The organism is Arthrobacter sp. 05T47 (assembly GCF_056395825.1).
The window spans coordinates 57672-115342 of the sequence record NZ_JBFTKG010000008.1 but is presented as its reverse complement, the minus strand read 5'-3'; the positions used below and the strand labels follow the sequence as shown (position 1 = coordinate 115342).

At 66.7% G+C, this 57671-nt stretch carries 47 protein-coding genes and 1 pseudogene (2 of these 48 cut by a window edge); 19 read left to right on the top strand and 29 right to left on the bottom strand.

The genetic code is table 11. The features are described 5' to 3' along the window. The 5 genes from era to AC1DEY_RS08640 form a co-directional block, all read right to left on the bottom strand. Positions 1-142: the beginning of a GTPase Era gene (era, locus tag AC1DEY_RS08660; RefSeq protein ID WP_441408973.1), read on the bottom strand. Its footprint begins 818 nt before the window's first position; only the first 142 of its 960 coding nucleotides appear in the window; it begins with the start codon at positions 140-142; its stop codon lies beyond the left edge, outside the window. Beyond that, positions 126-1457, bottom strand: a complete 1332-nt coding sequence (locus AC1DEY_RS08655; protein WP_476867585.1) for a hemolysin family protein — start codon at positions 1455-1457, stop codon at positions 126-128. The genes era and AC1DEY_RS08655 overlap by 17 nt, the downstream gene beginning before the upstream one ends. Next, positions 1454-1927, bottom strand: coding sequence for an rRNA maturation RNase YbeY (gene ybeY, locus AC1DEY_RS08650; protein ID WP_390202654.1), 474 nt, complete (start codon positions 1925-1927; stop codon positions 1454-1456). Before ybeY ends, AC1DEY_RS08655 begins: the two co-directional genes overlap by 4 nt. Continuing rightward, entirely contained in the window at positions 1924-3012 is a 1089-nt protein-coding gene (locus AC1DEY_RS08645) for a PhoH family protein (protein ID WP_441408975.1), read from the bottom strand. The genes ybeY and AC1DEY_RS08645 overlap by 4 nt, the downstream gene beginning before the upstream one ends. Positions 3013-3472: 460 nt before the next feature. Continuing rightward, positions 3473-3988: a flavin reductase family protein gene (locus AC1DEY_RS08640; RefSeq protein ID WP_476867584.1), complete on the bottom strand. Its 516-nt coding sequence runs from the start codon at positions 3986-3988 to the stop codon at positions 3473-3475. 231 nt (positions 3989-4219) lie between these two features. Between AC1DEY_RS08640 and AC1DEY_RS08635 the strand changes: the two genes are divergently transcribed. Beyond that, complete coding sequence (locus AC1DEY_RS08635) at positions 4220-4876, top strand: class I SAM-dependent methyltransferase (protein ID WP_476867583.1); 657 nt, start codon at positions 4220-4222, stop codon at positions 4874-4876. A gap of 104 nt (positions 4877-4980) precedes the next feature. Here the strand turns inward: AC1DEY_RS08635 and AC1DEY_RS08630 are convergent. Beyond that, a pseudogene (locus AC1DEY_RS08630) lies at positions 4981-5223 on the bottom strand (NAD-dependent epimerase/dehydratase family protein); the annotation flags it as partial. 323 nt (positions 5224-5546) lie between these two features. Here AC1DEY_RS08630 and cls point away from each other — a divergent pair. Further along, the gene (cls, locus tag AC1DEY_RS08625; RefSeq protein ID WP_476867582.1) at positions 5547-7013 is read left to right on the top strand and encodes a cardiolipin synthase; all 1467 of its coding nucleotides are present in this window, start codon (positions 5547-5549) and stop codon (positions 7011-7013) included. Between the two features lie 26 nt (positions 7014-7039). Here cls and AC1DEY_RS08620 read toward each other — a convergent pair whose 3' ends face one another. Further along, a complete protein-coding gene (locus tag AC1DEY_RS08620) occupies positions 7040-7951 on the bottom strand; it encodes an aminoglycoside phosphotransferase family protein (protein WP_476867581.1) in 912 nt (303 codons plus the stop codon). A 122-nt stretch (positions 7952-8073) separates the two neighbouring features. On the opposite strand from AC1DEY_RS08620, the gene AC1DEY_RS08615 reads away from it, so the two are divergent. From AC1DEY_RS08615 to AC1DEY_RS08600, 4 genes are all read left to right on the top strand, one after another. Continuing rightward, entirely contained in the window at positions 8074-8706 is a 633-nt protein-coding gene (locus tag AC1DEY_RS08615; RefSeq protein WP_476867580.1) for a CG0192-related protein, read from the top strand. A gap of 136 nt (positions 8707-8842) precedes the next feature. Continuing rightward, on the top strand, positions 8843-9388 hold the full coding sequence (locus tag AC1DEY_RS08610; RefSeq protein ID WP_476867579.1) for an META domain-containing protein: 546 nt from the start codon (positions 8843-8845) through the stop codon (positions 9386-9388). Positions 9389-9580: 192 nt separating this feature from the next. Then, entirely contained in the window at positions 9581-10705 is a 1125-nt protein-coding gene (gene srmL / locus AC1DEY_RS08605) for a PheS-related mystery ligase SrmL (protein ID WP_476867578.1), read from the top strand. A 268-nt stretch (positions 10706-10973) separates the two neighbouring features. Next, complete coding sequence (locus tag AC1DEY_RS08600; RefSeq protein ID WP_476867577.1) at positions 10974-11894, top strand: GerMN domain-containing protein; 921 nt, start codon at positions 10974-10976, stop codon at positions 11892-11894. 93 nt (positions 11895-11987) lie between these two features. On the opposite strand, the gene AC1DEY_RS08595 is transcribed toward AC1DEY_RS08600, so the two are convergent. From AC1DEY_RS08595 to hrcA, 3 genes are all read right to left on the bottom strand, one after another. Continuing rightward, complete coding sequence (locus tag AC1DEY_RS08595; RefSeq protein ID WP_476867576.1) at positions 11988-12761, bottom strand: 16S rRNA (uracil(1498)-N(3))-methyltransferase; 774 nt, start codon at positions 12759-12761, stop codon at positions 11988-11990. Between the two features lie 2 nt (positions 12762-12763). Continuing rightward, positions 12764-13894, bottom strand: coding sequence for a molecular chaperone DnaJ (dnaJ, locus tag AC1DEY_RS08590; protein ID WP_441408986.1), 1131 nt, complete (start codon positions 13892-13894; stop codon positions 12764-12766). Between the two features lie 63 nt (positions 13895-13957). Then, the gene (gene hrcA, locus AC1DEY_RS08585) at positions 13958-14971 is read right to left on the bottom strand and encodes a heat-inducible transcriptional repressor HrcA (protein WP_476867575.1); all 1014 of its coding nucleotides are present in this window, start codon (positions 14969-14971) and stop codon (positions 13958-13960) included. Between the two features lie 316 nt (positions 14972-15287). On the opposite strand from hrcA, the gene AC1DEY_RS08580 reads away from it, so the two are divergent. After that, positions 15288-16139, top strand: coding sequence for a DUF3097 domain-containing protein (locus tag AC1DEY_RS08580; protein WP_441408988.1), 852 nt, complete (start codon positions 15288-15290; stop codon positions 16137-16139). A 146-nt stretch (positions 16140-16285) separates the two neighbouring features. After that, a complete protein-coding gene (locus tag AC1DEY_RS08575) occupies positions 16286-16705 on the top strand; it encodes a DUF4870 domain-containing protein (protein WP_018773108.1) in 420 nt (139 codons plus the stop codon). 119 nt (positions 16706-16824) lie between these two features. Here the strand turns inward: AC1DEY_RS08575 and hemW are convergent, their stop codons facing one another. Both hemW and lepA read right to left on the bottom strand, forming a co-directional pair. Next, complete coding sequence (gene hemW, locus AC1DEY_RS08570; protein WP_476867574.1) at positions 16825-18063, bottom strand: radical SAM family heme chaperone HemW; 1239 nt, start codon at positions 18061-18063, stop codon at positions 16825-16827. A gap of 45 nt (positions 18064-18108) precedes the next feature. Then, entirely contained in the window at positions 18109-19962 is a 1854-nt protein-coding gene (gene lepA / locus AC1DEY_RS08565) for a translation elongation factor 4 (RefSeq protein WP_476867573.1), read from the bottom strand. Between the two features lie 198 nt (positions 19963-20160). On the opposite strand from lepA, the gene AC1DEY_RS08560 reads away from it, so the two are divergent. Both AC1DEY_RS08560 and rpsT read left to right on the top strand, forming a co-directional pair. Then, entirely contained in the window at positions 20161-20766 is a 606-nt protein-coding gene (locus AC1DEY_RS08560) for a type II toxin-antitoxin system PemK/MazF family toxin (protein WP_476867572.1), read from the top strand. Positions 20767-20960: 194 nt separating this feature from the next. Next, on the top strand, positions 20961-21221 hold the full coding sequence (gene rpsT / locus AC1DEY_RS08555) for a 30S ribosomal protein S20 (protein ID WP_090581023.1): 261 nt from the start codon (positions 20961-20963) through the stop codon (positions 21219-21221). A 189-nt stretch (positions 21222-21410) separates the two neighbouring features. Here the strand turns inward: rpsT and holA are convergent, their stop codons facing one another. The 3 genes from holA to AC1DEY_RS08540 all read right to left on the bottom strand — a co-directional run bounded on the left by holA (position 21411) and on the right by AC1DEY_RS08540 (position 25436). Next, positions 21411-22427, bottom strand: a complete 1017-nt coding sequence (gene holA, locus AC1DEY_RS08550) for a DNA polymerase III subunit delta (RefSeq protein WP_441408992.1) — start codon at positions 22425-22427, stop codon at positions 21411-21413. Beyond that, positions 22361-24151 carry a ComEC/Rec2 family competence protein gene (locus tag AC1DEY_RS08545; protein WP_476867571.1) on the bottom strand — a complete coding sequence of 597 codons (1791 nt, stop codon included), beginning with the start codon at positions 24149-24151 and terminating at the stop codon, positions 22361-22363. The genes holA and AC1DEY_RS08545 overlap by 67 nt, the downstream gene beginning before the upstream one ends. Positions 24152-24566: 415 nt before the next feature. Further along, complete coding sequence (locus tag AC1DEY_RS08540; RefSeq protein ID WP_476867570.1) at positions 24567-25436, bottom strand: ComEA family DNA-binding protein; 870 nt, start codon at positions 25434-25436, stop codon at positions 24567-24569. Positions 25437-26119: 683 nt separating this feature from the next. Here AC1DEY_RS08540 and AC1DEY_RS08535 point away from each other — a divergent pair. Then, positions 26120-26689, top strand: coding sequence for a hypothetical protein (locus tag AC1DEY_RS08535; RefSeq protein WP_476867569.1), 570 nt, complete (start codon positions 26120-26122; stop codon positions 26687-26689). Here the strand turns inward: AC1DEY_RS08535 and AC1DEY_RS08530 are convergent. From AC1DEY_RS08530 to leuS, 3 genes are all read right to left on the bottom strand, one after another. Further along, entirely contained in the window at positions 26673-26858 is a 186-nt protein-coding gene (locus AC1DEY_RS08530) for a hypothetical protein (RefSeq protein WP_441408996.1), read from the bottom strand. The two genes, AC1DEY_RS08535 and AC1DEY_RS08530, sit on opposite strands and share 17 nt — an antisense overlap. Before the next feature lie 105 nt (positions 26859-26963). Next, positions 26964-28001, bottom strand: coding sequence for a DegV family protein (locus AC1DEY_RS08525; RefSeq protein ID WP_476867568.1), 1038 nt, complete (start codon positions 27999-28001; stop codon positions 26964-26966). Positions 28002-28147: 146 nt separating this feature from the next. Continuing rightward, a complete protein-coding gene (leuS, locus tag AC1DEY_RS08520) occupies positions 28148-30679 on the bottom strand; it encodes a leucine--tRNA ligase (RefSeq protein ID WP_476867567.1) in 2532 nt (843 codons plus the stop codon). Positions 30680-31554: 875 nt separating this feature from the next. Here leuS and AC1DEY_RS08515 point away from each other — a divergent pair. The 4 genes from AC1DEY_RS08515 to AC1DEY_RS08500 are packed head-to-tail and all read left to right on the top strand — an operon-like array spanning position 31555 to position 39268. Beyond that, on the top strand, positions 31555-34704 hold the full coding sequence (locus AC1DEY_RS08515) for an efflux RND transporter permease subunit (RefSeq protein WP_476867566.1): 3150 nt from the start codon (positions 31555-31557) through the stop codon (positions 34702-34704). Continuing rightward, positions 34701-35159 carry a hypothetical protein gene (locus AC1DEY_RS08510; protein ID WP_476867565.1) on the top strand — a complete coding sequence of 153 codons (459 nt, stop codon included), beginning with the start codon at positions 34701-34703 and terminating at the stop codon, positions 35157-35159. The genes AC1DEY_RS08515 and AC1DEY_RS08510 overlap by 4 nt, the downstream gene beginning before the upstream one ends. A 1-nt stretch (position 35160) precedes the next feature. Next, positions 35161-38304: an efflux RND transporter permease subunit gene (locus tag AC1DEY_RS08505; protein ID WP_441409001.1), complete on the top strand. Its 3144-nt coding sequence runs from the start codon at positions 35161-35163 to the stop codon at positions 38302-38304. A gap of 31 nt (positions 38305-38335) precedes the next feature. Next, positions 38336-39268, top strand: coding sequence for a hypothetical protein (locus AC1DEY_RS08500; protein WP_476867564.1), 933 nt, complete (start codon positions 38336-38338; stop codon positions 39266-39268). A 132-nt stretch (positions 39269-39400) separates the two neighbouring features. Here the strand turns inward: AC1DEY_RS08500 and glpK are convergent, their stop codons facing one another. The 3 genes from glpK to AC1DEY_RS08485 form a co-directional block, all read right to left on the bottom strand. Further along, positions 39401-40915 carry a glycerol kinase GlpK gene (gene glpK, locus AC1DEY_RS08495; RefSeq protein ID WP_441409003.1) on the bottom strand — a complete coding sequence of 505 codons (1515 nt, stop codon included), beginning with the start codon at positions 40913-40915 and terminating at the stop codon, positions 39401-39403. Positions 40916-41000: 85 nt separating this feature from the next. Further along, positions 41001-41753, bottom strand: coding sequence for an MIP/aquaporin family protein (locus AC1DEY_RS08490; protein ID WP_476867563.1), 753 nt, complete (start codon positions 41751-41753; stop codon positions 41001-41003). A 158-nt stretch (positions 41754-41911) separates the two neighbouring features. After that, positions 41912-43711, bottom strand: a complete 1800-nt coding sequence (locus AC1DEY_RS08485; protein ID WP_476867562.1) for a glycerol-3-phosphate dehydrogenase/oxidase — start codon at positions 43709-43711, stop codon at positions 41912-41914. A 123-nt stretch (positions 43712-43834) separates the two neighbouring features. Here AC1DEY_RS08485 and AC1DEY_RS08480 point away from each other — a divergent pair, with 123 nt between their 5' ends. From AC1DEY_RS08480 to AC1DEY_RS08465, 4 genes are read left to right on the top strand one after another with little or no spacing between them, the layout of a single operon-like run. Next, positions 43835-44797: a sugar-binding transcriptional regulator gene (locus tag AC1DEY_RS08480; protein ID WP_441409006.1), complete on the top strand. Its 963-nt coding sequence runs from the start codon at positions 43835-43837 to the stop codon at positions 44795-44797. Positions 44798-44834: 37 nt separating this feature from the next. Further along, the gene (locus tag AC1DEY_RS08475) at positions 44835-45704 is read left to right on the top strand and encodes an aldo/keto reductase (RefSeq protein ID WP_476867561.1); all 870 of its coding nucleotides are present in this window, start codon (positions 44835-44837) and stop codon (positions 45702-45704) included. A 12-nt stretch (positions 45705-45716) separates the two neighbouring features. Beyond that, on the top strand, positions 45717-46643 hold the full coding sequence (locus tag AC1DEY_RS08470) for an alpha/beta fold hydrolase (RefSeq protein ID WP_476867560.1): 927 nt from the start codon (positions 45717-45719) through the stop codon (positions 46641-46643). After that, positions 46640-47725 carry a glycosyltransferase family 4 protein gene (locus tag AC1DEY_RS08465; protein WP_476867559.1) on the top strand — a complete coding sequence of 362 codons (1086 nt, stop codon included), beginning with the start codon at positions 46640-46642 and terminating at the stop codon, positions 47723-47725. The genes AC1DEY_RS08470 and AC1DEY_RS08465 overlap by 4 nt, the downstream gene beginning before the upstream one ends. A gap of 183 nt (positions 47726-47908) precedes the next feature. Here the strand turns inward: AC1DEY_RS08465 and AC1DEY_RS08460 are convergent, their stop codons facing one another. The 8 genes from AC1DEY_RS08460 to carB form a co-directional block, all read right to left on the bottom strand. After that, positions 47909-50080, bottom strand: coding sequence for a primosomal protein N' (locus AC1DEY_RS08460; protein WP_476867558.1), 2172 nt, complete (start codon positions 50078-50080; stop codon positions 47909-47911). Positions 50081-50275: 195 nt separating this feature from the next. Beyond that, positions 50276-51511 carry a methionine adenosyltransferase gene (gene metK, locus AC1DEY_RS08455; RefSeq protein ID WP_441409011.1) on the bottom strand — a complete coding sequence of 412 codons (1236 nt, stop codon included), beginning with the start codon at positions 51509-51511 and terminating at the stop codon, positions 50276-50278. 76 nt (positions 51512-51587) lie between these two features. After that, positions 51588-52907: a bifunctional phosphopantothenoylcysteine decarboxylase/phosphopantothenate synthase gene (locus AC1DEY_RS08450; RefSeq protein WP_476867557.1), complete on the bottom strand. Its 1320-nt coding sequence runs from the start codon at positions 52905-52907 to the stop codon at positions 51588-51590. Between the two features lie 52 nt (positions 52908-52959). After that, positions 52960-53220, bottom strand: coding sequence for a DNA-directed RNA polymerase subunit omega (gene rpoZ, locus AC1DEY_RS08445; protein ID WP_090581074.1), 261 nt, complete (start codon positions 53218-53220; stop codon positions 52960-52962). A 39-nt stretch (positions 53221-53259) separates the two neighbouring features. Continuing rightward, positions 53260-53832, bottom strand: coding sequence for a guanylate kinase (gmk, locus tag AC1DEY_RS08440; RefSeq protein WP_476867556.1), 573 nt, complete (start codon positions 53830-53832; stop codon positions 53260-53262). 38 nt (positions 53833-53870) lie between these two features. Continuing rightward, on the bottom strand, positions 53871-54188 hold the full coding sequence (gene mihF / locus AC1DEY_RS08435) for an integration host factor, actinobacterial type (protein ID WP_441409014.1): 318 nt from the start codon (positions 54186-54188) through the stop codon (positions 53871-53873). A 181-nt stretch (positions 54189-54369) separates the two neighbouring features. Next, positions 54370-55236, bottom strand: coding sequence for an orotidine-5'-phosphate decarboxylase (gene pyrF / locus AC1DEY_RS08430; protein WP_476867555.1), 867 nt, complete (start codon positions 55234-55236; stop codon positions 54370-54372). After that, on the bottom strand, positions 55229-57671 hold the 3' portion of the coding sequence (gene carB, locus AC1DEY_RS08425) for a carbamoyl-phosphate synthase large subunit (RefSeq protein WP_476867554.1). The gene runs 857 nt beyond the window's last position; only the last 2443 of its 3300 coding nucleotides appear in the window; its start codon lies off the right edge, out of view; its stop codon occupies positions 55229-55231. Before carB ends, pyrF begins: the two co-directional genes overlap by 8 nt.

The window sequence follows — 57671 nt, the reverse complement described above, 5'->3', positions numbered from 1 at the left end:
CCGAGGTGATCGCGACTTTTTGGCCGACCAGGGCGTTGGTGAGGGTGGACTTGCCCGCGTTGGGCCGCCCGACCAGCACCGAGAAACCGGCGCGGTAGCCGCTCTGGGCTGCGCCGCCGTCGGACTTATTCTGCTTGCTCACGTGAGACTCCCTGTTGGATTGGTGCGGCCTCGTCGAGAAGGTCTTCAAGGTCAGTTTCTTCTTTTGCTACGGCGGCCGCAATGATGTGGCTGACGCGGTTCCGCCGGCCCTCGAGCCGGTCGGCGCGGAGGGACAGTCCGTGGACCTGGACGGCGCTGCCGACAATCGGCACCCGCCCGAGGGCCTTGGCGAGCAGGCCGCCGACGGTGTCCACTTCGTCGTCGTCGAGCTCSAGGTCAAAGAGTTCGCCGAGGTCTTCGATGCTCATGCGGGCACTGACCCGGTAGGTTCCGTCGCCGAGCGCCACGGCCTCGGCGCTTTCGGTGTCGTATTCGTCCACGATCTCGCCGACGATCTCCTCGATGAGGTCCTCGAGCGTGACCAGCCCCGCCGTTCCGCCGTATTCGTCGATAACGATCGCGACGTGCGTGGATTCCTTCTGGAGTTCGCGCAGCAAGTCGCTGACCAGCTTCGAGTCGGGCACGTAGCGGACGTCTCGGGCGAGGTCGTCCACCACCGGGGGCTGTTCGTCGGCGCCGAGGTTGTGCAGCGAGGCGGCGACGTCCTTGAGGTAGACAATGCCCAGGATCTGGTCCGTGTTTTCGCCGATGACAGGGATCCGGGAGTACCCGGAGCGCAGGAACATTGACATCGCGCGCCGCAGGCTGGAACCGGAGTCGATCGTGAGGATGTCGGTCCGCGGGACCATGACGGAGCGGACCAGGGTGTCTCCGAAGTCGAAGACGGACTGGATCAGCTCGGCCTCGTTGTCCTCAATTACGTCGGACTCGGTGGCACGGTCCACGAGTTCGCGGAATTCCTCCTCGCTGAAGAACGCCTCGCTGTCGGCGGGYGCGCCGGGGGCCACGACGCTGCCGAGCCGCACCAGCCAGCCCGGGATCGGGCCCAGCACGGCGTAGAGCGAGCGGACCAGCGGRGCGCTGAACCGGACMAGCGCGGCGGAGTGGACCCGGCCGAGCTGGCGCGGGGACACCCCGACGATCACGAAACCGACCACCGCCATGATGCCGGTGGCCGCCAGGCCGGCAAGCCAGACGTTCTCCAGCATGCTGGAGAGCAGGACGGTTACGGCGACGGCGGCTGCCGTCTCGAACCAGACCCGCCAGAACCGGAGGGCGCGCATGTGCCCCACGGGCTGCGCCAGGATGCGTTTGAGCGACGTGCCCCTGCTGTGCAGGACCGCCTGCTCKGCGTCGTGCCGGGGCAGGAAGTTGAAGGCGGATTCGGCTGCGGTGAGCACCGCGGCAACGCCAAGGAACACCAGCGCCATGCCGGCGAGGATCAGTGGGGTCACTGAATCGTCTCGGACGGGGCCGCTTTGCCGGTGAAGGCGGTCAGCAGTTCGCGCTGCAGCCCGAACATCTCTTCCTTCTCTTCCGGCTCGGCGTGGTCATAGCCGAGCAGGTGCAGGATGCCGTGCGTRGTGAGCAGCAGCATCTCGTCCTGGGTGGAGTGGCCGGCGTTGCGGGCCTGGACCTTGGCCACCTGGGGGCAGATGGCRATGTCCCCGAGCATGCCCTGCGGTGTCGGCTTGTCCGGGGTGCCCGGGGTSAGCTCGTCCATGGGCACGGAGAGGACRTCGGTGGAGCCGGGCTCATCCATCAGTTCCAGGTGGAGYTTCTCCATGGCCGGTTCGTCYACCAGCAGGATGGAGAGTTCCGCCTGCGGGTGGATGTAAAGGCGTTCGAAGATGAAACGCGACAGGGCCACGAGTTCGGCCTCGTCGACGACGACGCCGGACTCGTTGTTGACCTCAATGCTCATGCGCGTTCTCCCCGCGTTTCCCGGGCTACGGAGTGCTTGACCCGGTTCCTTTGGACTTCATCCCAGATGCTGTAGGCGTTRACGATGTCCCCGACCAGGCGGTGCCGGACRACGTCGGAGGCGTCCAGTACCGAGAAGTTGACGTCATCGATTCCCTGCAGGATCTCCTCGACGATCCTTAACCCCGAGCGGGTGCCGAACGGCAGGTCCACCTGGGTGACGTCGCCAGTGACCACCATCTTGGAGCCGAAGCCCAGGCGGGTCAGGAACATCTTCATCTGTTCCGGCGTGGTGTTCTGTGCCTCGTCGAGGATGATGAAGGCATCGTTAAGGGTCCGGCCKCGCATGTAGGCCAGCGGTGCCACCTCGATGGTGCCGGCGGCCATGAGRCGCGGAATGGATTCCGGGTCCATCATGTCGTGCAGGGCGTCATACAGGGGCCGCAGGTAGGGGTCGATCTTGTCGCTCAGGGTACCCGGCAGGAAGCCGAGCCGCTCCCCCGCCTCGACGGCGGGACGGGTCAGGATGATGCGGCTGACTTCCTTCTGCTGCAGGGCCTGGACGGCCTTGGCCATCGCCAGGTAGGTCTTGCCGGTACCGGCCGGCCCGATCCCGAAGATCACCGTGTTGGCGTCGATCGCGTCCACGTAGTTCTTCTGGTTCAGCGTCTTGGGCCGGATGGTYTTGCCGCGGGTGGAGAGGATGTTGGTGGTCAGCACTTCCACCGGGTTCTGCAGCGACTGGCTGCGGAGCAGCGAGACGAGCTGCTGCAGGACGGCCGGGGTGATGACGGTGCCCCTGGCGACCAGCCCGCGTACCTCGTTGAGCAGCCGCATGATCCGCGGCACGTCGGCGGCCGGGCCGCTGATCGCGAGCTCRTTCCCCCGGACGTGGAAATCGACGGCAGGGAACTGGTTTTCGATGAACCGCAAGGCTTCGTCATGGCTGCCCAGCGACTGGACCATCTGTTCTGAGTCGTCGAACAAGACCACCTCCGTCCGCAACCCTGGTAGGGAGTGGGGGAATTCCCCTGCGGTGCGCTCTCCGGCGCTGAACCGGGCCTTGCCGTTCGCTGCTTCAGTCATGGTGTTGGCCCGCGGGCCTCTGGTCCCCTCCAGTATGAATATGGTCTGTCGCCGTGATCCGTACCGGGCCGGTTCGCACCGTCCGCGGCCGGGGTCAGCGGGTCCTTCCATCTTACGCCAGCGCGGCGCGCCCGACGCCGGTCCGCATGCGGCCAYGCTTGGGGCGCCGGGCCGGCGGGGARCAGGCACCGGAATCGGGCGYACCCGGCATGAGCTGGGTTTACGTTTCCGGGAGGTGGCTGTCCGCGCGGCCGGYGTTCCTAGAGGTAGGTGCTTCCGAARATGACATACCCGTCAAGCCAATGGGCCCCGGTCCTCGGGAACGGYYGCTCCGCATCCTCCGGCGCGAGCCCYTGGGMCGGMACAGAGTTCCCCGCCGCCGTCCAGGGCCACGCCGCYCACAAGCCCGCGCCGGCCAGCAGCACGCCACATGCCATGACGATCCAGGCCGCGCTCATGGTCATGCCACGCTCTCCAGCGCGCCGGCCCGGGACCGGACACCCACATAGTCGCCCTTGAAAAAGAGCAAGGGCTCCGCGTCGGGGCGGGCGCTCAGCGCGCGGACCGCGCCCACGACGATGGTGTGGTCGCCGCCGTCGTACTCCTGGTGCAGTTCGCAATCGACCCAGGCCAGCGCCTGGTCCAGGACGGGGTTGCCCAGCGGCGAGGGCGMGTGKTCGACGCCGGCGAACTTGTCCGCTCCCGAGCGGGCGAACTGCGCCGCCAGGTGCTGGTGTTCTGCGGGCAGGATGTTGACGGTGAACCGGCCGGCCTCGCGCAGCAGCGGCCAGGTGCTGGAGGTCCGTGCCGGGCTGAAGGTGACCAGCGCCGGTTCCAGGGACAGGGACGCGAAGGACTGGCAGGTGAAGCCGGCCGGTCCKTGCTTTGTTGCTGCTGTGATCACCGTCAGTCCGGTGGCGAAGTGTCCGAGAATGTGGCGGAGTGTCTTCGGGCTGAGGTCAGATTGTTCCGTCATGGCGRGTCCTTTCGACGCTGGTAGCCCCAATCAACCACCACGGAACCCGGTTCCCAAGCCCGGTTGAAACGCACAGTCGCGCAGCGACACAGCACGTCACGGACCCGTTGCATGACGTAAGAATCCGGCCRCAGCAGGGACCTGGATTACCTCCCCRGCTCCCTCACCGGCTCTCGTGGGCGGCTGCAGCGGCAAGAGGAATTCGCCAGCCTTGGCCGGTAGGCTCGATCAATGGCAAATCACGAGACCCTGCTAGACGTCAGATCCGCGTATGACACGGTTGCCGAGGCTTATTCGACGGCGCTGCCGGATACCAGCTTCGAGGCGCCCCTGGATCTGGCCATGGTGGACCACTTCGCAGCACACATGCGCGCCACSGCGGACCGGCTGGTGATCGACGTCGGATGCGGTGCCGGACGAATGAGCAGCTACCTGAGCCACTCCGGACTGAACGTCAGCGGCATCGACCTGTCGCCCGAAATGGTCAGGGTCTCACAACGGCTCCATCCCGAACTGCGCTTCGAAGTGGGAGAGCTGACCGACCTGCCGGCAGCCGACGCGTCAGCGGACGGCATCCTCGCCTGGTATTCGATCATCCACTCTCCCCCGGCAACCCTGYCGGCGATCGCGCGGGAGTTCTGGAGGGYGCTCCGCCCGGGCGGCTCGGCGCTCATCGCCTTCCACGCCGGCAGCGGCCACCGCRTTATTGACCGCGCCTACGGCCACGMCRTCCARCTSCGYGCGGAACTGCATGCCCCCGACGACGTGGCGCTCCGGTTCACGGAGCAAGGATTTGAGATGCGCGCACAGCTTGTSCGCACACCCCGAACGAYAGAGAAGCACCCGCAGGCTGCCATCCTCGTCGACAAACCATGTTTGCCCTCGTAGTGCGCGTTATCGTGTCCGTAGGGGACGATTGGCGGTGAACTGCTCCTCCGGGGCGTAGTCGATGTAGTGCTCGAAGAACAGATCGTCGGTTCCCGGTGCCGCGCGTCGGCCTCCGTGTAGCACACGGCGTCCACGAGCAGATCCGCACCGCGGCCGACTACACGAGCCAGGGCTGCGTCGTCACGACGTTCGGCGACGATGAACCGTGCCCCGGCTTCCGTCAGTTCAACCGGCATTTTTCTGCGGTCCCGGCCTGTGATCTCCACGACCCAGCCGGCTCTGATCAGCCGCCACGCGATGGCGCGCCCGAGGACACCGGTACCTCCAAGGATCACAGCCCGTTTCATGGTCCGACTCTAGCGGAGGGCAACTCTGGGCTCCTTTGGCCCGCATGCCCAGATTTCCGGGATTTCACCCGCACCGGGTGAGGCCCACCCCGGACTTGACGCCAACAATAAGTCATACCCTCCACGGACAGGGCTGAGGGACAGAGCGTCCCGGAAACGAGAACGCATTTTTGAGAGCAGGAAAGACAAATGGGTTTCTGGGAAAACTTTTGGGACACTTTCTGCTGGTTCTGCACAGCATCCCTATTCTTACCTGAGGAAAGAACCAAGAGCCGGGTGCTGGTCTGATGGCGTTCGCAGCATTGAAGAACGGCTAGGAAGCAGTGCGCGGATTCTTTCAGGACCCGGAAACGTTGGCCTTACTCCTCCTGGCGATCCATATAGTCCTCGTGACCGTCGCAACTGTCCTCGTGTCGATGAATCGCCGTCCATCCTCCGCTATTGCCTGGGTGCTCGCCATAATTTTCATCCCAGTCCTTGGTGCCGTCGCTTTTTTCTTTGTCGGTTACTCGAAACTGCCCAAGGCCCGTCGCGACAAACAGCGCGAAATCAACAATCTTGTCCTGGCGCGGACTGAAGGCAGCCCGCTGGTCAGCCGCGGCCTTGACTGGCCGGATTGGCTGCATTCTGCGGTGGTGTTGAACAGCAACCTTGGTGCGCTCCCTATGGTCGCGGACAATAGTGCGACCCTATTGGGCGACTACAACGGCGCTTTCGATGCCATGATCGCTGAGATTGATTCGGCCACCCAGTACGTGCACGTGGAGTTTTACATCCTGGTGTTGGACGCAACCACAGCGCCGTTCTTTCAATCGTTGTCCCGGGCAAGACTACGCGGCATCGACGTCCGGGTTCTGTCAGATCATCTGGCTGGCCTGAAGTTCCCCGGCCGGAAAGAAACCCTGGACTTCCTCCAGGAGATAGGGGCGGAATATCGCCCCATGCTGCCGGTGCGGCCGTGGCGCGGCGAATGGCAGAGGCCGGACCTGCGCAATCACCGGAAGATCCTGGTCGTCGATGGCCGCGTGGGATTCACTGGATCCCAGAACGTCATCGACGCGAGCTACGACACGAAGGCCAACCTGAAGCGCGGGCTCCAGTGGCACGAGCTGATGATGCGCGTTGAGGGACCTGTGGTCCGGGAACTGGATGCGGTCTTCGCGACGGACTGGTACAGCGAAACGGATGTGATACTGCCACTGGATTCAAACCCCATAGGCGTCAGCCACAGTTCTGTGCTCATTGACGCGCAAGTCCTGCCCAGCGGTCCCAGCTTCGACAACGACAACAATTTGAAGCTCTACGCGACACTCATCCACAAAGCTGAGCGGCGTGTCAGCATCACGAGTCCATACTTTGTCCCGGACGAATCCATCCTGATGGCTATCGTCACGGCAGCGGCGCGGGGGCTAAGCGTCGAGCTCTTTGTTTCCGAGGTCGGAGACCAGAGCATGGTCTACCACGCGCAGCGTTCATACTACGAGGCACTGCTCCGCGCCGGCGTCAGGATCTACCTCTACCGGTCGCCCAAAGTGCTGCACTCGAAGCACTTCACCATCGATGAGGAAGTCGCGGTGATTGGCTCCAGCAACATGGATGTCCGTTCCTTCAGCCTCAACATGGAGGTATCCGTACTTGTGCACGGGCGCGGTTTTGTGGACGCAATTCGGGGGATCGAAGACGGGTACCGCATGGAAAGCCGTGAGCTGCAGCTCGAGGACTGGCTCCGTCGGCCCATAGCCCAAAAAGTATTCGACAACCTTTATCGCCTGACCGCCTCCCTCCAATAGGGAATTGGCGAACGGCAAGCCCAGCCTCACACCGTCCGCGAGATGTCGGCAACGACCTGCTCGATTTGATACCTGGAAACCCGCGCAAGGGCCGGGTTGGTGTGGACATAGTAGGGATAGGCGATGATTCCAATCGACAGGGCCCAGGCCCGGCCGCGTTCCCACGTTGCCTGGTCAACGCCTACTGCATCGCGAAACGCGGCGCGCCCCTTATCCTCCAGCAGGTTCCAGGCGACGATCAGGTCCACGGCCGGATCGCCAATGGCGATGCCACCCCAATCGATGACACCGGCGAGCCGTGCCTCGGCAATCAGAAGGTTGCCGGGCTGCAGGTCCGTGTGAATCCAGGTCTGCTCCCCGGCGCCCTCCACCACCTGCCGAGCCGCGTCCCATGCCGCTGAAAGGAGCGGGACGTCCAAGAGTCCCGCGCAGCTCGCGATCGCGGCGCGCGTCGCCGCGTCCCTGGCGGCCAGCCGGCCGCCGCGATAGGACCACAGCGCTTCCTTGGTCGCTTCAGTCCCGACGTCGGCGCCATGCAGTACGCGGATGAAGCGTGCGAGATCAAGCGCGAGGTCGGTTCCGTACGCGTGGCCCGGGGCAGGGTTTTCCCCTTCCAGCCAGCCGGACACCGTCCACGGCCACGGGTAGCCCCGGCCCGAGACGCCCTGTGCCAGCGGAATTGGTACCGGGACGGGCAACTGGGGACCGAGCATGCGCGGGTATTTCCACTCCTTGGACAGCGAGGACGCCGCGTCTGCCGTGCGGGGAAGCCGTACGACGAGCCTGTCACCGAGAGCGAGCATGACGTTGTCCGTCCCGGTGGAAGCCACCGGCTCCAGCGGCAGCCCGGCCCACTCGGGGAACTGATCCGCGACCAAAAGGCCCACCTGGCCCGTGTCAATGTCGGGCTCCGCGTCGTGCAGCTTTGCGATCATCATTGGTTCAACCTAGTCGACGCGCCGGACGGAGATCCGGGGCGTGGGAGAGAAGTTTGGATCTGGCAAGCCCGGATCCAGCGGCGCCGTATCCGGCTCGGGCGGCCGCAGCTAGGCTTGCAGTCATGGCAATCATCCACCAGGCAGAATTGCGGCCGACGAAACTCGAACTCCTCGAAGAGTGGCTGCCCAGTCAGCCGTGGTTCCCGGAGCCCGGCGCCGCGGGGCTGAGCAAAGTAGGCTCCTACCGGTTCGACGACCCTGCTGGCGAGGTCGGCATCGAGACGATTATCGTCTCTGCGGCGGGATCCATCTTTCAAGTGCCGCTCACGTACAGGGCCCAGCCATTGGCCGGCGCTGAATCATGGTTGGTCGGAACCATGCAGCACTCGGTTCTTGGCCAACGATGGGTTTATGATGCCTGCGCTGATCCCGTCTACGTGACGGCATTGGCAGCGAGCATCATGCTCGGCCACCCCCAGGCCAAGCAATACCTTGATGTGAAGGGAAAACTCGAAATCCTGGCCGAGTCTGTCTTCGTGCAAAGCACCGGGCCAACACTCAACGCAGTGCCCAACGTCTCCTCGGCTACCCCACGCGACACCGCCGACGGCACCGCAGTCGAGACCGCGGACCTGCAGCTAGTCGTCATCCGCCGGCTGGATCTTGAAGGGCAACCGGCCGGCCGACTCACATTGACCGGCATCTGGGAAGGACAACGGGACAACGTCAAACTCGCCGCCGTCACTAAGTCCTGACCACAGGAGAAAAATCCGTTCTGGCTGGGTGCGCCAGGCACGCATCGGGTGTCCCGGCATCAGCAAGAGCTTTTGTAGTGACATGGTCAGCACCCAAGGATAGGCTCCGATAAATGTTGGCCTTCAAGGGAGCGCAATGCGGCGGATTCGGTTCTGGAAATGCGCGTTCTCGGTCCTGTTGTCCGGCGTTCTGATGACGGCTTGCGCAGCCGGGACCACCCTGAGTCCCGGGACTGCTGGCCCTACCCGTCCGCCCGCTTCCGTTAATCCACCAATACCGTCTAATCCACCAATACCGTCCACGGCCCCCGTGGAAGTGTGCGCGAGGTTCCTGCCGTCGGCGTCGTGCTCCTCGTATGTCAGCATTTCCGGCACGTCCCATGGCAAGGATCTTCCATGGGTGGCCTCCGGCGCCGTAACCGTCCGGCTTACGACTGTGGCCGGATCACTCCAACTGGCCGTCAAGACTCCGTGTAACCCGGTAAGTGGTCCCGCAACGATCAGGGAAAATACGCTCGTCGCGGGAAATATGGCCTCGGGCGCCATGGGCTGTCCCGCAGAAGCCGGAACCCAGGAAGCGTGGGTTTTGCATCTCCTGCGGGGCCCCATCGAGATGACATCGTCCGACGGAACACTCACCTGGAAAAGCGGACCGGACACGCTGACGCTCCGGGCCGACTAATACAGGCCATCCGGTCCGGAGGAGCCCGCCGTGGAGGCGCAGTGCGGTATAGTCGCCGCATGCTCTCAATGCGTCGATTTATTTGCCCCCGACCGGTCTCCGGTCGCGAGGGCTCTGAGGCGCGCGCCTAGGTCCTGGCGCCGGATTGAGTCGGGGGAACCCGCCACTCAACTCCGAATCTAAGGATCTTCAATGCCCACTTATCTCAGTCCGTCAGAGCTCCATGACGCTTTGACCATCCGCGACCTCTCAAATCCGGACCATCAGCCCCATGCGATGCAGGCGCTGCTGGATGCCATCGTCGAAGCGCTCCGCAGCTCGTGGGGCGTACCAGAACGAATCGTCCGCCACAGCCCCCTGGTCAGTGTGGCCGACAACTACGACCGTCTGGGGTTCACCGACTCGGACGTGACGCGGGACCAACGGTACTCCCGCTATGTCAGCCCCACGGTCATGCTCCGCAGCCACACGTCGGCTTCCATCCCGTCGCTGCTGCGGGCACTGGACAACGACGATTCCATGGACGAGTTGTGGGCGATCCCCGGCCTGGTCTATCGACGTGATTCCATCGACCGCACGCACGTGGGAACTCCGCACCAGGTCGACCTGTGGCGGATCAGTGCGCGGAACCGACTCGACGCGGACACCCTGCGTGACATGATCGGATCACTGGTGCAGGCGGTGCTGCCTGAGGCGCGATGGCGGGCTGTTCCGGCCGTTCACCCCTACACCAGGGAAGGTCTGCAGGTCGATGTCCTCATGGACGGGGAATGGCTCGAACTCGCCGAATGCGGGCTCATGGCGCCTCGCTTGTTCTCCGATGCCGGCCTGGATCCTGCGAAGTGGTCGGGACTGGCTTTGGGGATGGGACTGGACCGGGCCCTGATGCTCCGCAAAGGCATCCCCGACATCAGACTGCTGAGGTCTACGGACCAGAGAATCAAACAGCAGATGCTGGACCTGTCGCGGTGGAAACCAGTTTCCCAAATGCCCTCCATCCGCAGGGACATTTCAGTCGTCGTTCCCGCGGGAATGGATGCCGAAGTCCTCGGTGACCGGGTACGAACGGCACTGGGCAGGCAAGCCGAAGATCTGGAAAGCGTGGAACTGCTGGCCCTGACGCCGTATGGCGAGCTTCCCCCAGCGGCGCGGGAACGCCTGCGCATTGGCGCTGGACAGGCCAACGCGCTGATCCGGATGGTGCTCCGGCCTCTCGCCCGGACCATGACGGATCCCGAGGCGAATCAGATCCGGGACGCTGTCTACCTGGCTTTGCACGAGGGGCCCATCAAGGAGCTCATCGCAGGAAGGGGCTAGTGCCCGCCGCAGACCCGCCCGATGCCGACCGGCCACCCGCGGGCGCCGGGCGGGTCCGGAGCAATTAGGTATCAAGTTTGTATCGGCCTCATATCGTTCCCATTGCAGTTCCGGCGCCGTGGCCCAAACCCGGCAGACGGGCCGCGCCCGTGTGCCATGCTGGAACTCGGTTATCCCCAAGAGCGCCGTGCCGCTGACCGGCACGTCAAGCGGGGCGCTAGAGGAAAGGGACAGAAGCATCAGGAAGCGTGGAGTTCAGCAGCTATCGATGGGGCGCGCCCGCCGCGCCGCACTGGCGCTTGCGCTGCCCGCTGCCCTGCTCCTGTCCGGCTGCGTGGCCACACCGCAGAGCGGCATCACGAACTCCAGCAGCCCCTCGGAGCTCATTCCTGTTCCGGCCTCAGGCGTCCCCGCCACGAGCGCGCCGCTCGAAACGGCCCAGACGTCGAACAAGGCTCCGGTGTATTGGATCGGCCGCAGCAATGACAACGCATTCCTTTACCGTGAGTTCCGTGATGTCCCGGACCAGGACAACCCTGTCACCCGAGCCCTGCGCGTGATGATGTCCCAGAAGCCCCTGGACCCGGACTTCTTTACACCGTGGCAGAACCCGAAAAAGCTGGCGACGTCGATCTCCGGCAAGAACGTCATCACGGTGGATGTCTCCGCGGATGCCTTCAACAGCAACGTGGATGCCGCCATGGCCGAGCGCGCCATCCAGCAGCTCGTCTACACCGCGACGGCTGCCGCGGCCAGCGCGGGCCTGATCGATTCCGGCCAGCAGGTCCAGGTGGTTGTGCTGGTTGATGGTCATACGGACTACGTCGCCTTCAACCACGTCCGGCTGGGCGCGCCGACGTCCCGCAGCGCCGGGATGGTGGCTCCCGTGTGGATCATTGATCCGCAGGAAGGCACGTCCGTGGCCGACGGTTCTGTCAAGATCACCGGCCGGAGCACCGTGCAGGGCGGGAAACTCCGCTGGCAGATCCTCAAGGTCGACGGCGATAACGCCAAGACCGCCTACCTCAACGGCAGCGCGACGGCGTCAGCGGATTCCATCCAGTCCGGGTTGTTCACCCTGTCCGTGAACCTTGGCCCGGGCCGCTACGAGGTCCACGTGTCCCAGGTGGATTCGTCGGACAGCGCCAAGGAAGTATTCCAGGACACTCGCGGTTTCGAAGTCAAATAGGCTTCAAATAGGCTTCGCGGTCAACCAGCCACTCTCAACCAGCCACTGCGACACGGCCTGCGGCAGGTCAGCTGGGCTATCCAGGCAGGCCGATTACCAGCGGCCGAGGATGTCGTTGGCCAGCACGGTCGCGGCGGGCCCGGCGGTGGACGAGCGCAGCACGTGGTTCCCTAGGAGGGCCGTTACGGCCCCGGCGTCGCACAACCGGGTCACTTCCCGCGGACTGATGCCGCCTTCCGGGCCCACGATCAACAGCACTTCGCGGGATCCGGCGTCGCCGGCCGGCGCGGTTTCCAGCCAGGATTCGAGGACGTTCCGCAAGGGGCGGACGGCGTCTTCGTGCAGAATGACGGCCAGGTCCGCGGCCGCAACGGCAGTTTGCAGCCCGGTGCTGTCGACTGCCGCCCTGACCTCGGGAATCCAGGCCCGGCGCGCCTGCTTGGCCGCCGCCGTCACCACCGACTGCCACTTGGCGTGCGCCTTCGCGGCCCGTTCGGCCTTCCACCGCACAATGGACCGCTCAGCCTGCCAGGGAACGACGGCGTCGATGCCCAGCTCGGTGGCCGTTTCGGCTGCCAGCTCGTCGCGGTCGCCCTTGGCGAGGGCCTGGACCAGCACCAGTTGGATCCCGGGCCGCGGCTCGTCGGCGACATCCACGCACTCGACGGTCAGCTCGGCCGGCGCGACGGCGGTCACCGTGCCGGTCAGGCGCTTGCCGGCGCCGTCGGCGATGTCGACGGTCTCGCCGACGGCGATCCGCTTGACCGTGACAGCATGGCGGGCCTCAGGGCCGTCAAGGACGAAGGCGGAGCCGGGGACCTGCTGGTCCAGGGTGCCTGGGGCGGTGAAGAAGACCGGGTTACTCACCGCTACAGGTTACCGAGCCGGTCCCGGAGTTTGGCGAAGACGCCGCCGCTGGCCGCGAGCTTTCCCGCAGTGAAGTGTTCGCCGCGCAGCTTTGCCAGCTGGCGGAGCAGGTCCTCCTGGGCCGCGTCCAGCTTGCCCGGCGTTTCCACCTGCAGGTGGACTTTCAGGTCGCCGCGCCCATGGCCGCGCAGGTGGGTGACACCAAGGCCGCGCAGGGTGATGATCTCGCCCGACTGTGTACCGGCCTTGACGTCGATCTCCTGCTGCCCATCGAAGGTGTCGAGGGAAATTTCCGTGCCGAGGGCGGCGGCCGTCATGGGGATGTTGAGGCTCGCGTGCAGATCGTCGCCGTCGCGGACGTAGGTGGCGTCGTTGTTGACCCGGATCTCCACGTACAGGTCCCCGGACGGGCCGCCGGCCGGCCCGGCCTCACCCTGGCCGGAGAGCTGGATGCGCGTGCCGGTGCCGACGCCAGCCGGGACCTTCACGGTCAGCGAGCGGCGGCTGCGGATCCGGCCCTGGCCGCTGCATTCGTTGCAGGGGTCCTTGATGACGGTGCCGAAGCCCTCGCAGGACCCGCAGGGTGCCGACGTCATGACCTGGCCGAGGATGGAGCGCACGGCGCGCTGGACCTGGCCGCTGCCGCCACAGATGTCGCAGCGCACGGGGTGGGTACCCTCGCGGCAGCAGGATCCGTCGCAGGTGGGGCAGACCACGGCCGTGTCGACTTCGAGCTTCTTGTTGACGCCGAACACCGCGTCGCGGAGGTCGATCCGGACGCTGATCAGCGCGTCCTGGCCGCGGCGGACCCGGGATGCCGGGCCGCCCTGGCCGCCACCGGCGCCGAAGAAGGTCTCGAAGATGTCCTGGAAGGCGAAGCCCTGGCCCGAGTARCTGCCGCCCCCGAAGCCGTTGTCGGTGCCGTTCTCATTGCCGGTGGTGTCATAGACCCGGCGCTTCTGCGGATCGGAGAGGACTTCATAGGCATGGGTGACGGCCTTGAACCGGTCTGAGGCGTCTTCTCCCGGGTTCACGTCGGGGTGCAGGGTCCGGGCCAGTTTCCGGTAGGCCTTCTTGATCTCCTCCCCCGTTGCGTCGCGGGAGACTCCAAGAACGTCATAGTGGCTGCTCAAAGTGTGTATCTCTTCCTTTTCGTACTGCCGGTGGGGCAAGAAGTCGTGCTGGGTCCGGGCCGGTCAGGGCCCCAGGATCCTCGAAAGGTAGCGGGCCACCGCGCGCACGGCGGCCATGGTGGTGGGATAGTCCATCCGGGTGGGTCCAAGGACACCGACCTTGGCCGTGGCGTCCGGGCCGTAGGCCGTGGCCACGACGGAGGCCTCGGCCAGACCGTCGTAGGGGTTTTCCCGGCCGATGCTGACGGTCACGCCGCGTGGGTCTTCGGCCATTTCGCTGAGCAGGCGGAGCATGACCACCTGCTCCTCGAGCGCCTCCAGGACCGGGCCGATGCTCAGCGGGAAGTCCACGTTGGAGCGTGCGAGGTTGGCCGTGCCGGCCATGACCATCCGCTCCTCGCGGCTGCTCGTGGCCAGCGCCTCGAGGCCGCGGGCAAGGGCCTGGGCTGCTCCCCGGCGCGCCGGCGGGCCGCTGGCAACCACTGTGGGCAGAAGCTGGGGCARCAGGCTCAGCGGCGTTCCGGAGAGGCTCGTCAAGAAACTTGTACGCAGGTCGGCGAGGGCGTCGTCGGGAATGTCCTGCCCGACGTCGATGACGCGCTGCTCCACCTTGCCGGTGTCCGCGATGAGGACGATCAGCACCTTGCGGGGTGCCAGCAGCACGAACTCAATGTGCCGCACCCTGGCGCGGCTGAGCAGCGGATACTGCACGACGGCGACCTGGTTGGTCAGGTGGGACAGGAGCCGCACGGTCCGGTCAAGGATGTCGTCGAGGTCCTCGGATCCTTCCAGCAACGCCTGGATGGCCCGGCGCTCGGCCGGGGACAGCGGCTTCACCGCTGAGATCTGGTCGACGAAGAGCCGGTAGCCCTTGTCGGTGGGGATCCGGCCCGCGCTCGTGTGCGGTGCAGTGATCAGGCCTTCGTCTTCCAGCGCCGCCATGTCATTGCGGATCGTGGCGCTGGACACGCCGAGATGGTGGCGTTCAACGAGCGCTTTGGAACCAACGGGCTCACGCGAATGGACGTAGTCCTCCACGATGGCGCGCAGCACTTCGAGTTTGCGCGGTTCGCTCACGCTCCACCTCCAATCGACTGTCCCGCAGTCGGTGCCGCCCGCGTTGTACGGTCCGCGTCCAGAACTGGTGCGCGTGGTCCGCAACGGAACAAGTGTTAGCACTCGACATGCCTAAGTGCTAACCAGTCTAATATGACTCGCCGCGTTGTTAGCATTGGATTCGCTCCAGGCGTGGCCTGCGGGATCGCGTTTCCCGTCACATCGGGCGCCGGGACCGTAGCCGCTTCCGCCTGCGCCGCGCCCCTGTGGTCCGGTGCAGGCCACGGAGAGTTCCACTGACCGCCGTACATTCCGAGTGCAAAGTAAGCGTGTAGAGATGTCGTACCAGAACTGGGGACCCCAGGACCTGTCCGCCCCCGCCAAGACCGCGTTGCCGGAGGTCCCGGTGGAACGCGGGATGGTCCTCGAGGAGGTCCAGTCCGGCTGGGTGGGTGCCGTGACCCGGGTGGAGAAGTCCGGCGGCATGCACGTSGTGGCGCTGGAGGACCGTCGAGGCAAGTCCCGCTCCTTCCGTTTAGGCTTTGGCTTCCTGTTGGAGGGGCAGCCGATCCGGCTGATGCCTCCGGCTCCCAGGAAAGCGGCGCCGGCCGCCGGTGCCGGCCGCACGGCGTCGGGCTCGGTCCGGGTGGCCGGGCAACGCGCCCAGGTGGCCAAGGCCAGCCGCATCTGGGTGGAAGGCAAGCACGACGCCGAGCTGGTGGAGAAGGTCTGGGGTGATGACCTCCGGGTGGAGGGCATCGTGGTTGAACCCCTGCACGGCATTGATGATCTCGCGGCCGCCGTGGCGGACTTCGGTCCCGGCCCGGGGCGCCGCCTGGGCGTGCTCGTTGACCACCTGGTGGCCGACTCCAAGGAGTCGCGGATCGCCGACGCCGTCATGGCCTCACCGGGCGCCGCAGGCAACGTGCTGATCGTGGGCCACCCCTACGTCGATGTGTGGCAGGCCATCCGGCCGGCGGTGCTGGGGATTGAACAGTGGCCCGTGATCCCCCGCGGCGTCGACTGGAAGACAGGTATCCTGACGGCTTTCGGGTGGCCGCACTCGACGAAGGAGGACATCGGCCTCGGCTGGCAGAAACTCCTGGGGGCGGTCCGCAGCTACGCGGACCTGGAGCCGTCCCTGCTGGGCCGCGTCGAAGAGGTCATCGACTTCCTCACTGTGCCCTAGCCGGCGCAAGCTCTGACGCTCCCTGATCTCCATTTCCGCGCCAGAGCAAGTATTCTTGAATCGGCGGCCGCGCTCCCAGCGCGGCTCCGGCTATTCCAGGCACAACCCAGGCAGCAACGCATCACCGCAATCCGAAGGGCTTCACCGTGGCAGATAACGCACGCGAACACACGGGCAACCAGGCCGGCCATGGCCAGCCCCCGTACCATGGCGTTCCGGCAAATGCGCTGCCGTTGACGGCCAGCGAGGACCGCCAGTGGGCCACGCTCGCGCATTTCGGCGGCATCCTGGGCTGCGTGCCGTCGCTGCTGATCTACCTCATCTTCAAAGACCGCGGCCCGTTCACGGCGCAGGAATCCAAGGAAGCGCTGAACTTCACGCTGCCGCCGACGATCGCCGCGGTGCTCGCCAATCTGCTGGTCTTCATTCCCGTGGTGGGCAATCTCTTTGCCGTGCTCGCCACAGTGATCTGGATCGCCGTGACCTGCTTCTCGGTGGCCGCCGGCATCCACGTCAACCGCGGCCAGCCGCACCGCTACGAGTTCAACCTGCGCTGGATTAAGTAGCCCGGCCTTTCCGAACAAAAACCTCACACAAAAGAGCCGGCCGCTGCCCCTCAGGGCGTAGCGGCCGGCTCCTTTGTGTCCGGGCAATTCGGCCCGGCAGTTTCAGTTCAGCGGGCTATTCAGTCCGGCAGGATCCTGCGGACCACGGCGTCAGCCAGCAGGCGGCCCTTGAGGGTGAGAACGAGCCGGCCCTTGAAAGCGGCTGCGGGGTCCACGAGGCCGTCGGCGATCAGCCCCGCGACGGCGTGACGTCCGGTGTCCCCCAGGCCGCCGAGGCTGGGGATGTCGAGTCCGGAGTTCAGCCGGGCCTCCAGCATGACGCGTTCCACGTTGCGGGTTTCGGTGTCCAGCGTTTCGCGTCCGGCGGCGGGTGAGGCCCCTGTGCCGAGGCGGTTGGCGTAGGCGGTGGGGTGCTTGACGTTCCACCACCGCACTCCCCCGACGTGCGAGTGCGCCCCTGGTCCGATGCCCCACCAGTCGTCGCCGCGCCAGTAGGCCAGGTTGTGCCGGCAGGCCTGCTCGGGGGTGCGGGCCCAGTTGCTGACCTCGTACCAGGCGAGTCCGGCCGCGGAAATCAGTTCGTCGGCGAGTTCGTATTTCGCGGCGTGATCGTCGTCGTCGATTTGCGGCACTTCGCCGCGGCGGATCTGGGCCGCGAGCTTGGTACCGTCCTCAACGATCAGCGCGTAGGCGCTGATGTGGTCCGGCGCGTAAGAGAGGGCGGTCTCGAGCGAGTAGCGCCAGTCCTCCAGCGACTCCCCGGGAGTGCCGTAGATGAGGTCGAGGCTGACCGCGAGGCCCGCATCCCGTGCCCACTGCACCACCTCGGGCACGCGGCTGGGCGTGTGGGTGCGGTCCAGGACCTTCAGCACGTGCGGCACGGCCGACTGCATGCCGAAGGACACCCGGGTGAACCCGGCGTCGGCCAGCAGCTGCAGGGATTCGGGGGTGACGGAATCGGGATTCGCTTCGGTGGTCACTTCGGCGCCGGGCTGCAGGCCCCAGGCGTCGATGGCAGCGGAAAGGATGCGGGCCAGGTCCCCGGCCGGGAGCAGCGTGGGCGTGCCGCCGCCAAAGAACACCGTGCTGAGGGGGCGGTCCGGCAGTGCGGATTCCTTCAGGACGCGGGCAGCGAATTCCACCTCGGCGATCGCGGTGGCGGCGTAGGCGTCCTGGGACGCCCCGCCGCCCAGCTCGGTGGCGGTGTAGGTGTTGAAGTCGCAGTACCCGCAGCGGACCGCGCAGAAGGGGATGTGCACGTACAGCCCGAAGGCGCGCTGGTCGGYGCCCTGGCGCGCCTGGGCGGGCAGGAGCCCGTCCGGCGGCGCAGGGTCGCCGAGGGGAAGAACGCTAGGCATGGGCCCGGCCTGCCGGCACTGCAGCAACTGTCATGACGAGCACCGTTACTTCTTGGCCTTGTCCTTGGACTCGTCCGTGGTGAGGGCTGCGATGAAGGCTTCCTGCGGGACCTCGACCCGGCCCACCATCTTCATGCGCTTCTTGCCTTCCTTCTGCTTTTCCAGCAGCTTGCGCTTCCGGGTGATGTCACCGCCGTAGCACTTGGCGAGGACGTCCTTGCGGATGGCACGGATGCTTTCGCGGGCGATGATCCTGGAGCCGATGGCAGCCTGGATGGGCACCTCGAACTGCTGGCGCGGGATGAGTTCGCGCAGCTTGCCGGTCATCATCACACCGTAGGCGTAGGCCTTGTCACGGTGGGTGATGGCGGAGAAGGCATCGACCTGTTCGCCCTGGAGCATGATGTCGACCTTGACCAGGTCGGCCACCTGCTCGCCGTCGGCCTTCCAGTCCAGCGATCCGTAGCCGCGTGTCTTGGACTTGAGGATGTCGAAGAAATCGAAGACGATTTCGGCCAGCGGCAGGCGGTACCGGATTTCCACCCGGTCCTCGGAGAGGTAGTCCATGCCGCCCATGACGCCACGGCGGCTCTGGCACAGCTCCATAATGGCGCCGACAAACTCGTTCGGCGCAAGGATCGTGGCGGACACCATCGGCTCGCGGACCTCGGCGATCTTGCCGGTGGGGTATTCGCTGGGGTTCGTGACGTGAACGATCTTCTTGTCCTCCAGCGTCACTTCGTATTCGACGTTGGGGGCGGTGGAAATCAGGTCCAGGTTGTATTCGCGTTCAAGCCGCTCGCGGGTGATTTCCAGGTGCAGCAGGCCCAGGAATCCCACCCGGAAGCCGAAGCCCAGAGCCGCGGACGTTTCGGGCTCGTAGACCAGCGCGGCGTCGTTGAGCATCAGTTTCTCCAGCGCATCGCGGAGCACCGGGTAATCCGTGCCATCCAGCGGGTACAGGCCGGAGAAGACCATCGGCTTGGCATCCGCATAGCCCGGGAGCGATTCGGTGGCCGGCTTGGCAAGGTTGGTGACGGTGTCGCCCACCTTGGACAGGCGGACGTCCTTCACTCCGGTGATGAGGTAGCCGACCTCGCCGACGCCGAGGCCCTTGGAGGGCGTGGGCTCCGGGGAGCTCACGCCGATCTCGAGGAGTTCGTGGGTGGCGCGGGTGGACATCATCTGGATGCGTTCGCGCGGGTGCAACATGCCGTCCACTACGCGGACGTACGTGACCACACCGCGGTAGGTGTCGTAGACCGAGTCGAAGATCATGGCGCGGGCCGGGGCGTTGGGGTCTCCCACGGGGGCAGGCAGGTCGCGGACGATCTTGTCCAGCAGGACCTCGACGCCCATGCCGGTCTTGCCGGAGACGCGGAGGACGTCTTCGGGGTCGCCGCCGATCAGGCTGGCGAGTTCCGCCGCGTACTTTTCGGGCTGGGCTGCCGGGAGGTCGATCTTGTTCAGGACCGGGATGATCGTGAGGTTGTTTTCCATCGCCAGGTAGAGGTTGGCGAGGGTCTGGGCCTCGATGCCCTGGGCTGCGTCCACCAGCAGGATCGCACCTTCGCAAGCTGCGAGCGAGCGGGAGACCTCGTAGGTGAAGTCCACGTGGCCGGGGGTGTCGATCATGTTCAGCGCGTAGCTGGTGCCCTCGAGTTCCCAGGGCATGCGGACGGCCTGGGACTTGATGGTGATGCCGCGTTCGCGCTCAATGTCCATGCGGTCCAGGTACTGGGCCTTCATGTCACGGGACTGGACGACGCCGGTGAACTGAAGCATCCGGTCCGCCAGTGTGGATTTACCGTGGTCAATGTGCGCAATAATACAGAAGTTCCGGATGATGGCCGGATCTGTTGCGGCGGGCACCGGGGCGGTGCGGGCCATGGGAGACACGCAGGGTCCTTACTGTTGGCATTACTGTCGGCTGGTCCACGGATCGGCGCGAATGCTGGTGGTGCCATCCCGCGACGTGGGGCATTTCTCGTTCCTATAGTCTCCCACGTCCGGACCCGTGGCAGTGCATTCCTGCTTCCGGCCGCGGAGGCGCCCCTTCCCCGTTCTCCGCGCAGGCGTTGCCGGTATGGTTTTTCCATGGCTTGGAACTTGCGCTCGATCGGCAACGCGCTCCGCGACACTCTGCGCTTCCTGGACAAACTCGGCGGCTCCGCACCGGCGCGGACCCGCGGGCCGGCTGCAAAACCGGCCAGGAAACCAGCGGCGAAGCCACGCCCGGGCACGGCCCGGCCCGGCTCAGCGACGCACGCCACAGGCGGCGGCCCGGCAGCCGGACTGACCGGGACGTATCCCGGCGACTTCCAGGGCCGGGCGGCCGTCCGCTACGCTCCCGCGCCGAACGGCCTCCCCGAGCCCGGCGAAATCGTGTGGACCTGGGTGCCCTATGAAGAGGACTATTCCCGGGGCAAGGACCGTCCGGTTCTGCTCGTGGGCACCAGCGGCCGGTATCTGCTGGGCCTGATGCTGACCAGCAAGGACCACGACGGCGACTCCCGCCGGATGGATGACTACGTGGACATCGGTACCGGTACCTGGGACCGCCAGGGGCGCCCCAGCGAAGCGAAGCTGGACCGCGTGCTGCAGATCAATGCCAAGGACATCCGGCGTGAAGGGGCGATTTTGGACGCGCGGCGCTTCAAGGTTGTCGCGTCGGCCCTGCGGGAGCGCCACGGCTGGACCTGATCCGCTGGGCCGGCCGCGGGTCGCCCCCGTAATCGTCCCTGGAGCATCATCTCTGCTATTATTTACAGCTGTGTGTCCGTGCAGGTCGACGGCCACAGATGGTTGGTCGCCATAGGTATCCCCACGCCGCTCAGTCAATGGCCAATCTGAAAGCCCTCTAGACCATTTTCCGCATTGAAAAAGAGAGTTCACACGTGGCTAATATCAAGTCCCAGAAGAAGCGCATCCTGACCAACGAAAAGGCTCGCCTGCGCAACAACGCAGTCAAGTCCGAGCTGAAGACGGCCATCCGCGCCGTCAACACCGCCGTTGAGTCCACCGACAAGGATGCTGCCGCTGCCGCACTGGTTGCCGCCGGCCGCAAGCTGGACAAGGCTGTCAGCAAGGGTGTTCTGCACAAGAACAACGCTGCAAACCGCAAGTCCGCGATCTCCAAGAAGGTCAACGCACTCTAAGGTTTCCAGTTCACTTGAACTGATGATTGTGGCCGGCACCCCCTGGGTGCCGGCCACATCCAATTAAGCCGCAGGTCGCATCCTCATCCGAACACGCCGCAGCGGGCCACAGCCGTTCTCTAACCGCAGGCGCCGCATGGGCCCTCCCCGGTATGCCCGCAAGCACTGCCGGTGGTCGGCACCCGTGAGTCAGGAGCTCCGGACCGACGTGGCAATCACGGTCACGGCATGTTCCACGGCGTAGACAGGATCCCGGGACAGGCCCTTGACCTGGGCGTCCGCCTCGGCGGTGACCTGGATGGAGCGCACCAGCCCCTCGGGCGTCCAGCGCCGGACCTCCCGCTGGGCCTGTTCGACGAGCCAGGGCTGCATTCCCAGCTGCTTGGCTATCTGCGAGGACGAGCCCTGCGCGCCGGCCACCTTGGCCAGGGAACGCAGCTTGGACGCCAGGGCCGCCACGATCGGCACCGGGTCAGCCCCGGTGGCAAGGGCGTGGCGAAGTGTGGAGAGGGCCAGCGGGCCGTTGCCGGCCATCGCGGCGTCGGCGACCTTGAAGGCCGTTGCCTCGACCCGGCCGCCGTAGTACTTGTCCACCATTGCGACGTCCACGCCGGTTGTTGCGTCAGCGATCAACTGGCTGCAGGCGGCGGCGAGTTCCGCAAGCTGGGCGCCGACCGCGTTGACGAGGGCGTGCACGGCGTCGGGGTCGATACGCCGGGATGCCGCCTTGAACTCTGAAGTGACGAAAGCGATCTTCTCGGCGTCCTTTTTCAGCGGCTGGCAGTCGACGACGGGCCAGCCGGCGGCCTTGATGGCGTCCAGCAGCTTTTTACCGCGGACTCCCCCGCCATGGCGGAGCACCAGCACGGCGTCCGGTTCCGGTTCCGCCACATACTTCAGGGCGTCGGCGAGGAAGGCATCGTTCATCGCCTCGACGCCCTCGACCTCGATAAGTTTCCGTTCGCCGAACAGTGACGGGCTGACGTTCATGGCCAGCGACCCCGCCGCGTAGCTGCCGGCATTAAGCTGGGTCACTTCGACGTCGGGCGACACCGCGCGGACCTGCGCGCGGATACGGTCCATCGCACGGGCGCCCAGGTAGTCCTCCGGACCGCCCACCAGGACAACGGCTGCCGGCGTCACGTCCCGCCAGGTGGCGGTGTTTGACGCCGAGGTCCTGGGCCGTTGGGTCTGGGCAGCAGCCACTSGTGATTCCTCCCGGAAGTTGGTTTGCRGACTCTAAGCGTCCCACGCCCGGACCGGTGCTCCAAGCCGCGTCTTGAGGCGTGCCGGACGGCTGGCGGCCTGGCCGCATGCGACCGGCGTTCAAGGACGGCAACAACCCCTGTGTGTGCCGCCAGGACGGCCCGAACAGCCGCACCCGGGTGCAGGGCCAGCCACGTCGCTGCCAGCGCTGTCGCCGAAAGGATGCCCATGGTGGCGGCGCCGAAGGCCCCTTCGGGCCAGGGCAGCGCGGCGCCCGGGAGTGCGGCGAAGAAGCGGGCTATCCCCGCCACCGCGCCGGCGAAGAGGGCAGCTGGGGCCATCAACAGCCCCGCTGCGGCCGGGACTGCAGGCAGGAGCACCACCGCCGCCGTGCCAAGAAGCGTCACTGGCGGCACGAGGGCCGCAGCGGCCACGTTAGCCGGCAAGGAGTACGCGCCGAACTGCGGTTGCAACAAGACGATCGCCGGCCCGCAGAAGAGCTGGGCGGCCAGGGGTACGGCAACGCCTGCCGCCACCCAGCGCGGCACCCAGGGCGGCACCCAGTCCAGGACCTGGCGTCCCGTGACCACGATTCCCAGCGTGGCCAGGACCGAGAGCAGGAATCCGAAGCTTGTGGCGAGGACCGGCTGCGCCAACAGAAGCCCGATGACGGCAACGCACAGCAGGCTGAGTCCCCGTCCCGCCCGGCCAAGGGCCACAGAGACAAGGCCGATGATGCCCATGATCGAGGCCCGCAGAACGCTTGGATCCGGTCCCACCATGAGGACGAAAAGAGCAAGCCCCACGAGACTGGCCGCGGCGGCTGCCGGCCGAGAAAGACGCAGCGTGCGCGCAGTGAGCAGCAGGGCTCCAAGGATCAGGCTGCAGTTCGCGCCGCTGACGGCGGTCAGGTGCGTCATCCCGACCGTCTTCATTGCGGATTCCAGTTCCGCGTCCAGGGCGCTGGTATCGCCGGTGACCATCCCGGGCAGCAGCCCGCTGGCGTCGCCACCGAACCGTGTCGATGCGGCGGTGAAGGCATGGCGCAGTTCGCCGGGCCCCTGCTGCCACGGCGGGGGTTCCCGCAACACCGCCGGAGCGGACGAAGCTGAAAGGATCCCCGCATCCGGCTCGCCTGGCTCGGCCTCCCGCAGCTTGCCTGTGGCGCGTAGGCGCTGTCCCGGCGTGGCTTGCTCCCACGCCGTTCCACCCATGACGACGAGCCGGGCGTCGCCGGCGACCCTGTGGCCGCCGTAGGTCATCACCTTCAACGTTACGGGGACGGCCCAGCGGTCCGCCGCGCCGCCGGCGCCGGGAATCCTGAGCCGCCGCGGGGCCCCGGCAATCTCAAGCTCGGCGACCACGGCCGCGCGGGCGGCCACTGCCTCCGCAATTGCGCCGTCATGTCGCCGTGCCGCGTCTACCGCTGCGTGCGAACCCGCCGCGACGGAGAGCAGCAGCGCCACGGCCAGGGTGGCACGAAGGCTGCGTGGGGCAGCCGGTCGGGGACGGCGGCCCCGTCCGGCCCCGTCAGTCCCGAACCCAATCCAGCCGAACCTAATCCAGCCAAATCCGGCCCAGTCAAACCCACCGCCGGCCCGCCCGGGCCGGACCAGCAGGATCCCCGCGGCCGCCGCCAGGGTCGCGCAGAGAGTGACCAGCCCGGCCGAGGGCAGCCAGTTTCCGGCAACGGCGGTCCCCCAGACGAGCAGGGCCGGCAACACCAACCGAAGGTCCGTCCGCCGTCTGCGTTCCGCCCGGCGCCGACGCAGGGCCGTGCCGCGCGCCGGCCCGGACAGGAGGCGGGCGGTGCTGTGTCCCTCAATAAGCCCGCTGAGGCTCACAGAGAACGGTAGCCGCTGCGTACGGTGGCCCGGCGGCGAAGCACTTCCTCGTCGCGCCCCGCGGTTTTCCGGCGCAGGCTCGTCGGCTCCGCGACCCGGGCCGGCGTAATCCGTGCGTCCGGAATCCGGCGCCGGGGAAAGGACCGCTGCGTCGACATACCGCTGCCAGCGGCTCCTCCGGCCCGCTTCAGGACCGTCCGCTCGGGTTTGTCCCATGCCTCGCTGTGCCATGTCGGCGCCGCGCGGGGCCATGTCAGCGGCTTGCGGGTTCATCCCACTGGCTTGCGGGGCCATCTCAGATACCCACCAACGGAAGCAGGGCCGCCAGCAGCTTCGGACCGATCCCGTCAACAGCGTCGAGCTCCTGAACAGACGTGAACCGCCCGTGCTGCTGGCGCCAGTCCACGATGCGCTGCGCCAAAACCGGACCGACGCGCGGGAGTGTCCCTAGCTCCTCGACGCCGGCGGTGTTCAGGTTCACCTTTCCGCCGCCACCGCCGGACCTTGTGCCTCCCGTGGCGGAACCCGCCACAGGCCCGCGACCGCCTGTGGGCGCCTCGGCTTGGTCGGGTTCCCCGCGGACCGGCACCTGGACTTTCTGCCCGTCCTCCAGCACGGCTGCGAGGTTGAGCCGGTCCGGATCCCCGATCTCCGTGGCCCCGCCAGCCGCAGCAATCGCTTCGTGCAGCCGGCTGCCCGACGGCAACTGCACCACGCCCGGCCGGGCGACGGCGCCGGCGACATGCACCGTGATGCTTCCGGGTGCAGGGCTGGCCTCTTTTCCCGCCGCCGCGTCTCCCGGTGGCGCGAGGGTAGCCTCCGCCGTCGGGGCGGACGCCTTTTCTGCGGCAGGGGCGTCCTCGCTGAGCGCGACCACCTGGGCACCGCCAGTGCCGGCCTGCCACCAGAAGCAGGCGCCCAGCACCGCGGAAAGGATGCCCACCAGCGCCGCCGCACGCACTCCAGTCCGCGCCCGCAACCGTGCCGATACCGGCCGCCTTTCTGACAGCCGGTTCCCCGGCAGCGCCCCCGGATGGGTTCCGGCATCGCGCGCGCTGCCGCTGGCAGCACCGGCAGAAGGGGCGGACCGGACGGGCAGGCCGGACCCCGACACTTCCAACAGCCCAGAGGCGGGCCCCGCCGCCCCGGCGTCTTCACTATCCATTTTTCCATAATCTGCTGCACCCCCGAGCGTCACCGCCAGGCGTTCCCGGGCAACTCGAATTCCCGTGGCAGACTCAGCTTCGGGGCTCCGGCGTGACATGGAATCGACACTAGGCAACCCGCGGCCACACTGGCATCAGGGATCAGGCGTATGTGGAAACACCTGCGTAGTACCAGTATTCCGATGGCATCGGGCAAGTATTCCCTACGGTGGTGCCCACCCGGACCCGGTGGTAACGTCTGCATCCTCAATCGAGAAGACTTTTGCCGGCTGGGGGCAACCCTGATCGTCTGGATGTGTCAGCCAGGCGTCGAAAGCTGGTGTGCGATGGAAAGGTTGTTTTGGCCGGCAGCGGTCGTGGCCCTTAGCGGCGCCATGCTGCCAGCCCCGCCCGCAGTGGCAGACACAATTCAGGCCACCTCAACCCAGGTGGTCAACTTCTCACTCGACAGCAGTTTCTGTCCCCAGCACGGCCTCTACGGCATAGCGCATGTGACCGTTGACGGCACGGCAGGCATGAAGGCCGACCAGAACTTCATCTGGACCACCCAGACGGCCGCCACCTCTATTCACTCGGTTCCGCCGCAGGGCGCCGTCGCCAATGTCACCGTGGTCTACCACTGCAACGTCCAGGTGCTGTGGTGGGTGGAGCCAGGTGCAGCCCGGAAGGTGAGCGCCTCGCTGTGGGTCAACGGTTCGGGCCAGCAACCGAGCTACACCATCGGACCGAATCGGCCAGCCCCTACCCCGACGGCCGCGCCGGAACCAACGACCATTCCGGTTCCCTTGCCGGCCCCAGAACCAACGACCATTCCGGCTCCCGCACCAACAACCATCCGGGCCCCGGCGCCAACGACCATCCCGGCTCCGGCACCAACGGCTATTCAGGCTCCCGCCCCTGCGCCAACGACCATCCCGGCTCCCGCACCAACGACCATCCCGGCTCCCGCACCAACAACCGTCCAGACTCCGGCGCCAACGACCATTCCGGCTCCCGCGCCAACAACGGTCCCGGCGCCGGCACCAACGACCGTTCCGGCTCCCGCACCAACAACCGTCCCGGCGCCGGCACCAACGACCGTTCCGGCTCCCACGCCAACGACCGCTCCAGAGCCGGGACCGACGCCTGCACCAACGTCAGCACCGACGTCTGCATCGGCCTCAGCGCCAACGACCCCGCTGGTTCCAGGACTTACGATCGCACCTACGCCGTGAGGCGAAGCGCCCAGCCGCCGCTTACTTCTGGTAGGTAATGTAGGCCTCGTACTGCACCCGCCATTTGTCCGCAGCCTTTGGATCAGGCACGGTGGTGGTGAGGAACTGGACACTTGTCACCTGGCCCTTGAGGTATTTGAGCCACTTCGTCACCTCTTCGGAAACGTCGCGGTCGAACTGGACTACGTGGTGCACCTGCATCGCCATGGCGGCCTCCGGTACGTTGGGCTTGGTGCAGTGACTGTACCCCCAACGCCCCCTCGCGGCCAGAGCCCGGAAAACCCAGAACCCAGAGCCCAGAGTCCCCAACCCTCAGCCCGGACGGGTCTCATCCAGGCTCGAGCCGTCCAAACGTGAGCTTGCGGAAATGGCGCTGCCGGGCGTACTGCCCTCCCCCACAATCACCGCCAGCACACCCAGCCCGGCGTGGGCAGCCAGGACGGCCGGAAGGGCACTGATCTGGGCCGGAGGACAGGCGGGCAACGCTACCGCCAGGCGCCGGGCGAGCTCTTGGGCTTCGGACTCATTGCCGAAATGGTGCACTGCCAGCCTCGCCTGCCCGGCAGGACGCGTGGAGGCATCGGCGGCAACGATTTCCTCGAGCCGCGCGATCGCCTTCGCCGCGGACCGGACTTTTTCCAGCGGGATGATCCGGCCGTCGCCGACCGCCAGGATGGGCTTGATGGAGAACATCGTCCCCAAGAGCGAGGCCGCAGCCCCCACCCGGCCGCCCCGGCGCAACTGCTCCAGGCTCGGAACATAGAAGTAGACTTTGGTGCGATCCAGCCGGTCCTGTGCAAAGGCCAACACGTCGGCCGCGTTCCTGCCGTCGGCCGCCGCGACGACGGCGCCCTGCACGCCCATCCCCTGGGCCATGCCAACCGTCCGGGAGTCGAGGACCTCTACTGGAATGCCGACCCGTTGGGCTGCAAGGCGGGCGGCGTCGGCAGTCCCGGAAAGCTCGGCGGAAATATGGATCGAGACCACAGACTGGAAGCCACGTTCGCCGGCCTCCCGGTACGCGTGCTCAAACTGACCCGGTGAAGGGCGGGAGGTCTTGACGGGCTTGCCGCTGGCCAGGGCAACGGCAATCGTCTCCGTGATGTCGTCTTCGCCCTCGCCGTAGATTTCGGCGCCGACCATGACGGGCATCGGAACCACCGTGAGCCTGCCGTCAGCGGCGAAAGCACGGATCCAGTCGGCGGGCAGCGCGGCGGCAGAGTCAGTAACCACGGCGACCTGCACGACGGCGGCCGGAGCCGATTCGGGGACGGCGCCGCCCCGGCCCTGCCGAAGGCGTATCAGCCGCTCGCGCAGCCATGGCCAGCCTGACGGCTCGCGGTCTGGCACGAGGGACCTCCTGCTGCTCTGGGGACGCATGGACTTTCTCCGGCCAGGGCAATCCGTGCCAGCCACCTTAGTGACGCGGGCCGCCGGCTACAGCCGGCGGCCCCTGTCAGTGCAGTGTCAGGCCAGTGTCAGGCCATCCCTCCCGGCTAGGCCGGGACGATGTTGACCAGTTTAGGCGCCCGCACGATCACCGTGCGGAGGGCGCGGCCGTCGAGGGCCCGCTGAACGTTTTCCGAGGCCAGCGCCAGTTCGCGCAGGTCTGCCTCGGAGATGTCCGGGGAAACATCCAGGCGGTCCCGCACCTTGCCCTGGACCTGGACGACGGCGGTGACCGTGTCCTCCACGAGCAAAGCGTCGTCGTGCGTGGGCCAGCCGGCGTTTGCGACCGACGCCGGGTGTCCCAGGACATTCCACAGGTCCTCGGCGGTGTACGGCGCGAACAGGCTCAGGATGACCGCAACGGCTTCCACGGCTTCACGGACCGCAGGGTCCGCGCCGCCGGCCCCCGTGGCTGCGTCAATGGTTTTGCGGGTCGCGTTGACCAGTTCCATCAGCTTTGCCACCACCACGTTGAACTTGTTGTGGTCAAGCAGGGTCTGCGCGTCGGCGATCGTGCGGTGGGTGATGGTGCGCAGGGCACGGTCACCGGTGGAGAAGTCGACGCCGGGCGCGCTCGTTACGTCCTGGCCGAGCCGCCAGGCACGGGCCAGGAACTTCGCGGAGCCCGACGGCGATACGTCCGCCCAGTCGACGTCGTCCTCCGGCGGGGAGGCGAAGATCATGGTCAGGCGCACGGCGTCCACGCCGAACTTGTCCAGCTGCTCGCCAAGGTCGACGCCGTTGCCCAGGGACTTGCTCATAGCCTTGCCGCCGTTGAGCACTTGGCCCTGGTTCAGCAGCGCCCGGAACGGCTCGTCAGCATCGATCATGCCGAGGTCGTGGATGACCTTGGTGAAGAACCGCGCGTACAGCAGGTGCAGGATGGCGTGCTCGACGCCGCCGACGTACTGGCCCACCGGCATCCAGTCGTTGATCTTGGCCGGATCAAACGGGCCTTCGGTGTACTGCGGGGACACGAAGCGCAGGAAGTACCAGGACGAGTCAACGAAGGTGTCCATGGTGTCCGTGTCGCGCTTGGCCGGGCCGTGGCAGGAGGGGCACTCCACGTTGACCCACTCCTCGACGGCGGCCAGCGGGGACGTGCCCTTCGGGGACAGGTCTTCGCCGCGCAGGTCTGCCGGCAGGGTCACAGGCAGCTGATCGTCCGGGACCGGGACTTCGCCGCAGGCCGGGCAGTGGATGATGGGAATCGGGGTGCCCCAGAACCGCTGTCGGCTGAGCAGCCAGTCACGCAGGCGGAAGTTCACGAACTTCTCGCCTGTGCCCAGCTCGCGCAGGATCTCGATGGCGGCCGGGATGGCCTCGGCCTTGGGCAGCCCGTCGAGGCCGCCGGAGTTGATCAGCGTCCCCTCGCCGGAGGTCGCGATGCCTGTGGTTGCGGGATCTTCCTCGCCGGTGTCCAGCACAGCCCGGACGGGCAGGTCAAAGGTCCGGGCGAAGTCGAGGTCGCGCTGGTCATGGGCCGGCACAGCCATGATGGCGCCGGTGCCGTAGTCGGCCAGGACGTAGTCGGCGGCCCAGACGGGCAGCTTCTCGCCGTTGAGCGGGTTGGTCGCGTAGCGCCCGGTGAAGACGCCGGTCTTCTCGCGCTCGGTGGACTGGCGCTCGATCTCCGACAGTGCCTTGACCTGTTCGCGGTAGGCGTCCAGGGCGGCGGCGTGCTCGTCGGTGACCAGTTCGACGGCGAGAGGCGCGTCGGCGGCGACGACGAAGAACGTGGCGCCGTAGAGGGTGTCGGGGCGGGTCGTGAAGACGGTGACGTCCTTGGCGGCCTTGCCGCCGTCGGCCTCGATCACGAAGTTGACGTGGGCGCCCTCGGAGCGGCCGATCCAGTTCTTTTGCATGGCGAGGACGCGCTCGGGCCAGTGCCCGCGCAGTTCGTCCATGTCATCGAGCAGTCGGTCCGCGTAGTCGGTGATCTTGAAGTACCACTGGTTCAAGGACTTCTTGGTGACGGGGGTGCCACACCGCTCGCAGGCGCCATTGACTACCTGCTCGTTGGCCAGCACGGTCTGGTCCTTGGGGCACCAGTTGACCGGCGAATTCTTGCGGTAGGCCAGTCCGCGCTCGTAGAACCGCGTGAACAGCCACTGGGTCCAGCGGTAGTACTCCGGGTCGGAGGTGTGCAGCCGGCGGGACCAGTCCGCCGAGATGGCGTAGCGCTTGAACGACGCCGCCTGGGTGTCAATGTTGGCGTACGTCCACTCGCTGGGGTGCGCGTTGCGCTTGATCGCGGCGTTCTCCGCCGGGAGTCCGAAGGAGTCCCAGCCGATCGGGTGCAGCACGTCGTAGCCCTGCTGGCGCAGGTAGCGGGCCACGACGTCGCCCATCGCGAACGCCTCGGCGTGGCCCATGTGAAGGTCACCGGACGGATACGGGAACATGTCCAGCACGTAGCGGCGTTCCTTGGAACCGTCGTCGAGCGGCGTGAAGACCTTCAGGTCTTCCCAGACCTGCGGCCATTTGGCTTCCATCGCCGCGAAGCTGTAGGCACCTTCCTCGGGCCCCTCCGCCGCGGCTGCTGGCGATCCGGTCTGTGTTTCCGGCTGAACGCTCACTGCTGGCCTCTTCTGTTCTATGCGGCCTGTTATCCCAAGCCTGTCTACCTTCAGGCCTGCCTGCCGCCAGGCCTGTTCACCTTCAAGTCTGCACTGTCGCGGCCGGCTGCCCGGCCCTGACTCCATGCTGTCTGTACGTCGCACTCATGCTGTAACAACCTGCTTTGCGGTTCGGAATATACCCCGGACACACAAAAGCCCCTCGACATGGAGGGGCCGCCGCTCGGCAATCCGAGTCTCTTCGGGATCGAGGTCTCGTCGGGATGCCGGGCGGCTAGCTAAGAAGAAGCACTGCGCGCATAGGACCACTTTAGCCCCTTGGGCTGGCTCGTGCGGAACCGCGGGCCCGGCGCCGCCCGGGAGCCACCACGGAACCGGCCTCCCGGCACCCTTCTCAGACAACTGTGCCCAAAATTGTTACAAATGACATACCTATGGATTAGCAGTACTTACTGCCAGTCTCAGAATGTCGTGGGCGCGTAGTCAAAACGGAAATTCAAGTATCCATCCGCGGAAAAGCAAGTAATTAATTCACCGGCACTTGGGTGAATTAATGCAGGGCGGCGACCAGTTCCAAGAAGTTCTCTCCAGAAGCGCATTATGCGACCCAAAGCTGGGAGAAACCCGTGAAAACACGCGGCGGTGACCCATAATTTTCAACCTTGCCAAACGATTCCGATGGGGACACTATTCGATAAAGGTCAGCAATTGGGATCTCTTGGGGGGATTCGCAAATGGTCTCGGGTTGAGGAGCCTGTCATGTATCACTTGCGCAATTCTTCCGTGCAACCGCCGGACACCCCCGCTGGCCGCCGTCGTGCCGCCAGCGCCCGGAAACAGGTCTAGCCATGTTCGGATGGATTACCCGTTTCAGTATGCAGTTCCGCATCCTGGTTCTCGCCATGGCCGCCGGCCTCATTACCTTCGGGGTAGTGAACGTTCCAAACGTCGCCATCGACAGCATGCCGGAGTTTGCCCCCGCGCACGTCGAGATCCAGACCGAGGCCTTGGGCCTCTCCGCTGCCGAAGTCGAGCAGCTCATCACCGCACCGATGGAAGCCGACCTGTTAAATGGGGTGGCGTGGCTCGATGAAATCCGGTCAAAGTCCGTTCCGGGCCTGTCTTCAATCGAATTGGTATTCGAGCCCGGTACCGATCTTCTGCGCGCGCGCCAGCTCGTCGCAGAACGCATGACCCAGGCCCACGCACTGCCGAACGTCTCGGCACCGCCCTTGATCATGCAGCCGATGTCTTCGACCAGCCGTGTCCTCATGGTCCGGATGAACTCCCAGCAGCTTTCCGGGATCGAAATGTCGGTCCTGGCCCGGTGGAAGATCAAGCCGCGGCTGATCGGCATTCCGGGGGTCGCCAACGTTTCCATTTGGGGACAGCGCGAACAGCAGCTCCAGGTCGAGGTGACCCCGACGCACCTCCGGGACAAGGGCATCACCCTCGAACAGGTCATCAAGACCACGGGCAACGCCGTCTGGGTGTCTCCGCTGAGCTTCCTTGAGGCGTCAACCCCCGGCACGGGCGGATTCGTCGAGTCGCCGAGCCAACGTCTGGGCATCCAGCACGTCTTGCCGATCCGAACGCCGGCGGACCTGTCCAAGGTCAGCGTCGAGGACGCCCCATCCCCCATGCTCCTCGGTGACATTGCCCAGGTGAAAGAGGATCACCAACCGCTGATCGGCGACGCCGTCGTCGGCCAGGACGCAGGCCTGCTGCTGGTCGTGGAGAAGTTCCCCGGAACCAGCACGATGCAGGTCACCAAGGACATCGAAGCCGCCCTGAACGACCTGCAGCCCGGGCTTTCCGGAATCCAGATGGACACGTCCGTTTTCCGGCCCGCCTCGTTCCTGCAAGATACGGTGGACGGACTGGGCGTGGCGCTGCTGGTCAGCCTCCTGATCGCCGTCCTGCTCTTCTGGCTCCTCTTCCGTTCCTGGCGCGTAGCCGTGATCGCCCTCGTGGCCATCACCACAACCGTCATGGCCGCGGGAGTGGTTCTCTATTTGTTTGACTCCACACTGAACATCTCGGTTCTCGCCGGCATCATTCTGGGCGTCTCCGTGATTGTGGGAGACATCGTGGAGGATGTCCAGGCCCAGCGGCGCCGTACACTGCGGACCACCGCAACCGAGACTGAAGCCACGATCAGGTTCCGGATGGTCCAACTGGTCCGCGGCGTCCGCACGCCGCTGTTCCACGGTTCCCTCGTCATGGTCCTTGCGCTGGTTCCGACGCTGTTCGTCACAGGGGTCGGCGGTGCGTTCTTCCAGCCCCTGTTCTGGTCGATGGCGCTGGCGCTGGCCGTGTCCATGGTGGTGGGTTTGTCCCTGACGCCGGTCCTTGCGTATCTCCTGCTTCCCGGCGAGAGCGCCCCGCGGGCCGAATCGTCCGCAGTTCTCCGGGCGCGGTCGTACTACGACCGGGCCCTCGAGGGCGCACGTTCCCGCACCGCGCTCGGCGTCGTCGCAGTCGCCGTCGTCGGCTTGCTGGGACTCGCAGCCGCATCACAACTGATCGGAAACCGGGCGGTCGTTCCGACGATCCCGGACCGAACGCTTCTGGTGCAGTGGGACTCGATGGCCGGCACGTCCAACGATGAGGTCCGACGCGTGGCGTCTAAGGCGTCCGACGAGCTGCGGACCCTGCCAGGAGTCTCGGGAGTCGGCGGGCACATCGGCCGCGCCATCTCCTCTGACCAGGTGGTCGGGAACAGCTCTGCCGAACTCTGGGTATCCATCACACCGGATGCCAACTTCAGCGAAACGGAGCAGGCAGTCCGTGACGTCGTCCAGGGCTACCCGGGCATCGCCCACAACGTGGTGAACTACTCCCAGCAAAAGATCGGCCAACAGCGCAGCACCATGGATCCGGGCTTCGCCGTCCGCGTCTTCGGGACCGATATGCCGGTCCTCCGCGAGAAGGCCGAAGAGGTCCGCAAGGCCATCGAAAAGGTCGACGGCGTGAAGAACCCGACGATCAACGCCAGCGCCATGACGCCAGTGGTCGAAGTGGAGGTCAACCTCGAGCTGGCGCAAAAGTTCGGCATCAAACCTGGCGACGCCCGCCGCGCCGCTGCGGCACTGATGCAAGGCATTGTCGTTGGCAACCTCTTCGAACAGCAGAAGGTCTTCGAAGTCGTGGTCCGCGGCGCGGTTGATGTCAGGGATGACCTGACCAGCATCCGTGAGCTCCTGCTCGACACTCCAAGCGGTGGCCAGGTCCAGCTGGGCCAGATCGCCGATGTCCGGCTCGTTCCCAATGAGGTGGTGATCATGCACGATGACACCTCGCGCCGGATCGATGTCGTGGCCGATGTCAGCGGACGGCCGCTGGCCGATATCCAGCGCGATATCACCGCGGCGATCGGGCAGATCCAGTTCCCGCTGGAATACCACGCCGAAATCCCCACGAAGTACAGTGAACAACTGGCCGGGGACGCCCTGGTTCTCTGGATCGGCGCGGCCGCCCTCGTAGCGATCCTGCTCCTTCTCCAGACAGCCGTGCGGAGCTGGCGGTTGGCGCTTGCCGTCTTCCTTTCCCTGCCGGCCGCGCTGGCCGGAGCTGCAATAGCGGCGTGGTTCGCAGGGGGCGCCGTCACCGTGCTGGCGCTCACGGCGTTTGCCGCTGTGCTGGCCGTCGCTGCCCGCAACGCGGCGCTGCTCTCGGCCCGGACGGATGACCTGTGGCGGGCAGCCCCGCACGAACCCCGCGACACTGTCCTCATGCAGGCAGCGCGGGACCGGGTGTCGCCCATCCTGAGGGCCGCCCTGACCACGGTGGCGATCCTGATCCCGCCGGGGCTCTTCGGCGGCGCCGTGGGGGCGGCTCTCCTGGGCCCGATGGCCCTGATCATCATCTGCGGACTCATCACAACAACTCTCATCGGGATCTTCGTGCTCCCCCTGCTCGCACTCTGGTTCGGGCCCCGGTCCGCCCCTGAAGAGTGGGCAGAAGTCTACGAGGCCGAGCATCCCGTCCAGCCCGTTACGCAGGAAAAGGTGGAAGCAAAATGACCAGCCAACAGCCCCTGCGGCGCCTGCCCCTGGCGGCCGCTGTATGCGCAGCAATTCTGTTCGCGGTGCCGGCGTGCGCCCAGACGACGGCGGCGCCCCCCGCCGCCGTCGCGGCCAACGAACCCGCCAAGGTGGAAAAGAACGCCGCGACGGGCATCGCAAAACTGACCCTGACCGAAAAGGGGATCGAGCGCCTCGACCTGCAAACCGAGACCGTCAAGGCCGGTACGGGGAAGGACGTCCTCGTGCCTTACGCAGCCCTGCTCTATGACGCCAGCGGAAAGACCTGGGTTTACACCAACCCGGCCCCGCGGGTCTACCAGCGGGAGCCTGTCACGGTGGCCAAGGTGGAGTCCGGGGTGGTTACCGCATCGACCGGCCCCGCGGTGGGCACCGTGATCGTGACTGTCGGCGCGGCGGAACTCTTCGGCGCTGAATTCGATACGGCACATTGACATGCGCCGGATTGTCGCTGCAAGTCTGAGGTTCCGGTCGATCATCATTGCGATGGCGGCCGCCCTCATGATCGTGGGCGGCGCGCAACTGAGCAGTGCTTCGGTGGATGTTTTCCCGGAGTTTGCACCGCCCCGTGTCGAGGTCCAGACGGCATGTCTGGGACTCACCGCCTCCGAAGTTGAGGAACTGGTGACGGTTCCGATGGAGGAGGCCTTCAACGGCATCGACGGGCTTGACCAGATGCGGTCGAAGTCGGTGTCGCAGTTGTCCGCCATCGTGATGGAATTCAAACCCGGAACCGATCTGCTCACCGCCAGGCAGCTGGTGTCGGAGCGGATGGCAACGGTCATTCCGACACTGCCTACCTGGGCTGCGCCTCCGCTGATGCTCCAGCCGTTGTCCTCCACCAGCCGTGTCATGAAGATCGGGCTGTCCTCCGACTCCCGTTCCCTGATCGAGATGTCCATGATTTCCTACTGGAATATCAGGGCGCATCTCTTGCGGGTGCCGGGCGTCGCCAATGTGGCCATCTGGGGTGAACGGCTCCAGATGCTGCAGGTCCAGGTTGATCCCGCCAAGCTGGCAGCAAACAAGGTGACGCTGGAGAACGTCATGAATTCCACGTCCGATGCCTTGGATGCCGGCCTGCTCAAGTACTCCCCCGGCGCCCTGATCGGCACCGGAGGGGCGCTGGAAACGCCCAGCCAGAGCCTGGGCATCAGGCACGTGCAACCCATCACTTCTCCGGCGGACCTTGCCCAGGTGCCACTGGAGGAGCGCGAGGGGCTGACTCCCCTGAAGCTCGCTGACGTGGCAACCGTCGTGGAAGACCACCAGCAGTTGATCGGTGACGCGGTCATCAACGGCGGCCCCGGCCTCATGCTGATTGTCGAGAAGCTGCCGTGGGGCAACACGCTCGAAGTCACGCGCGGGGTTGAGGAGGCGCTCAGGGAACTGCAGCCCGGCCTGACCGGGATCGAGGTCGACACAACGCTGTTCCGGCCTGCCTCATTCATCGAGGAGTCCCTCGGCAACCTGAGCCTGGCCCTCCTGCTGGGCTGTTTCCTGGTGGTCCTGGTGCTCAGCGTGTTCCTGTTCCAGTGGAGGACGGCGCTGGTCAGTGTCATGGCCATCCCGTTGTCCCTGGTTGCCGCGGCCCTGGTGCTGTACTGGACCGGGGGAACGATCAACACCATGGTGCTCGCCGGGCTGGTGATCGCCGTCGGGGTCGTTGTGGATGACGCCATCATCGACGTCGAGAACATCGTCCGGCGGCTGCGGCACCACCGGGCCAGCGGCGGGACTGAGAGCACCGCCCGGGTGGTGGTCAATGCCTCCCTGGAGGTCCGCGGCCCCATCGTCTACGCCACTTTGATCATCGTCGCCGCCACGGTGCCGATCTTCTTCCTGGACGGACTCACGGGCGCGTTCTTCCGGCCCCTGGCGATCTCCTACACCCTCGCCGTGATGGCGTCCATGCTGGTGGCCCTCACCGTCACACCCGCCATGGCGTACATCTTCCTGCGCAACGCCAAACTGGAGGACCGGGATCCGCCGGTGGTCCGGGTTCTCAAACGCTGGTACGGCAAGGCCCTGCGGCCCATCGTGAGGAGGCCGCTCCCCGGCTACCTCGCCGTTGCGGCGCTCGGCGTCGCCGGAATCGTGGCGGCCCCGCTCCTGGGCCAGTCGCTGCTGCCCTCATTCAAGGAACGCGACTTCCTCATGCACTGGGTCACCCAACCCGGCACCTCGAATGCCGAGGAAGTGCGCGTCAGCCAGCTGGCCTGCAAGGAGCTGATGACCATCCCGGGCGTCAACAACTGCGGGTCCCATATCGGCCAGGCGTTTGCCGCCGATGAGGTGGTGGGCGTGAACTTCGGTGAGAACTGGATCAGCGTCGACCCCTCGGTCGACTACGACAAGACCCTGGCATCCATCCAGCAGGTCGTGGACGGCTACCCCGGCATCCACCGGGACGTCCAGACCTACCTCAAGGAACGGGTCCGTGAAGTGCTCACCGGCACCGGCTACTCGATTGTCGTGCGTGTGTACGGCGATGACCTGAACACGCTGAAGAAACAGGCGGACCAGGTCAAGACCGTCCTTGCCGGGATCGAGGGGGCAATCGGGGCCAAAGTTGCCCTGCAGGTCAACGTCCCCCAGGTGGACGTCGAGGTGGACCTGGACGCCGCCAACAGGTACGGGCTCAAGCCCGGTGACGTCCGCCGGGCCGCCGCCACCCTGGTTTCCGGCGAAGAGGTCGGCGACGTGTACCGCGACGGCAAGGCCTACGACGTCCAGGTCTGGAGTCCTCCCGAGATCCGGACCAGCGTCACGAGCATCCAGAACCTTCCCCTGGACACCCCCAGCGGACAGACGATCCGGGTGGCCGATGTCGCCAAGATCTCGGTCAAGCCCACTCCCAACGTCATTGAGCGTTCGGAAGGCTCCCGCCGTCTGGATGTCAGCGCCAACGTCAAGGAAGGCGATCTCGCAAAAGTCGTCGAGAAACTCGAGTCCGAGCTCAAATCCGTGGAGTTCCCCACGGGCTACAGCGCGGACATCCTGGGCGAGTACGCAGAGCGGCAGGCCGCCTCACAACGGCTTCTGCTCTTCGCGATCGGCGCCGTGATCGTGGTGTATCTCCTGCTCCAGGCGGCCTTCCGCAGCTGGCGGCTGGCCACCCTTGCCATACTGACGTTGCCGGTTGCCCTGGTGGGCGGGGTGATCGCCGCTCACATGAGCGGCGGAATCCTGTCCCTCGGCTCGCTAGTGGGGTTCCTGACCGTGATGGGGATCGCCGCCCGCAACGGCATCCTGCTCATCAACCACTGCCAGCATCTGGAGCAGTTCGAGGGCGTGCCGTTTGGCCGGGGCCTGGTGCTGCGCGGCGCGGCCGAACGCCTGTCACCAATCCTGATGACCACCCTCGCCACCGCACTCGCGCTGGTACCGCTGGTGGTCCTGGGCACCCGGCCCGGCCATGAGATCGAGCATCCCATGGCCGTGGTGATCCTCGGTGGGCTGGTGACCTCGACACTGGTCAACCTGTTCATCGTTCCATCCCTCTACCTCCGGTTCGCCAAGAAGGGTCCGGCGCGTGAACGCGGGCCCCGAGAGCCGGAAGCCGTACCAGCCGCCTAGAAACCACAACAACAATTGAGAGGCCAGTCAGATGACTCCACGAACTAAGAGATTAACCGCCTACGGCTCCGCGCTCTTGTTGGTGGCGGCATCGCTAACGTCGGCGACGGCGGCAGCGGCCGCCGTGCCGGCAGCCGTCAGTTCCCAGGAACTGTGCGGCCCCGGCTCGGCGATCCACTTCAACCGGTCGGACTTCCCGGCGAACCCAGTGATCGACAACAAATGGAACCCGCTCAAACCCGGCATGCAGTTCACCACTACAGGCGAGGTGAAGTCCGCGGACGGCAGCGTGAGCGCCCACTCGGTGGTTCACACCGTGACCGGGCTGACCAAGGTGATCAACGGCGTCAAGACCCTCGTCCTGTGGGACCGGGACTATTCAGACGGCGTCCTGGCCGAGTCAGAACTCGCCTTCTTCGCCCAGTCGAAAAGGACGGGCAGCGTCTGGCTCTTCGGCGAATACCCGGAAGAGTACGACAACGGAAAGTTGAGCGGCGCACCGAGCACCTTTATCAGCGGAATCGATAAGGCGCAGGCCGGGACCGCCATACAGGGAACCCCCCACCGCAACACCCCGGCCTATGTACAGGCCTACGCRCCCAGCGTGGACTTCCTTGACTGCGGCCGGGTGTTGTACAAGAACCAGCGGGTCTGCGTTAAGACCGGTTGCTACAACGATGTGCTGGTGATCGATGAGTTCAACCCACTGGACCCGCCTAGCGCCGGCCACCAGCGGAAGTTCTACTCGGCCGGGACCGGGCTCGTCAAAGTAACCGCCGTCAGCGGAGCGGACCAGGAGTTCATGGACCTCGTGAAGATCAAGAAGCTCAGCAATGCGGAGCTCCAAAGCGTCAATGCGCAGGCACTGAAGCAGGACAAGCGCGGCTACACGGTCAGCAAGGACGTCTACGCCAAGACGCCCCGCGCTGTCGTGACAACCACGACTACCGGGCCCGTGTCCTGAGCGGCTCCGGGCGGCTGACGCGGACACACAGCTGACGCGGAAACAAAGAAGAGCTCCGGCCAGGGATCCTGGCCGGAGCTCTTCTTTTGCTGCCTGCCGGAGCCGTGGCTACCGGCTGGTCAGGGTGATCGGCTACTTGACGTCGTCGTCCACCCAGTCCATGGACTTGGTGACGGCTTTCTTCCAGAGACGCATCTGGCGTTCCCGTTCGGCCTGGTCCATTTGCGGCTCCCACCGCTTGTCTTCGGCCCAGTTGGCCGAGCATTCGCCCAGATCCTTCCAGAATCCGACTGCCAGGCCGGCCGCGTAGGCTGCGCCCAGGGCGGTGGTCTCGACCACCTTCGGCCGGATCACCGGCACGCCGAGGATGTCCGCCTGGAACTGCATGAGGGCGTCGTTGGCGACCATGCCGCCGTCGACCTTCAGTTCCGTCAGCGGCACGCCGGAATCGGCGTTGACGGCGTCCAGCACCTCACGGGTCTGGAAGGCCGTGGCCTCCAGGGCTGCGCGGGCGATGTGGTTCTTGTTCACATAGCGGGTCAGGCCCACAATTGCGCCGCGGGCATCGGAACGCCAGTACGGCGCGAAGAGGCCGGAGAACGCCGGCACAATGTACACGCCGCCGTTGTCCTCCACCGAGGCCGCGAGGGTCTCGACCTCCGGGGCGCTGCTGATCAGGCCGAGGTTGTCACGCAGCCACTGGATCAACGAACCCGTGACGGCGATGGAGCCCTCCAGCGCGTAATGCGGCGCCGCGTCGCCGAGCTTGTAACCCACGGTGGTCAGCAGCCCGTTCTTGGAATGGATGATCTCCTCGGCCGTGTTGAAGATCAGGAAGCAGCCCGTGCCGTACGTGTTCTTGGCTTCACCGGCTTCGAATGCCGCCTGGCCGAACGTGGCCGCCTGCTGGTCGCCCAGGATGCCGGCCACAGGAACCTCGCGCAGCAGCTGGGAGGTGTGCACCGTGCCGTAAACCTCGGAGGAGGACTTGATGGTCGGCATCATGGAGGCCGGGACGCCGAACGCGTCCAGGATCTCCTGGTCCCAGGACAACGTCTCGAGGTCCATGAACATGGTCCGCGAGGCGTTGGTGACGTCGGTGACGTGCACTCCGCCGTCGGTCCCGCCGGTCAGGTTCCAGAGCACCCAGCAGTCGGTGTTGCCGAAGACCAGGTCACCGGCCTCCGCCTTGGCCCGGGCGCCCTCGACGTTGTCCAGGATCCACTTGATCTTGGTGCCCGAGAAGTAGGTCGCCAGCGGCAGGCCCACCTTCTGCTTGAACCGCTCCGGGCCCCCCTCCTTCGCCAGCTCGTCCACGATCGACTGTGTGCGGGTGTCCTGCCAGACGATGGCGTTGTAGATCGCCTCGCCGGTGGTCTTGTCCCACACGACCGCGGTTTCGCGCTGGTTGGTGATGCCGACGGCGGCGATGTCGTGCCGGGTCAGGTTCGCCTTGGACAGGGCCGAGCCGATCACTTCGCGGGTGTTGTTCCAGATTTCAGCGGGGTTGTGCTCTACCCAGCCAGCCTGGGGGAAGATCTGCTCGTGCTCCATCTGGCCGGAGGAGACGATGCTGCCGCTGTGGTCGAAGACGATGGCGCGGGTGCTCGTGGTGCCCTGATCGATAGCGACTACGTACTGGTTCATAGTGAGACGTCCTTGTCTGTTTGGCGTGTCTGTTTAGCGTGTCTGTTTTGCATGGCAGTTGGTCTGGCAATTAATGAACTGGCAACTAAAGGGGCAGCACCGGGGGGATGATCGGCACGACTGCGGCCACGATGCCGGCAAGGCCGCCACCGATCAGCGGTCCGACCACCGGGATCCAGGAGTAGCTCCAGTCCGAGGACCCCTTGCCCTTGATCGGGAGCAGGGCGTGCGCGATGCGGGGGCCAAGGTCACGGGCCGGGTTGATGGCGTAGCCGGTGGGACCGCCGAGGGATACACCGATGCCCACAACGAGCAGGGCGACCGCGAGCGGGCCGAGTCCGGAAGGTGTCCCACCGAAGGTCAGGATGACGAACACGAGGACAAAGGTGCCGATGATCTCGGTGGCCAGGTTCCAGGGGTTGGAGCGGATCGCGGGTCCGGTGGAGAAGACGGCCAGCTGGCTGGCGGGCTCGGTTTCGACGTCAAAGTGCTGCCGGTAGGCCACCCACATGATGACGGCACCCAGGAAGGCGCCGACCAGTTCCCCGCCGAAGTAGGTCAGAGTTGAGCCGAAGTCGACCGGAACGCCGGGAGCGTACAACTTCTTGCCGTTGAGCAGCAGACCCAAGGTGACCGCGGGGTTCAGGTGCGACCCGGACTGGACGGCAACATAGACACCGGAGAAGACGGCAATGCCCCACCCCCAGGTGACCATGAGGAACCCGCCGTTGTTGCCCTTGGTGCCTTTGAGCGCAACGTTGGCCACAACGCCGCAACCCAGCAGGGTCAGCATTGCGGTKCCGAATACTTCGGACAGGAAAACTATTCCAAGAGACATCTTTGACTCCTCTATTTTCTGTTGTCGGCCCTTCGCGAGTTTGAAGGGCCGTGGGGCCGGCAGCATGTTAGTGCTGCCGGCCAGCCACTGCGCCGGCCGCCAGGGCGGACCGCGCAGTGCTTGCACCCGGGCTTCCCTGCCAGGGCACGCAAGTCGAATCAGGCGACCAGGCTGTGTACCTGGACGCCGTGGAACCGCAGAAGCACCTCCTGTGCGTGGCTGATCTCCATGGCCCGGCGAGCCGCGTCCCAGCCGAGCGGGCCCGAAAGGATGTCGGCAACTTCGTTCAGGAGTTCCCCGGTCACGAGCCCCCGGAAGGCCAAGGAGGTCCGGCGGATCAGGACATCCACGAGGTGCCCGACCTGCTCGTTCGCCGCCATGAACTCCAGTTCGCGGGTGCTGAGCTCACGGGTGGAATGCAGCAGCCTGTCCGGTTGACCGGCCGGGGCCCCGTCCAGGAAGCGGATGACCTCCTCGGCACGAGTACCGTAGCGGGTCAACAGCCCGGTGACGCGGGCGGCGTCTCGGCCGGCGGACATGTGGGCCTTGATCCAGCGCTGGACGCCGTCCTCGCTGTCCGGGAACCCTGCGCCGCCGCCGATGGCGAGCTTCGCCGTCGAGACCTTCCGTTCCATGCCGAGCTCGGCCAGGACATCGTTGCTCAGGTGCTCGGCGAGGGCCCGGAACGTGGTCCACTTGCCGCCCACGAGGCTGAGGACCGCCCCGCCCGGCGCCGCACGGCGTTCGATCCGGTAGTCCCGGCTGACGAACCCGGGCTGGGTGGCGTCGTGCTTCGGCAGCGGGCGCACGCCGGAGAACGTATAGACGATCTGGCCCCGGTCCACCTGGATGTCGGGGAAGACGTGGCCGATCAGGTCAAAGAAGTAGTCGATTTCCGCCTCGGTGCAGACGGCGTCCTCGGCCATGTCGGCGTCGACGTCGGTGGTGCCGACCAGGACGCGGTCCCCCATCGGATAGATCAGCACAATCCGGCCGTCCGTGTGTTCGAAGAAGATTTCGCGGCCGTTGCACGCCGCGAGCAGCTCCGGGTGGTCCAGCACGATGTGCGAGCCTTTGGTTCCGCCCATGAAGGACGACGCCGCGCCCATGGCCTCGTTGGTCAGGTCCACCCAGGCGCCGGTGGTGTTCACGATGACGTCGGCGGTGAAGTCGAAGACTTCGCCGGTCAGCTCGTCGCGGAGCTGGACGGTGGTGCCGGTTCCGTCCGCTGCTCCCTGAGCGGCAGCCCTGGCGTCCTTCGATGAGGTGCCCTGCGAAACGAAAGAAACGTAGTTGCTGGCCCGGGCCAGGTGGCTGTCCACGCCGCCGGCCTTCTCGCCGTCCTGGAGCACATCGAGGGTGAGGCGCTCGGGATTGTGGACGGACGCGTCAAAGTAGGTGGCCGCGTATTTGATCCCGGGGTGCAGGCGGGGCAGCTCGGCCAGGGCGCGCTTGCGTCCGCGGAACTGGTGGCGCGGAACCGTGCCGCCGTCGCGGGAGAAGAAGTCGTACATGCTGAGGCCGAGCTTGATCAGGAACGCTCCGCGCTCGGTGTGCTTGCCCTGCTTGTGGGTCAGGAAGCGCATCGGGGCGGCCAGGACCCCGGAGAACGTGCTGAAGATCGGGATCGTGGTCTGCAGCGGCTTGACGTAGTGCGGTGCGATCCGCAGGAGCCGGTTGCGTTCAACCACGGATTCCTGGACCAGGCGGAACTCGCCGTTCTCGAGGTACCGGATGCCGCCATGGATCATGTGGGACGATGCGCCACTGGCGCCCTGGCAGTAGTCGCCGCGCTCGACGAGCGCCACGTCGACGCCCTGGAGGGCCAGGTCGCGGAACGTGCCCACGCCGTTGATGCCGCCTCCGATGATCAGCACCTGCGCGTGCCGCCGCGTCCGCAGCTTCTGCACCGAGGCGCGGTGGTTCGCCGGTGTGCCGACTGAGTCCTTCTGTCCCAAAACTGCTCCCTTGGGTTTGGTTCTGTGCGGCACGCCCGGGGCGCGGCGCCGTTCAACACTATTCTTTGGAGTAATGGAAAATGGAGTCAAGCACTATGCACAAACGTGCAGATGGGAAATTTCATGACCCTTTCACGCCAGTCCGACGCCCTACGCGCGGCGCAGCTGTATTACCTCCAGGACCTGACAATGGACGCCATTGCACGGGAGCTGCGGACGTCACGGTCCACGGTTTCGCGGCTGCTGTCGGCGGCGCGCGATTCGGGTCTGGTGCAGATCCAGATCCGCAGCCCGTTGGATACCGGGCCCGAACTGGAAAGCATGATCCGGGCCGAATACAAGGTGGACGTGCATGTCGTTCCGGTGGTGGACACCCTCAATGAGGCGGAAACACTGGACCGCGTGGCCATGCAGGCCGCCCGGACGATCGGTCCGCTGGTGGATTCCAACGCCATCATCGGCGTCGCCTGGGGCTCCACCTTGAGCGCCGTGAGCCGGCACCTGACCCGCAAGATCACCCACGACAGCGTGATCGTGCAGCTCAACGGCGCCGGGAACATGCAGACCACCGGCATCACCTACGCCTCGGACATCATGCGGCGGTTCGGCAGCGCCTACGGTGCACGGGTGGAGCAGTTTCCCGTGCCGGCCTTCTTCGACCACGCCACGACCAAAACGGCCATGTGGAATGAGCGCAGTGTTCAACGCATCCTTGAGCTGCAGGCCCGGATGAGCATCGCGATCTTCGGCGTCGGATCGGTCGACGCCGACTACCCCAGCCACGTCTACGCCGGCGGTTACCTCGATGAAGACGACCTGATCGTCCTCGCCAACTCCGATGTCGTCGGTGACGTCGCCACCGTGTTCTTCCGCGCTGACGGGTCCTCGGACGGCATCACCCTCAATGAGCGGTCCACCGGCCCGGACCTGGCCCAGCTCCGCCAGGTGCGGCGCCGCATCTGCGTCGTGTCCGGTGCGTCCAAGATCAACGGGCTCCGGGGGGCGCTGGCGGCGGGCCTGGCCACAGACCTGATCCTGGACGAGGCCAGCGCCCGCAGGCTGGTTCGCTTCGACGGCCTGGGCTGAGCGGCGTGCGGGAGCGCCAGTGGGTAGAGTCGTTGTCATGAAACTTTCCCCCGGGCTGGCCCTGAACAACGGCGTATTGATCGACCGGCTGGGATTCGGGCTGTACAAGGTCCCCCCGGCCGACGCCGCCAACCTGGTGACCATGGCCATCGAGGCCGGTTACCGGCACTTCGACACCGCCGCCATGTATGGCAACGAGACCGGCGTCGGCAAGGGAATCGGCGCCCTGTCCGGATTTGAGGGCACCGGCGGCGGCCCCGGCGAAACCGCACCGTATGTATCCCGCCAGGACCTCTTCGTCACCACTAAGGTCTGGAATGACGACCACGGCTACGACGCGACCATGCGGGCCTTCGACACGTCGATCTCCAACCTCGGCCTGGAGTACGTCGACCTGTACCTGATCCATTGGCCGTGCGCGCGGCGTGGGTTGTTCCCGGAAACGTACCGGGCGCTTGAGACGCTGTACCGCGAGGGCAAGGTCCGGGCGATCGGCGTCTCCAACTTCCAGCCGCAGCACCTGGACCGGCTCCTGGACACCGCGGAGGTTGTCCCCGCCGTGAACCAGATCGAGCTTCATCCCTGGCTGCAGCAGGACGAACTGCGGGCAAAGCACGAGCCCCTGGGCATCCGCACGGAGGCGTGGAGTCCCCTGGGACGCGGCCAGGTGCTGAAAGACCCGGTCATTCTGGCCCTCGCCGCCGAACACGACCGCACTCCGGCGCAAATTATTCTCCGCTGGCACCTGCAGCTGGGCAACATCGCGATCCCCAAGGCCAGCTCGTCCGGGCGGATCCGGGAAAACTTTGAGGTTTTCGACTTTGAGCTCTCCCCGCTGGACATGTCGGAGATGGCGGGCCTCGAACGCGGCTTCCGGACCGGCTCCCACCCCGACAACGTCGCATAGGAATCAATCCAAATGGAACAAGTGGACACCGGGTCCTCACGCACGCCGCTGATCAGCACCGGACTCGAAGCCCGCACCCGGGCCGAGTCCGTTGACGTTGACGGCGCCCGTACCGCCTATTGGGTCTACGAACCCGTCCGGGTCACGGCGGAGACCCGGACCATTCTGGTGGTGCACGGTTTCCGCGGCGACCACCACGGCCTGCTCCGGGTAGCAGACCGGTTGACGGAGATGCGCCTGATCATGCCGGACCTGCCCGGCTTCGGCAGCTCGGCCGCCTTCGAGGGGACCGAGCACAGTGTCCGCGCGTACGGTGGTTTCCTCGGCAGTTTCATGGCTGCACTGGGCCTGGGTGCGGACACGGTCCTGCTGGGGCATTCGTTCGGTTCAATCATCGCCAGCCACTTCGTGGCGGCGAACCCCGGCGCCGTGGCCGAACTGATCCTGGTTAATCCCATCGCGGCGCCGGCCCTCGAGGGCCCCAAGGGCCTCATGACAAAGCTCGCGGTGCTCTACTACGAGGCCGCAGCGCGGCTCCCCCGGCGGTTCGGGCTCGCCCTGCTGCGCAGCCAGGCGATCGTCCGGGTGATGAGTGTGGCCATGGCCAAGACCGGGGATAAGGATATTCGCAGGTTCGTGCACGCCCAGCACAGCGCCTATTTCTCCTCTTTCGCGGACCGGGACAGCCTGCTGCAGGCCTTCAAGGCCTCTGTTGGGAGCAATGTCTCCGAGGTGGCGGCTGAACTTTCTCTGCCCGTGCTGCTGATCGCGGGCGAGAAGGATGAGATCGCCATGCTGGCGGACCAGCACAAACTCGTGGCGCTGCTGCCGGACGGGAGGCTGGAAGTCATTCCCGGCGTCGGGCATTTGATCCACTACGAAACCCCCGAACCCGCCGCCCGCTATATCCGACGCTTCCTAAAGGACCACGCCGCGTGAAGATTCTCATTGATGCCCGCTTCACCCGGCTGGACCACCACGACGGCATCAGCCGCTACGGCGCCAGCCTGATCGCAGCAACCGCCAAGATCGCGGACGTCTCGATGCTGATCAGCGACCCCCGCCAGCTCGCGCTCCTGCCGGACGTTCCGTACACCGTGATCAACAGCCCCCTGTCACCGGCGGAACTCTTCGTGGCAGCGAGAGTCAACAAGCTGGGCGCGGACGTGGTGGTGTGCCCCATGCAGACCATGGGCAGCTGGGGACGCAAATACGCCCTGGTGCTGACCCTGCACGACCTCATCTACTACGAGCACCCCGCCCCGCCCGGGTTCCTGCCGGCCCCGGTCCGGGTCCTGTGGCGCCTGTACCACAAGGCCTTCTGGCCCCAGCGGCTCCTGCTGAACAGGGCCGACATCGTGGCGACCATCAGTTCCACCACGGCGGCCCTGATGGCCAAGTACCGGCTCACCCGCCGCCCGGTCCGGATCGTGGGCAACGCCCCCCAGCACGGCCACACACCGCGCGACCCCGGGGCGGGGGCCGACAAGACGCTGCTCTACATGGGGTCCTTCATGCCCTACAAGAACGTGGAGACGATGATCCTGGGCATGGCGGAACTGCCGGACATGACCCTCCACCTGCTGAGCCGGATCGCCCCGGAGCGGCGGGCGGAACTGGAGGCACTGGCTCCGGAGGGGGCCAACATCATCTTCCACAACGGCGTCAGTGACGCCGAGTACGAGGCCCTCCTGGCGCGCACCACCGCGCTGATCAGCCTGTCCCGGGCCGAGGGCTACGGACTGCCGCTGGTCGAGGCGATGTCGCACGGTACGCCGGTGATCGCCAGCGACATCCCGATCTTCCGGGAGGTCGGCGATGACGCCGTCAGCTACGTGCACCCGGACTCGCCCGCGGAGTTTGCCGAGGCCGTGCGCAGGCTCGAGGACCCTGCGCTGTGGAAGGCGCGGTCCCTCCGCGCGGTGGAGCGGGCGGCCGACTTCAGCTGGGATGAGTCCGCCCGGCGGCTCGTGGCGGTCGCCGAAGAGGCCGTCGCGCTCCGGGGCCGGACCAAGAACTAGCCCACCCGGGCGGCATAACTGCGCTGGCCACCGGGCTCTGGGAACCGCGCCGAAATTCCCCACCTCTGACACCGCAACCCCGCGACACGCCGCTGTAACTGGCCAGCACGCCGCCGGAGGCTGCCAAAGGTGGGGAATCTGGGCGGCGCGGCAGCTCTCCTGGCGAGCTCGCCCGATGGCCTGTTAGAGGACGTCCACACCGTCCAGGCGCAGCTGCACGGGGTCGTCGCTGCGCTTGGCCGCGGCTGCCGCTTTGACAGCACGCAGGACGGCCGTGGCCTCGGCGGCCTGGGCGTAGGGGATRAACAGCAGSGTCCGGACCTCCTCGCCGGAATCCCGCGGTCCTGGTTCCCCCTGCGCTGAGCGCCCTCCCGCGGCGGCCGGCAGTATCAGGGGCGCCGGTCCGGCCGTCCGAAGGACGGTTCCGTGCACCGCCAGCCGGTGCTCTACGGCGTCGGYGAAGTGCCCGACGGCGGTCCTGCCCCCGGTGACGGAGGCGACCCGCACGGCGGGGGGCAGCTGCAGCTCCTGCCGCAGCGCCAATTCCCGGCTCGCGTACCCGGCAGGATCCCAGCGCAGCAGGGCGCCAACCCCGGCGGCGTCGTCGGCGGTGATGACCACCAGGCCGCCCTCGGGTGCCGGCCGCACCAGGGCTGCGGCGTTGAACCAGCGACGCACTGCGTCCTCCCCCGCCCTCAGGTTTTCCCGGCGCAGCAACGAGTCGCCGTCGAGCAGCAGGGCCGCGGCGTACCCGCCGGTGGCCACCGGCTCGGCACCGACGGTGGCCACCACGAGGGCCTTCGTCGCCGGGACGGTGGCCTTGACGTGATCCCCCGAGGAGGTGATGACCGGTGTTCCCGGAAACGCCCGGCCCAGCTCCTCCGCCGTGCGGAGGGCCCCCGTGGCGCCACGCCGCAGCCGGACACCGTTGCAGGTACCACAGCGCCATGACGGGGCCGGCGATGAGCACCAGCGGCATTGCGGCACGGCGCTGCTCCCGCCCGGCCCGGCGATCGCCAGGGGCCCGCTGCAGGCGGTGCAGCGGGCCGGCTCCCGGCAGGTTTCGCACACCAGCGAGGGGGCGTAGCCGGCCCGGGCCACCTGGACCAGGACCGGGCCGCGTTCCAGGCCATCCTTGGCCGTCCGCCAGGCCGCGCCCGGGAGGCGGGCGATGCGGGCCAGCGGGTCACGTTCCTGTTCAAAGCTGTCCGCCGTGTTCAGTACGCGCGGGACCGTCCGGCGGAGGACGGTTCGCTCCGCTTCCACGGCCTGCGCCCAGCCGGAGGCGACCAGCCGCTCCGTTTCGGTGCTGCGGGAGTGGGCCGCGAGCAGGCAAGCGGCTCCCTCCTGGCCTGCGCGGAGCAGGAGGACTTCGCGGGAGTGCGCGTACGGGGACCGTTGTTCGATGTGGAGGTCGTCGCCGTCGTCCCAGCAGACCACGAGCCCGAGGTTCGGCACCGGTGCGTAGGCCGCGGAACGCGTGCCCACGGCGACCCCGGCCGCGCCGCTGAGGACGCGCAGGAAGCTGCGGTAGCGCGGGGTCTGGCCATCGTCCGCGGTGAGCCGGGCGACGTCGCCGGCGGGAAGGAGTTCCAGCAGGGCGGACTCCACCCGGTCCAGGTCCCGGTAGTCGGGCACCACCACGACGGCGCCGCGGCCGGAGATCCGCACGGCGGCCACGGCCTCGGCGACCATCCGCGGCCAGCCGCCGGGCCCGTAGCCCTGGAGGGCGGTCAGCACGGCCCTGGGCGACTCTCCCGCGGCCAGGTGGGCCAGGAACGCCTGACCGTTGCGGTACGGGGCCCAGACGCTGCCTGCGGCCCGTGAGGGCAGCGACGCGGAGGTCGCAAGACCAGCCATCTCAGTACCGAACAGCTCGGGGTCGAGCCGGCCGTCCGGGGCGAATTCCTTTTCGAGCCTGGCCATGCGCGGCGGCACGGCAACGCGCAGGACATCGCTGACCGTTCCGGCGTACCGGGAGGCGATCCGGCCGGCGAGTTCGGCTATGGCGGGGGTCAGCACCGGCACGGACGAGAGTACTTTGTGCAGTGGCACGAGCGGGTGGCCGGCGTCGGACGCGGCGGTGCGCTCCAGGAGGTATCCGGGCAGTTCCTGGCCGTTGAACTTGACCTTGACCCGCACCCCGGGCAGGGCCTGGGTGTCGAGGGTGGCAGGCACGCTGTAGTCGAAGGGCCGGTCCAGGTGTGGCAGCGAGGATTCGATCAGCACCCGCGCCACCGGCAGCTGGGCGGCGAGGGCTGGCCCGGGCGCTTCCGCGGCGGATACGGGGAAGCCCTGGAGCAGGGACAGCTGCTGGGGTTCGCCGGGCGCGCCCCCGCTGGGATTGGGACTCACGCGCACCTCCCTTGGGCTAAATGGCGGTTTCTTAAATGCACTGTAGCCAGGCCACCGGAAGGCGGCCTGGCTACAGCACATCACACAGCACTGACAAAAAACTCAACGGCAAACGCACACCGTGAAAACGCACGCCGTGAAAACGGACYGTCCGGCCGGCTTCCTGGCTGGATTCACGCAGCGTATCCGGCGGACTTAGGCGTTGAAGAAAGCTTTCAGTTCGTCCACCCGGTCCAGGCGTTCCCAGGTGAAGTCCGGATCTTCGCGGCCGAAGTGCCCGTGGGCTGCGGTCTTGGCGTAGATCGGGCGCTTGAGGTCGAGGGCGTCGATGATGGCCCGTGGGCGCAGGTCGAAGATCTCGGCGATCGCGGCGCTGATCCGCGCCGGGTCCACGGTTTCGGTTCCGAACGTCTCCACGTAGGTACCCACCGGGCGGGCCTGTCCGATCGCGTACGCGATCTGGATTTCGGCGCGCTTGGCCAGGCCTGCGGCCACCACGTTCTTGGCGACCCAGCGCATGGCGTAGGCGGCCGAGCGGTCCACCTTCGACGGGTCCTTGCCGGAGAACGCGCCGCCGCCGTGGCGGGCCATGCCGCCGTAGGTGTCGACGATGATCTTGCGGCCGGTGAGGCCGGCGTCGCCCACGGGACCGCCAATGACGAAGGCGCCCGCGGGGTTGAGGATATTGCGGGTCCGGGAGATGTCCAGGTTGGACAGCGCCATGACCGGCTCCACCACGTGCTTGGCGAGGTCGGCGCGGAGCTGGTCGAGGCTGGTGCCTTCGGCGTGCTGGCTGGAGATGACCACGGTCTCCACGGAAACCGGCCGGTCGCCGTCGTAGCCCACCGTGACCTGGGTCTTGCCGTCCGGGCGCAGGTAGCCGAGTTCGCCGTTCTTGCGGACCTCGGTGAGGCGCTCGGAGAGCCGGTGCGCGAGCCAGATCGGCACGGGCATGTAGGAGGGGGTCTCGTCGCTGGCGTAGCCGAACATGAGACCCTGGTCGCCGGCGCCCTGGAGGTCGTAGTCGTCTTCCTGGCGTCCCTCGCGGGCTTCGAGCGAGTTGAACACGCCGCCGGCGATGTCGTTGGACTGCTGGCCGATCGATACCGAGACGCCGCAGCGGGCGCCGTCGAAGCCGTTGGCCGAGGAGTCGTAGCCGATGCCCAGGATGGTCTCGCGGACAATCTGGGGGATCTCGACGTAGGCGTCCGTGGTGACCTCGCCGGCCACGTGGACCAGCCCTGTGGTGGCCAGCGTTTCGACGGCTACGCGGGATTCGGGGTCCTTGTCCAGCAGGGCGTCCAGGATCGCATCGCTGATCTGGTCACAGATCTTGTCGGGGTGGCCCTCCGTCACCGACTCGGACGTAAAGAGCCGGAGCGCGGCGGGCGTGGACCCGTGGAAGTCGGGGATGTGCAGCGGTAAAGTCACTCAACTACCTTACTGGTTGGAAAACGGGCGTCCGGCGGCGTGTGTCCCCATGCTAAGGAGATGTTGGTTACGCCGGCTAGGCCGGCGGTACTGCCCGGCTCAGCTCGGCGCTGATCCGGTCGATCACGGCAGCCGCGACGTCGGATTTGGAACCCGACGCCTCTTGGGGTTCGGAGCCGGCGCGGGAAAGGATGACCACGGAGTTCGTGTCTTCGCCAAAGACCTTGTCCCGGCCCACCTGGTTGACCACCAGCAGGTCGCAGGCCTTCCGGTGCAGCTTGGCCAGGGCGTACTCGAGGACATCTCCCCCGGCATCGCCTGTTTCGGCGGCGAAGCCGACAATCAGCTGATGCCGGGACGCGGCGTCGCGGACCTCGACGAGTTCCCGCAGGATGTCCGGGTTGCGCACCAGGTTGATGACGGGATCGGCGACGTCGTCGCGCTTCTTGATCTTGGTGCCGGAGACGTCCGCCGGGCGGAAGTCCGCGACGGCGGCGGCCATGATGACGACGTCGGAGTCGGCGGCCGCGTGCAGGGCTGCCTTGCGCAGCTCCAGGGCCGTCTCGACCTGGACGAGTTCGGCGCCGGCGGGCGCCGGAACCTCCATGTGGGCGGCCAGCAGGCGGACGCGGGCGCCGGCCTCGAGGGCGGCCGCGGCCAGGGCTACGCCCTGCTTGCCCGAGGAGCGGTTGCCGAGGAAACGCACGGGGTCCAGCGGTTCGCGGGTGCCGCCGGCGCTGATGGTGACCGTCAGCCCGGCCAGCGGGCGGCCGGCGGGAGGCCCGGCAACCAGGGCCGGATCCGCGGCGGCGGCCGACGCCGGCACGGTGTCTTCCGGCGTCAGGGAGGACGCGCCGGGCACGGCGGATGCCCCGGCGAGGGCCAGGGCGGCGGCGAAGATCGCCTCGGGTTCGGGCAGCCTGCCGGGGCCGGAGTCGGCTCCGGTCAGCCGGCCGCTCGCGGGTTCCAGGACAGTGATGCCGCGGCTGCGCAGGGTTTCGACGTTTGCCTGGGTGGCCTGGTGCTGCCACATTTCGGTGTGCATGGCCGGGGCCATGAGGACGGGGCAGTCGCCGGCCATCAGCAGCGTGTTGGTGAGGAGGTCATCGGCCTGGCCGGTGGCCGCGCGGGCCAGGAGATCGGCGGTGGCCGGTGCCACGACGATCAGGTCGGCCTCGTGGCCGAGCCGGACATGGTTGACCGTGTGGACGGCGTCGAAAACGCTGTTCCTCACCGGGTGCCCGGACAGGGCCTCCCACGTGGCAACGCCGACGAAGCGGGTTGCCGACTCGGTGGGGATGACCGTGACGTCATGCCCGGCTTCAGTAAAAAGCCGGAGGAGCGATGCCACCTTGTAGGCGGCAATCCCTCCCCCGACTCCGAGGACTATGCGCACGTGATCTCCGTCAACAGGCAGTCTGTTTACTTTGCTATTCCCGCGAAGGGAATTACTCCGCGGCTTCGATCGGCGTGGAAACGAGCTTGCCTTCGTTGATCTCGCGCAGCGCGATCGACAGGGACTTCTCGTTCAGCTTGGTGTCGACCAGCGGACCAACGTACTCAAACAGGCCCTCGTGCAGCTGGGCGTAGTACGCGTTGATCTGGCGTGCGCGCTTGGCACCGAAAATCACCAGTCCGTACTTCGAGTCGGCGGCCTTCAGCAGCTCGTCGATCGGCGGGTTGATGATGCCTTCAAGGTTCGTGGACACGAATTCTCCAAATTCTWACGGGCTGATGGCTTCCCGCGGCTAGCGCGGGTGGGGGGTCAGCCCCATGAGTGAAACAAGCTCGTCCGCTGCCCGGCGAACGTCGTCATTAATAACGGTGTGGTCGAACTCCGGTTCAGCAGCAAGCTCTACTTTACCGGTTTCCAGCCGTCGATGCTGTTCTTCGGCGCTTTCCGTGCCGCGGCCCACAAGCCGGCGGACTAATTCATCCCAGCTGGGCGGCGCAAGGAACACGAACTGCGCATCCGGAACGGCTTGCCGGACTTGGCGTGCTCCCTGCAGATCAATTTCCAGCAGTACCGGGCGGCCCTCGGCGATGGCCTGGTTGACCGTGCTCTTCAGGGTGCCATAGGTGTTCTGTCCGTGCACAACTGCCCATTCAAGCAGTTCGCCGGCAGCCACCAGGGACTCGAACTCCTCCTTGGACTTGAAGAAGTAGTGCACCCCGTCGATTTCCCCGGGCCGCGGAGCCCGGGTGGTAGCGGACACGGACAGCCACACCTCGGGGTAGTTGTCGCGGATATAGGTGGACACGGTGCCTTTGCCAACAGCCGTCGGGCCGGCGAGGACTGTCAGTCCCGGTTTCTTGCTCACATATTCCTTTGGGCGTTGGGGCAGCTCAGCGAACCAAGCTATTTGTCGTCAATAAAATCTACCAGCGCCCGGCGCTGGTGGATTCCCAGGCCGCGGACGCGCCGGGATTGCGCGATGCCGAGCTGGTCCATGATGGCCGCGGCACGGACCCGGCCGATCCCGGGCAGCGCCTCCAGCAGCTCCACGATCCGCATCCGGGCAATGGCGTCGTCGGTTTCCGCGGCATCGATGACGTTGGCGATGGTCAGAGCTCCCGTCTTCAGGCGCTCCTTGGCCTCGGCCCTGGTGGCCCTTGCGGCAGCGGCCTTGCGAAGGGCATCGGAACGCTCCTGCGGAGTGAGGGGTTTCAAGCTCACTGAGGTCCTCCCTGCATGGCGGGACGGGGCACCCGTGCCCTTGCCCTGAACCTACCCGCTGGCGGAGGCAGAAATCAATGGAAATCTGCAGCCGTCCCGGCAGGTCAAAAGCCCGGTCCCCTAACGGGACAGCACGCGGCCCGGGTCCGGTATCTCCGGTCCCGGGCCGGCCCGGCGGCGGCTAGGCTGCGAGGAGTTCGTCGAGGGTGCGCCGTGCGGCATCCCGGAGCGGCTGCAGCTGCGGTCCGGCGCCGAGGATGTCCCGGCTCGAGGTGCCCAGGACCTGCGGATAGGCCGCACCGAAAGTGCGGCGCAGATCCGCGGCGGTTGCGCCCTGCGCCCCCAGCCCGGGGGCCAGGATGGGCCCGCGGACCGCCGCCAGGTCAAGATTCAGTGCGGTCAGGGCGGAGCCCACCGTGGCGCCGACCACAAGGCCCACGGAACCGAGGGAACCGTCGTAGCGCCGGTTCTCCGCCGCGGCCGCCTCCGTGATCCGCCGCGCGACGGAATCCGCCCCGCCGACGTGCTGTACCGAGGCGCCTTCCGGGTTGGAGGTCAGCGCGAGGACGAACACGCCGCGCCCGGTCTCGGCGGCCAGGTCCAGGGCGGGCCGCAGGGACTCAAAGCCCAGGTACGGGCTCAAGGTAACCGAATCCGCGGCGAGGGCCGAGCCGTCCCGCAGCCAGGCGTCGGCGTAGGCGGCCATGGTGGAACCGATGTCGCCGCGCTTGGCGTCCGCGATGGTCAGCACGGAGGCCTCCGCGGCCGCGGCCAGGGTGCGTTCAAGCACGGCCATGCCGGCGGAGCCGTGCCGCTCGTACAGTGCCACTTGCGGCTTCACCGCGGCAGCGAGGGAGGCCACCGCCTCCAGGACGGTCAGCGAGAAGCGTTCCAGCCCTGCGGCGTCGTCGGTCAGACCCCATTGCTGCAGCAGCGCCGGATGCGGGTCGATGCCGACGCACAGCGGTCCGCGGGCCGCCATGGCCCGGCCCAGCCGGGAGCCGAAGGACTCCCGGCCGGGCGTTACTGCGGGGGCTGCCTCAGGCATCCTGGAGGGCCTTGAGGTTCGCGGCGTGCTCCTGCAGGCTCGTGACGGACCATTCGTAGGTGCGCAGCGCCTCGATGGCCTGGACGGCGGCGTTGAACTCGGCCACGGTGGTGATGCACGGGATGCCGATCGACGTCGCGGCGGCGCGCAGTTCGTAGCCGTCGCTGCGGGCCTCGCCACCGGAAGGGGTGTTGAAGACCATGTCGATTTCGCCTGCGATGATGAGGTCCGCGATGGTGCCTTCGCCTTCGGCGCTGGAGCCCTCGGCGACCTTCCGGACCGGGGTGGCCTGGATGCCGTTGCGGCGCAGCACGTCGGCGGTGCCGCCGGTGGAGACGATCTCAAAGCCGAGGTCCGAGAGCCGTTTGACGCCCATGATGACCGAGCGCTTGTCCCGGTTGGCCACGGAGACGAAGATCTTGCCCTCGGTGGGCAGCGCGTTGTTGGCGGCCGCCTGGCTCTTGGCGAAGGCCGTGTCGAAGTGCTTGTCGATGCCCATGACCTCGCCCGTGGAGCGCATTTCCGGTCCAAGCAGGGAGTCGACCACCTTGCCCTCGGGGGTGCGGAAACGGCTGAACGGCAGAACAGCTTCCTTGACCGAGACCGGTGCATCCAGCGGCAGCGTGGAGCCGTCGCCGGATTCGGGCAGCATCTTGTAGGCGCTGCGGAGCTGGTTAATGGTGACGCCGGTGCCGATCAGGGCCGCGGCCTTGGCCATCTGGACACCGGTGGCCTTGGAGACGAACGGCACGGTGCGGGAGGCCCGCGGGTTGGCTTCCAGGACGTAGAGCACGTCGGAGGCCAGGGCGAACTGGATGTTGATCAGGCCGCGGACGCCCACGCCCTCGGCGATGGCCAGGGTGGCGGTCCGGACCCGTTCCAGCACGTTGTTGCCCAGGGTGATCGGAGGCAGGACGCAGGCCGAGTCGCCGGAGTGGATGCCGGCCTCCTCGATGTGTTCCATGATGCCGCCGAGGTACATCTCCGTGCCGTCGTAGAGGGCGTCGACGTCGATCTCGACGGCGTCCTCCAGGAACCTGTCGATCAGGACCGGGTGGTCCGGGGTGATTTCGGTGGCGTTGGCGATGTAGCGGGAGAGGTTGGGCTCGTCGTAGACGATCTCCATGCCGCGCCCGCCGAGCACGTAGGACGGGCGGACCAGGACCGGGTAGCCGATCTCGTCGGCGATCTTCTTGGCGTCCTCGAAGGACACGGCGGTGCCGTTCTTCGGTGAGACGAGCCCGGCCTTGTCGAGCACGCGGGAGAACGCGCCACGGTGTTCGGCGAGGTCGATCGCTTCCGGCGAGGTGCCCAGGATCGGCACGCCGGCGTCGGCCAGCTGCTGGGCGAGCTTGAGCGGGGTCTGGCCGCCGAGCTGGACGAAGACGCCCATGACGCCGCCGGTGCGCTCCTCGGCCGCGATGACCTCGAGGACGTCCTCGAGCGTGAGCGGTTCGAAGTACAGGCGGGTGGAGACGTCGTAATCGGTGGAGACGGTCTCGGGGTTGCAGTTGACCATGACCGTCTCGTAGCCGGCCTTGCGCAGCGCCATGGAGGCGTGGACGCAGGAGTAGTCGAACTCGATCCCCTGGCCGATCCGGTTGGGGCCGGAGCCGAGGATGATGATGGACGGCTTGGCGTGCAGCGCGACCTCGTCCTCCTCGTCGTAGGAGGAGTAGTGGTAGGGCGTGTAGGCGGCGAACTCGGCGGCGCACGTGTCCACGGTCTTGTAGACCGGGCGGATGCCGAGGGCCTGCCGGACGCCGCGGACCACGTCCTCGGAGTTGTGGGTCAGGGCGCCGATCTGCTCGTCGGAGAAGCCGTGGCGCTTGGCGCGCGTCAGCATTTCCGGGGTCAGGGCCGCGGCCTGCCGGATTTCGAGGGAGATCTCGTTGAGGAGCTGGAGCTGGTCCAGGTACCAGGGGTCGATCTTGGTGGCCTCGAAGAGCTGCTCCACGGTGGCGCCGCCGAGCAGGGCCCGCTGGACCTGGTGCAGGCGCTCGGTGGTGGGCCGCTTGGCCTTCTCGATCAGCTCCGCGACTTCCCATTCCGGGACGTGGCTGAAGTCCAGCTGCGAGCCCTTCTGTTCGAGGGAGCGCAGGGCCTTCTGCAGCGCCTCGGTGAAGTTCCGGCCCATGGCCATAGCCTCGCCCACCGATTTCATGGTGGTGGTCAGGGTCGGATCCGCCGCCGGGAACTTCTCGAAGGCGAAGCGCGGGACCTTGACGACGACGTAGTCCAGGGTCGGCTCGAAGGACGCCGGGGTCTTCTGGGTGATGTCGTTCGGGATCTCGTCCAGGGTGTAGCCGAGGGAGAGCTTGGTGGCGATCTTGGCGATCGCGAAGCCGGTGGCCTTGGAGGCGAGGGCGGAGGAGCGGGAGACGCGCGGGTTCATCTCGATCACGACGACGCGGCCGGTGTCCGGCTCGACGGCG

Bases quoted from the DNA above. Each gene is read 5' to 3' on its own strand.
- AC1DEY_RS08620 (WP_476867581.1), bottom strand. From the start codon at position 7,951: ATGATGATCGCAAAGCTGCACGACGCGGAGCCCGACATTGACACGGGC.
- AC1DEY_RS08615 (WP_476867580.1), top strand. From the start codon at position 8,074: ATGGCAATCATCCACCAGGCAGAATTGCGGCCGACGAAACTCGAACTC.
- AC1DEY_RS08610 (WP_476867579.1), top strand. From the start codon at position 8,843: ATGCGGCGGATTCGGTTCTGGAAATGCGCGTTCTCGGTCCTGTTGTCC.
- srmL (WP_476867578.1), top strand. From the start codon at position 9,581: ATGCCCACTTATCTCAGTCCGTCAGAGCTCCATGACGCTTTGACCATC.
- AC1DEY_RS08600 (WP_476867577.1), top strand. From the start codon at position 10,974: ATGGGGCGCGCCCGCCGCGCCGCACTGGCGCTTGCGCTGCCCGCTGCC.
- AC1DEY_RS08560 (WP_476867572.1), top strand. From the start codon at position 20,161: ATGGCTTGGAACTTGCGCTCGATCGGCAACGCGCTCCGCGACACTCTG.
- AC1DEY_RS08540 (WP_476867570.1), bottom strand. From the start codon at position 25,436: ATGGATAGTGAAGACGCCGGGGCGGCGGGGCCCGCCTCTGGGCTGTTG.
- AC1DEY_RS08530 (WP_441408996.1), bottom strand. From the start codon at position 26,858: ATGGCGATGCAGGTGCACCACGTAGTCCAGTTCGACCGCGACGTTTCC.
- AC1DEY_RS08515 (WP_476867566.1), top strand. From the start codon at position 31,555: ATGCAGTTCCGCATCCTGGTTCTCGCCATGGCCGCCGGCCTCATTACC.
- AC1DEY_RS08510 (WP_476867565.1), top strand. From the start codon at position 34,701: ATGACCAGCCAACAGCCCCTGCGGCGCCTGCCCCTGGCGGCCGCTGTA.
- AC1DEY_RS08505 (WP_441409001.1), top strand. From the start codon at position 35,161: ATGCGCCGGATTGTCGCTGCAAGTCTGAGGTTCCGGTCGATCATCATT.
- glpK (WP_441409003.1), bottom strand. From the start codon at position 40,915: ATGAACCAGTACGTAGTCGCTATCGATCAGGGCACCACGAGCACCCGC.
- AC1DEY_RS08480 (WP_441409006.1), top strand. From the start codon at position 43,835: ATGACCCTTTCACGCCAGTCCGACGCCCTACGCGCGGCGCAGCTGTAT.
- AC1DEY_RS08475 (WP_476867561.1), top strand. From the start codon at position 44,835: ATGAAACTTTCCCCCGGGCTGGCCCTGAACAACGGCGTATTGATCGAC.
- AC1DEY_RS08470 (WP_476867560.1), top strand. From the start codon at position 45,717: ATGGAACAAGTGGACACCGGGTCCTCACGCACGCCGCTGATCAGCACC.
- pyrF (WP_476867555.1), bottom strand. From the start codon at position 55,236: ATGCCTGAGGCAGCCCCCGCAGTAACGCCCGGCCGGGAGTCCTTCGGC.